The sequence below is a fragment of the Micromonospora sp. NPDC050397 genome (genome assembly GCF_044901685.1).
GTDB lineage: Bacteria > Actinomycetota > Actinomycetes > Mycobacteriales > Micromonosporaceae > Micromonospora_G.
Genome location: NZ_JBJDPS010000006.1, coordinates 300,261 through 356,578 on the forward strand (window position 1 = coordinate 300,261; position 56,318 = coordinate 356,578).

Below are 56,318 nucleotides of genomic sequence, written 5' to 3' on the forward strand. Positions count from 1 at the left end.
CCGCCCCCGCCCCCCGCCCCCCCCCCCCCCCCCCCCCCCCCCGCCCCCCCCCCCCCCCCCCCCCCCCCCCCCCCCCCCCAAGCGCCGCACCTACCGGGAGCGGCAAGCACCTTCGCCTCCCCGGGAGACGCGGCATGCGGGAACAGGTGGCCAGCGAGGACCGATCGGCGCGCACCGGCAACTCCGGTTGCGTCAGCGCGGCTGGCCGCGACATACGACGAAATTCCGGGCCGCGCGGCGACAGCAGGATTGCTGAGTAAGGGGTTTGGCCAGGGCGGGGGCGCGCGGCTGCACGTGTACTGGCCAACTCGAGGCGAGTGGATGCGACTGCCTAGATCTAGCATAACGGCTGGTTCTAATTCATTCTAGGACGATTGATGCCGATCTCACCTTCGTCCCACGACCGGTGCTGGCTGCGAGGTGGCCTCTGGGGCAGATCGCCATATTGGCGGAATGACTGCGGACGAGCAGGACCGCAGCATCGATAGTGGGGCAACCTGGAAGGTCTTCAATGTCAGTATGACGACAGTTGTCGGCCGCGACGGGGTGTTGCGGCCAAACTGTCGAAGCGATCACTGGACCGGTTCGTGCAATCTTGATCATCGAGGATCTTGCGGGTGTCATGTGGCCTAGAGAATCCGGCCTATCGGCGGCCGAACTGGTGGTGACCGTGCCACCGACGGACGATGCGGGCGCGAGGACGGCCGATCTGTACGAGTGGCAGGCGGTGATGGCCGCTGCGGATGGGCTCCGGCTGTATCTCGAGGGCTTGAGTACCGACGGCCAGCTCGACGCCGGCGATGACTGCCGGATCCTCTGCGAACGCCATGAGGACTGGGTGTTGATCCGTGGCGAGGATGCGGAGTTGGTTTCGGCGAAGCATCCTGGTCTGTCGTACGGCGCGTACACGACCATGAACTCCCTGGCCGACGATGGGGGTCTGGCCCACCTGTTCAACCGGTGGCTTGCTACGCACGAGAGAACGACGTGCCGGCTCGTCACCACCGCCGGGCTGGATGGCCCCCCGAAACAGCTCATGCCAGTCGTTGAGCAGCTCCGGGACAGCAGGCTCGCCGGACAACTGCTGATCGTCGACGGTGAGGTCGAGGATCTGCTAAACGGACTGGGCAAGGCATTGCTCAAGCACTGCGCTGGTCTCAGCGAGCTGTGGCGGCCGGATCCGACAAGCGACGTTGATTCAGTGCCGACCAGCGAACAGCGTCAGCAAATCGCACGCTTTCTGTCGGTACTCAACATCGAGCACGGTCCCCGTAAGGACTACGTCGGGTACGCGGCGCCGAGCATGTACGCCCGCCCCGTTCTGAACCGGCTGGGCAGCACGACGTCGGCGGACGCCGTTTGGGGGGCGGTACTGTCGTTGTTCCGCGCACGGATGCGTGCGGCGGGCCCGACACCGAACGCTGGCCTGCCGATCGTTCTCGCCAATCCTTTGGGCGCCACCCCACCCAACTCCTCAGACCTTGAACGGAACCTGGCCGCCCGGATCGTCGCGCTGGTCGACATCGACGTCGCGGTCCGCGCTGCCATGGCGTCTCCCGAAGGATTTCAGCCGCTTCCCAGGATGACGCGCAGCAGCCGCTTGGCGACCAAGATGACCGTCGGCGAGTGTTCGGACAACACAGTTGAACGCGCCGAACAGTTGCGCCTGGACTACCAGGACTTCTGGCGTGACCGGACGGCCGTCGACCCGATGGCTCGCACCGAGCAGGCACGCCTGCGGCGCTCGCTACTGCGCATCAGCGACACGGCAACCTCAGCCGTCGCTACCCGGTCCGGACCATGGGGGACCGCGCTGTGGAGCGAGCTGCAGCGCCAACTAGACGCCGCGCCCACCGGAACGATTCCCCCTGACATGGATGTCGAACTAGCGCTCGGCGGCATCTGCGAGCTGTCGAACCGGTGCCAGGTCTGGTTCAGCGAACGCTTCGACATCGACGCCGAGATTGCCAGGATGCGGGACCAGCGAGGGACCAGGCAATGACCGATCCCTTCGACGCCGCCGAACTCGCGATGCTGCGCGACGACCTTGCCTACCATCAGGCTCGCGTACTGCTGCTCGTCAGCACGGTCGCCGCGACCACCGGACACAGCGGCAAGCTCGACGGTCTGACGAAACTTGCGAAGCTCGACTTCCTGCTGCGATACCCCGCGCTCGCGTCGGAAGTGCTGGACGAACTCGATGTCCACGACCGGCGGCTGCATCTGACCGACGCCGACATCAGCGAACCGACATCCGTCGAGGCCCCGATGACTCGCTACAAATATGGCCCCTGGGATGACCGGTATTACGCCATCATCGGCGCGCTCGTGGGGCGGGGTCTGCTCCGCTACGCCAGGGGACGCCAAGGCAGCGTGGCGCTCGCGCCAACCCCCGCCGGCCGCACCCTGGCGCATGACCTGGCCGCCACCACCGCGTGGAACGAAATCGCCGACCGCTGCCGGGCGATTGCCGAGGCAGCCGGCGGCCTGACCGGCAACGCACTGAAGGACCTCATCTACCAAAGGCTCGCCGACCTCATGGACCGTCCGCACCGGCAGGTGATCCGTTGACCACCGCGTTCAGGCTCAACGCCGTCGTCCTCGACACCGTCGAGGGACCCGTCCGTCACACCTTCCCAGCGGACCTGACGATCCTGGCCGGACCGACCGGCGTCGGCAAGACCACCCTCCTCGAATTGATCAAGTACGGCTTCGGCGGCGATGGCGTGCTCGCTCCCGTCGTGACCGATTACGTCAACGATGTCACCCTGGACGTCATAGTCGGCGCCTCGCACTTCTCCATCGTCCGCAGCATCGACGCCACCAAACGCCGTTCCGTCCGCGTCACGGACCTGCGACTGCAAGAACGCCTCCCCGACCACAGCGTCGACCCGGCAAAGACGCCGAACCTCAGCACCCTGCTGATGACCGCGCTCGGCTTCTCAGACGAGATGCGCGCCGCCGCCCGTACAGGGGCCAGCACAAACACAGGCAGCCGTATCACGTTCAACGACATCTTCGGATACCTGTACGTCGCCCAGTCCGACATGAACCGCGACATCGCCAACAGCACTGACAACTACCTTGAGTCAAAGCGCAAGGCCGTGTTCGAGCTGTTGTTCGCGCTGACCAACGCGGGCATCCTCGCCCTGCGCTCCGAGGTCAACCGGCTCAACGGCGAGCTGGCCACCGCCGAACTTGAGAGCGCGACGATCCGCAACTTCCTTCGCGGCACACACACGACCGGGAAGGAGGAGGCGCTGAGCGCCTTCACGGACGCTACCAACGAGCAGATCGCCGCCGAGGCGCGGCTACGGGTTCTGCGGGAGGCGATCGACCCAGTCACCGACCGCGAGACGCAAGTCCTGAGGGACCTGCTCACCGAAACTGAACGACGGCTGGCGGACGTGAAATCGGACATCACCATGCTGATCCGGCAACAGAAGGAGTACACCCTCGAAAGACGCCGAGTACAGTCCGACCTGGCCCGGCTACACCGGATGCGAGACGCAGGCGAACGGCTCGCCAACATCGAATTCGTGCACTGCCCCCGGTGCATGCAGTCACTCACCGGCCGGGTGGTGCCCGACGGCACCTGCCGAGTATGCCTACAACCCGATCCCGTGCCGGGCGCTCAAGACGACGACCAGTACGAGTCCAGGCAGCTCGCCAGCCAGCTGGAGGAGATGGACGACCAACTCGCGGCCATCGCCGACCAATTCGACGTCCTCAACCACGCTCTCGCCGACCGCGAGGCGCTGATCAAGAAGCTCACCATCGATATCGACGCGCGCACGGCGCAACGAGTCACTCCACGGCTGCAAGCCTTCACCGACGCCGCCGACGCCCTCGCACACGCCCGGTCCCGTCAGAGAGAATTGGAAACCACGCTGCGGCAGTGGGACCGCGTTGACGACCTCACTGCCACCGAGGACGCGCTCCGAGCCGAACGCGACCGGGCCAAGGCGCGCATCGCCCGATTCGAGGCCGACATCAAGGATCGCCGCAAGGCCATCTTCGACGAACTCAACACCGAGTTCCAGGAAACCATCCACAACATCGGCGTGCCGAGCATCGAGACAGCCAGCATCCACCCCACCAGCTACCTCCCGCTGCTCAACGGTCAGGTCTACAGCAAGGTCAGCAAGGGCGGTGGCATCATCACCGCAACCCAAATCGCCTACTGGAGCTCGCTGCTCGCCGTTGCCATCCGACGCGGCGACACCTTCTACCCGGCATTCCTGCTCATCGACAGCCCACGAATGGCGCTCAACACCGCCGAAACGCTCGCCGCGGCGCTCTACAGCCGCCTGCGCGGACTCGCCGGCAGCGTGCCCGGCAGGCTTCAGATGATCATCGCCGACAACGAGGTCCCCGCCGAGTACCGCCAAGACATCGCCGAGGTCGACTTCAGCTACGAACACCCGACCGTCACAGCCATCGAGCACCCTGGGCCCGCCGCAGTCCAGACCCTCGACACCCGAAGCCAGCAATGACGACCGCAACCGGTCAACCGAGGGCCGAGGTCTTGTCGCACTAGCTGCAAGAATCGGACGATGGCAGACCAAGCAGCTGTCGATGCGCTGCGCGACACCGTACTCAGGGGCGCTTACGCGATAGCCGAGGCAAGCACCATTGCGAAGCTCGACAGGGACCTGGTCGCGGCTGGCTTGCCGCCGTCTCAAGGGGATGGCAGCAAGGCCACGAGGGCCGAGCGCAGCGCCGCAGCGGTCCCTGACGATCGGCTTCACGAGGTCGCCATCGGCCTGCTGAACCAGGGCACATGGCTCCACATGCTCGATCGTATGGCCGTCCAAGACTTGGTCTGGGCGGAAGAACAGCACCCCAAGATCGAGAAGCGGACCCGCCGTGACATCGCCCGGACCCTGCCGGGATGGATTCTGACCGACCACTACCAGCGCTTCCGCGCGTTGCTGGGCACGCTGTTCGACCTCGGCCGCGGCGGGATTACTTTCGGCGTGGACGACCACAGCCTCGGCGGTCAGATCGACCGGCACTTCCACCGCAATGAGGACTGGACGGTCGAGCAGTTGTTCGACGAGCTCGGAGCGGTCGACGCCTCCGACCGCAGGTTCGCGCTCTTTCTTGAGGGCGTCGTCTCGGGCGAGACGGTGCCCGACGAGGAGGCACAGCGTCAGCTGGTCGATGCGATCAACCCAGTGCTCGCTGGTGTCGGCCTTGAGCTGCGCGAGATGGGCAGCGCCGACGGATACCCCACCTTCGAGCTGGTGGCGATCCGCTCGCGAGCAGGCCGGCCCAAGCAACTTATCTTCGCTTCCCCTCGGAAGCCGGACCTCCGGCTCATCGACGCCATTGATAACGACCTTGAGGTCGTAGATCGGGCGGAAGACGTACTTGTCTACGACCGCCCGATTGGCTCTGACGGCCTCCGCTGGCGTGAGCTGCAGGCATGGTGGAAGGACAACCACCAACTGGATGACGATGCACAGGCTAAGAGGGAGCTGTGGCAGCGGCTCGGCCAGAGCCTGCCTGAGGACTCCCCGCCGCAGACCCTTCTGTTCATGCTGTACCACCAGATCTACCGCGACGCCCTGCAGGATCTTCCCGCACTGCTGCCTGAGGTTTGGCGGCACTGGGACCCGAAGACCGTGAGGACCCGCGGCAAGGACGCGCTCCTGCAATTCCGCATGGACTTCCTCATCCTCGCGCCGGCCGGCGCGAGGATCGTCCTGGAGGTCGACGGCCAGACGCACTACGCGAGCGAGCGCGAGGTAGCGCCGAAGCAACGCCGGTGGTTCCCCGATGGTGACCGCTATGCGCACACCATGGCCCAGACCCGTGACCTCACCCTCGCCGGGTACGAGGTGTACCGGTTCGGAGCGAACGATCTACGGGGAGAGAACAAGGGAGAGGTTCGGGCGATGCTTACCACCTTCTTCGATGACCTTTTCCGCAGACATCGCATCGCAGTGCCGGGCCGCCCGACCTGATGGGCCCGGCCGTACAGAGGCTCGGGACGATTGCCCTCCGGCTGGCTGACATCTATCGAGTCGCCGGCCGCGTCCGTCATCGATGCCGCTCCCGCGAATCGTGAAGCTTCGATCGATTAAGTCGAGATGATGATGGGCCGTGTCGATGATTTTCGATATTGACGGACATGTTCCAAGATCATCTTCCGGGCAAATTCCGGGCAGACGTCCCACCACGAGGCGGCGTCAGGCATCATGAGGGATCATCGAACAACAGGCTTGACCTGCGAAAATAGCCCGAAACAGCTCGGCTCTCGACCACTTGGCTGGGCTCATAACCCAGAGGTCGCAGGTTCAAATCCTGTCCCCGCTACCAAACGAAATGCCCGGGACTTGTCCCGGGCATTTCGCGTTTCCGGACTGCGTCCCTTCCGTGCTGGACAACCCGGGTAAATCCCCCGCGATCGCGCGATGTGCTCACCCGTTCGGGCGGCCACGATCGGGTGATGACCACTGATGCTCTGGCCCCCGAGGCGGAGGCGGTACCGGTAGCGGTTCGCCGTCGCTCGCGTCTCACCCCGATGCTGGGCCCGGCCCTGGTCGCGGCGATCGCGTACGTCGACCCGGGCAACGTGGCGACCAACCTGACCGCCGGTGCGACCTCCGGCTACCTGCTCGTCTGGGTCGTGGTGGCGGCGAGTCTGGTCGCCATCCTGGTCCAGTTCCAGGCGGCGAAACTCGGTCTGGCAACCGGGCAGAGCCTGCCACGTCTGTGCCGGGCGCGGCTGCCGCGCTGGGGCAACCGAATGCTCTGGCTCCAGGCCGAGGTGGTGGTGCTCGCCACCGACCTGGCGGAATTCGTCGGAGCCGCGATCGGCATGCACCTGCTCTTCGGCCTGCCGCCCACACTCTCCGCGGTGGTGACGGCCGTGGCGTCGCTGCTCCTGCTCGAACTGCGTCGCCGGGGCCGGACCCGACGCTTCGAACTGATGAGCGCCGCCGCGCTGCTGCTGATCGGCACCGGCATCGGCTACGACCTGCTGGTGGTCGGCCACCAGTCGACCGCCGGACTGGCCGGTGGTCTGGTGCCCCGGCTGGACGGTGCCGAGTCGCTGGTGCTCGCCATGGGCATCGTCGGCGCGACGGTGATGCCGCACGCGGTCTACCTGCACTCGGCCCTGGTCCAGGACCGGGGTCCGAAGGCGGCCGTCGCCCGCGCCGAGCACCGCCAGGTACGTCGCGCGCTCCGCCTGGACTGCGTCGTCGGTCTCGGCGCGGCCACCCTGGTCAACGTGTCGATGATCGCCCTCGGCGCGGGACTCGGCGCGGCGACCGCCGGTGGCTGGACCGGAGATCTCTTCGAGGCACACGAGCACCTGGCCACGCAGGTCGGCGGGGCCGCCGCACTGGCCTTCGCGATCGCGCTGCTCTCGTCGGGGCTCTCCTCGTCCGGCGTCGGCACCCTCGCCGGGGACGTGGTGATGAGCGGCTTCCTGGCCCGGCGGGTCCCGGTGCACCTGCGTCGACTGGTGACCATGACCCCGGCGGTGCTCGCCCTGGTCCTCGGGGCGCCGCTGACCGCCCTGCTGATCCTCAGCCAGGTGGTGATCTCGCTCGGCGTACCGGTGGCGCTCTTCCTGCTCGTCTTCTTCTGCCGCGACCGAGAGGTGATGGGGCCGCTGGTCAACGCGCCGCTCACCACACGGGTGGCGGCGGTGGCCGGGGCCGTGGTCGCGCTGCTCGGCCTCAGCCTGCCGGTGGTCCTGTTCCTCTGAGCGAGCACCCGCCGGCCATCCGCTGACCGATCGCACGCCGTCGACAGGAGCACTCCGTGCCGAATCCCTCGTCCGACCCGACTCCGCTGGTCCGTACCAGGGTCAAGCTCGTGGCCTGCGCGGCCCTGGCCGGCGCCGGGACCTGGGCCGGCGTCTCCTGGTGGGCAGTTGCCGTGCTGCTCGTCACCTGCGCCGCGATTGTCGCGGCCGTCGCCGTCGCGGACGGGCCGAGCCTGGTCCGCGCCCTGTTCTTCCTGCCATCCCCGCCGCAGCCCGTGCGGCGCCGATCCGAAGGGACACACCTCCATGCCCGACTCGACACGTCCGGACGTGCCCCAGCCCAGCCGAGGTGACCAGGGCGGTCTCGACCCCGGCCCGCGCAACGTCGAGCTGGACCGGCAGAACCCCGACCTGCTCGTGCCGCCGGCCAGCGACAACGGCACCGTACCGAACCTGAAGTTCTCCTTCTCGATGGCGCACACCCGACTGGAGAAGGGCGGTTGGACCCGCGAGGTGACCCAGCGCGAGCTACCGATCGCCACCCAGCTCTCCGGGGTGGACATGAAGCTCGAACCGGGTGCCTACCGCGAGCTGCACTGGCACCAGCAGTCCGAGTGGGCGTACGTGCTGGCCGGCAGTTGCCGGATCAGCGCGGTCGACCAGGAGGGGCGCAACTTCCTCGACGACGTACAGCAGGGCGACCTGTGGTTCTTCCCCAAGGGGGTGCCGCACCACATCCAGGCGCTCGCCGACGGGGTGGAGTTCCTGCTGGTCTTCGACGACGGCGCGTTCTCGGAGAACGGCACCTTCCTGATCAGCGACTTCTTCGCGCACGTGCCGAAGAGCGTGCTGGCCAAGAACTTCGGCTGGACGGTGGACCAGTTGGAGAACCTGCCCGAACGGGAGAAGTACATCTTCTCCGGCCAGGTGCCGCCCGTACTCGACGCCGACCGCGTGGTGAGCCCGACCGGCGACGTGCCGCGTACGTTCAAACACCGGATGCTCGCCCAGGCCCCGCAGCGGTTCAAGGGCGGTTCGGTGCGGATCGTCGACCAGACCAACTTCGCTGCCGCGAACACGATCTGCGCCGCCCTGGTCGAGATCGAGCCGGGCGGGATGCGGGAGCTGCACTGGCACCCGACCGACGACGAGTGGCAGTACTACATCTCCGGGTTCGGCCGGATGGGGGTGTTCGCCAGCACCGGCCTGAACCGTACGTTCAACTACCAGGCCGGCGACGTCGGCTACGTGCCCTTCGCGTACGGCCACTACATCGAGAACCTCGGCGACGAGCCGCTGCGCTTCCTGGAGATGTTCCGCAACCCTCGGTTCGAGGACATCTCGTTGGCGCAGTGGATGGCGAACACCCCGCCCGAAATCACCGCGGCCACGCTGAACCTGCCGCGCGAGATGATCGAGGCACTGCCGAAGACAAAGCAGCCGGTGGTGCGCTGACGGCAGATCGCGGCGGCGCCCGCTCCTCGGGGGTGGTTGCCGCGTCCGAGGACACCCGTTCCGAGGACACCCGTTCCGAGGACACCCTCGGGACGGGTTGAGCGGTCAGGTCCCATCCGTCGGCGGCTCGGGCGGGTTGCCCCGCCAGATCCGGGCCAGCTCCAGCCGGCTGCGGATGCCGAGCTTGGCGTAGACCGCGCGCAGATGACTGTCGACCGTGTGGAAGGAGATGAACAACCGGGCCGCCGCCTGCTGTTTTGTCGCCCCGGCCGCGAGCAGGCTCGCCACCCGTAGCTCGCCACCGGTCAGCGAGTCGAGGCCGGTCCGGGGTCGGGCGGAACGGGGCCGCTGTGGCGTCTGGCCGAGGACCCGCAGGTGCCGTTGGGCCAGCGACTGGTCGCCGTCGGCGCCGATCCGGCCGTAGAGCGCGGCGCTCTCCTGCGCGGCGGCGGCGGACTCGGCCGGCGCCAGCGCGGGCAGTCGGGCGAGGTCGAGCAGTGCGTCGGCCAGTGCCGGGCGGGCCGACGTGCTCCGCAGCCGGGAGACGCCCTCCCGCAACCTGACCGGGTCGCGTTCGACCAGCCCGGCCGCGTGGGCGGCGACGCCCCGCCAGAGCGGGTTGTCGACCAGGTCCGCGACGGTCGCCAGTTGCCCGGCGACGGTACGCGCCAGTGCCGGTTCGCCGAGCCAGAGCAGCGCCCGGACCAGGCGCGGTCCCCGTGCGGGGAGGCGGACCAGTTGCGCCAGCGAGTGGCCGAGCCCGGCCACGGTTCCTTGGAGCAACGAGGCGTGCCGGGCCGGCTCGGGATCGCCCGCCGCCGCGCAACCCAGCCGGACCCACGACATCAGGTCCGGCCAGCCGCTGGCCGGCCGCTCCGCGTCGAGCAGGGCTCTTGCCCGGTCCAGCTCACCCCGGCGGAAGAGCACCTCGACCCGTACCGAGAGCAGTTCGAGCCGTACCTCCTCGGGCGGTTGCCGGTGCGGACGCGCGAGCAGCGCGAGCCGCGTGCGTGTCTCGGCCTCCGGCAGTTCGCCCAGGCTGACCCGGAGCAGGCAGTCGAGCGCGTCGAGCATCGGCTCGACCACGGCGCCGAGCTGCCCCACCTCGACGCTGGCGGCGGTGATGCCACTTCTCGCGTCGTCGAACTCGCCCAGCGCGATCCGGGTCGCGATCCGGTAGACCCGGAGCAGGGCCGCCGGGGCCCGGGACGCGGGCAGGTCCGGGTCCACCCGGTCCAGCGCCCGCCGGGCCGAGGGCAGGTCGCCACGGGCCAACGCGTAGCCGGCGCGGGCCAGGGCCAGCCGGACCGTGCCGCCCGGGGCGGGCATCCGGCGTTCGGCCCGTTCCGCCTCGGCGAGCAGGTCGGCAGGGTCGGTCGGTACCCGCCGGGCGTCCGCCCCGCCGCTCCCCGCCGCCCCGCCGGAATGACCAGGCGGACCGGTGACCGCCGCCGGGTCGGGCGCGCCGAGCGGGCCGGCGGTGACCGCGAGGGTGGTCAGCAGCCAGGACCGGTGGGTCGGTCCGACCCCTTCCTGGGCCAGGGCGCGGCGCAGGTACCCGAGGGCGAGGGCCGGGCGCCCGTCGCTGTGCCAGGCTCCCAGCCGACCGAGCAGGACCGCGCGTTCCGCCGGCCCGTCCCGGTCGACCGCGATCTCCTCGGTCAGTACGGCCAACGCCTGTTCGGTACGCCCGGCGAGCATCAGGTGGTCCACCAGCGTGGGCAACCACAACCGCCGGTGTCCCGGATCGATGGCCGCGCCGAAGTGGCTCCGGATGGCGAGCAGCAGGTCCGCCGCGACCGAGGGGTCGACCGAGGCGTCGGTGGTGAGCCGGGTGACGAGGTCGAAGTCGATCCGTCCCGTGCCGGCCCCCGGTCGGGCACCGGGCGGCGCGGACTCCGCCCGGCCGACGTGGACGGGCCAGCCGAGGTTGAGCGCCCGCAGGACCAACCTGGTCGCCCGGGTGGGGGACGAGTCGGCCAGGATCGCGGCGGCGCGGACCCGGATCGCCGTTCGCAGCGACGGCGGGGTGCCCCGGATCACCGCCCGCCGCAGCGCGCCATCGGGCAGACGCAGCCCGTCGGCGGTGTCCCGGAGCAGGTCGCGGGCGATCAGCGCGTCGATGTCGTGGTCCAGCACCGGCCCGGACCGCCGGACCATCCGTTCGACGAACCACAGCTCGCCCGGTGTCCCGGTCAGCGCCAGGCTGCGCAGGATCGACCGCTGTACGGCCGGGAGCACGGCCAGCGGCCCACCACCGCGCCGTGTGGCGGGGTACGCGCGGATCCCGCCCGTACGGGTCGCCGACCAAGGTCGGCTGGTTCGTGGTCGGCTCGACAGCGACCATGCGGGCACGGTGCACCCCCTCGGCGCCGAACGGTCGGGACAGCTCTGTACCGGGATTGCGGGACGGCTGATTCGGAGTTCCGGGGTCGTGGGACGGCTGGTTCGGGGTTCCGGGGTCGTGGGACGGCTGGTTCGGGATTGTGCAGGCGGTACCGGCACCCCGGCGCGGCACCGGGATTCGGGCGCTCCGAACTGATCCGGACGAACGCGAATCGGATTCGGACCGATATCGCGAGGCTATCCGGGATCATCCGGTCCGTGCCTGGTTACCGGCGAATCCCATTGCACCTTTCGGGTGACGGCACAGGCTGCCGACATTGGACGGATCGGGTGGTCCGGCATGTCGGTCCGGGTGAAGAAATTGGCGTCCATCAGCGAGTCCGGCTGATCGGCCGATCAACAGAAGTGGTGATCGGTCGTACGCTCCGTTGCCATGCTGTTCTCACGCCGGCACAGGAATACCGATCGGACGATCGCGGAATTCTGGCGGTGGTGGTCCGGGGCGCGTTCCCGGGTCGAGGTGGCCATCGCGGACGGCGCCTGGTCGGCCGCGCTCGTCACCGAGGTGAGTCGCCAGGTGAGGGCGATCGACAAGGAGCTGGAGTGGGAATTCACCCAGGGCTCGCGGGCCGGACACGCCCTGGTGCTCTCGGCGGCGGGCGTACCGAGGCTGCGGGCGGTCGCCGAGCGGTGGCGCCGGGCCGCTCCCGAGGCTGACCAGCGCTGGGAGTACCACTCGACCCGCCAGCCCGACCCGAACTCGCTCTCGGCGGCGTTGACCGTCTCCGGGCACGAGGTCAAGCTCCCCGAGCTGCGGTTCGACTGTCGGATCGACGCCGATCGCTACGAGGTGGACGTCGCCGTACACCATCCCGATTTCGGCCGGCTCACCGAACCGGACCGGCTGCGGGTGGCCTTCCTCGCCCTGGACTGGCTGCTCGGCGAGGTCGCGGTCGAGTTGTGGGTGGGCACGGTCGAGGTGAGCGTGACCCTGCCGCCCCGGGCCGAGTCGGGGGAGGCCCTCGTCGCGGTGGTGGCCCAGCTCGCCCGGCGACTGCGGGACACCACCTGGGTGCCGTTGGAGCGGACCCTGGCCGGTGGTCGACCACAGCTCGCCGCCGTCCGGCTTCCGCTCAAGCCGGTGCGCTGGCCGAGGCTCGACACCCACGTGGAGGTCGTGGTGCCGTACCCGGCGGGGCGGGAGACCGGGCTGCCGACCGAGGCCGCCCTCGGCGCGCTGGGGCGGCTGGAGGAACGGATCACGGCGACGGCCGGGGGAGCGACGTTGGTCGCCCACGAGACCTCCGCCGGCCGCCGGGTCTTCCACCTGTACGCCGAGACGGGCGCCGCGGTGGTCGAGCCGGTACGGGAGGCGGTCCGGGGCTGGGAGCACGGTCGAGTACGTGTCCGGACCCGCTACGACCCGTCCTGGCAGGCGATCCGGCCACTGCGCCCGTAGCAAGGTGCGCCCCCTGTCCGAATCGAGCGAGCGGCCCGTACGGGTTGCGCCCAACACCGAGGATGTAGTCATGGCTTCTCTTGGCAAGTGGTGGGCAAGGTTGGGTGCCGTCGTCAGCACGGTGAGCCTGGCGGTGTTCGTACCGGTCGCCGCCTGGGCCTCGTCCGACACCGGGCAGCTAGTGGTGGAGGCGGCCCGGGGTCGGCGCCGGGGTGGTGCCGGCCTCGGAATCTTCGGCCTGGTCTGTTGCAGCGTGGTCGTGGTGGTGATCGTGCTGCTGCTGGTGCTGCTGCTCCGGCGCCGATCCGGCCGGCGGTGACCAGGCCGCGAGGCGGGTCTCCGGTCCCGGTCTGATCCTGCCGGTCTCTCGTCCCGGCCCGCCCCTGCCCGGTGAGCGGCTCAGCCGCCGGCCAGCACGGCGTTGGCCTGGCTGACGAAGGCGGCTGCCGCCTGCTTGGAGGTGGCCTTACCGCTCTGGGCGGTCTCCGCCGTGGTGATCAGAAGTGCCCGGATCTTCGCGTGTCCCCGGGGCGGTGGCGTCGGGGCCGACCCGAACCGGTCGACCATCGAGGTCTCGAACCTCGCCGTGCTCTTCATGCTCTCGTCGGTCAACGACTGCTCGACGTACGAGCGGACCGACAGGTTGGCGCTCAGGCCGCGCTCGGTGCCGAGGATCTGTCCGGCCTCCACATCGTTGACCAGGAAGTTGATCACGTCGGCCACCACGTCGGGGTGCCGGGTGCCCCGGAAGGCGGCCCAGTACATCGACGCCCGCGCCCACTGGGCCTTGGGTGTGCCGGGATAGGTGACCACGGCGAGCTCGTCCTTGGTCAGCTTCTGCAACTCGGGCAGTTGGTTGGACCACATGAAGCTGGTGGCGGCCTTGCCGGTGGCGACGAGCTGGCGGGTGACGTCACCGCTGTTGGCCCCGGCGATCACCGCCGCCGACGGGGTGGCCCGGTCGGCTCGCGCGTTCTTCCACAGGTCGAACCAGCGGGTGAGGTCGGCTTCGGTAAAACCGAGCTGCCGACCTCGGTAGAGCTCCTTGTTCTGTCCCCGCAGCCACAGCCAGAGCGCCTTGTAGTCGGCCGACGGGTCCATCGTGCCGGCGACCTTCCCGTCGGTCTCCTCGGTCACGTCGACCGCCCAGTCGACGAACTCGTCGTACGGCATGCCGACGTACGGCTCGGGCAGGTCCAGCCGCTTCAACAGGCTGCGGTTGTAGATCAGACCGGGGGTGTTCTCGGCAGCCGCGACCGCCATCGTCTGACCGCCGAGCTGACCGTACTGGGCCAGGCTGGGCGGGAGCCCGGTCAGGTCGATCCGGTCGTCACGGACGTACTCGCTCAGGTCGAGCACGATCTCGCGCTCGGCGTACTCGGTCAGGTAGGTGTCGTCGATCTGGAACAGGTCGGGCGGGTTGCCACCGGCCGCCTCACTGGACAGGCGGTCGTAGTAGCCGGTGTTGCCCTGCCAGGTGACCTGGAAGGTGACGTCGGGGTGCCGGGACGAGTAGAGCTGGAGCGCCCGCTCGGTCAGCTCGGCCCGCTTCTCCCCGCCCCACCAGAAGATCGAGAGCCGGACCGCGCCGTCGGTCGGGGCCTGCTCGGGATCGCTGCACGCGGTCATCGCGCCGGTCAGCAGCAGCGACAGTGCCAGTACGGCAGCGCTCAGCGTCCGGCCGGGTCGGCGCCGCGAGGTGCGGGAAGCAGGGGGCACAACATCTCCTGTCGGCGCCGGTCACAGGGCTGGATCGGGAAACATTTACACAGGGATGCCCGGTGGGTGTCAACGGCCGTCCGGTCGAGATCCACTGGCCGGGGAGGGGCACAGAGAAGAACGCATTGACACTCGTAAAAGCCTTCCGTAACGTGCCGAATGGAGAAAGCGCTTTCCTGTCAGTGCTCCGCTCGTCCACCATGGTCGCGTACCGGAAGGACACTCCATCATGGCGCCCACCCGGTCGACCCTGCTCCGGCGGTCGTTGGTCATCCCCGCCGCCGGGCTTGCCGCCCTGCTCACGGCCCTGGTCGGGATCACCGCGACCGCGTCGGCCGCCGCCCTGTTCGCCGACGACTTCGAGGACGGCAACTCCAACGGCTGGTCCAGGTCCGGCGGCAGTTGGACCGTGGTCACCGACGGGAGCCGGGCGCTGCGCCAGGGCAACGTCGGCGCGGAGCTGTCCCGGGTCTTCGCCGGGTCGGTCAACTGGACGAGTTACCGGGCGCAGGTCCGGGTCAAGCCGTCGAGCCACGGCACGCCCGGTGGCTTTGTCGCGGTGGCAGCCCGCTCCACCGGCGCGACCAGCTTCGACCGGCTGGCGCTCTTCGTCGACCGGGCCGAACTGCACGCCGTACGGGGCGGCGCCGTCACCGTGCTCGGCTCGGCGCCGGTGGCCGTACCGGTCGGCACCTGGGCCACGCTCGCCGTCGAGGTGAGCGGCGGGACGGTACGCGGGCTGGTCGACGGCAGAGTGGTGGGACAGGGCACCAGCCAGGCCGGCAACGGGCGGGTCGGGTTGCAGACGTACCGGGCGACCGCCTCCTTCGACGACGTGGACGTACAGAGCGGGGCGCCCGACCCGACGCCCACCGCGACCGCCTCGCCCACCCCGACCGGCCCGCCGCCGTCGGGCGGCTCGTTGGTCGTGGCGACCAACGGCGACGACAGCGCGCCGGGCAGTCTGGAGCGTCCGCTGCGGACCATCCAACGCGCCGTCGACCTGGCCCAACCCGGAGACACGATCGCGGTACGGGGTGGCACCTACGCGCCGACCGGCAACATCCGGATCACCCGGAGCGGCACCGCCACCGCCCCGATCACCCTCACCGGGTACGGCACCGAGCGGGTCCTGATCGACGGCGAGCAGATGCCGCACACCCCGGCCCCGCTGGACGGCAGCATCCCGAACGCCGAACGAGGTGCGATCCACATGGCCGCGTCGTACTGGCGGCTGGTCGGGCTGGAGATCGCCAACGGGCCGTACGGGGTCTACTGCCGTACCTGCCACAACAACGTCTTCGACCGGCTGGTGACCCGGGACAACTACGAGAGCGGACTCCAGATACAGGGCGAGGCGAGCAACAACCTGGTGCTCAACCTGGACAGTCACGGAAACCGGGACCCGCGCAAGAACGGCGAGAGCGCGGACGGACTGGCGATCAAGGAAGGCTCGGGCACCGGCAACGTGGTACGGGGAGCCAGGCTCTGGAACAACGTCGACGACGGCTTCGACGCCTGGGAGTTCCTCTCGCCCATCCTGATCGAGGACTCGGTGGCGTGGGGCAACGGGGTCGACCGGTGGGGCTTCCCCAACTTCGCCGGTGACGGCAACGGGTTCAAGCTCGGTGGCGGTGACGAGGACCTGCCCGCCGGTCACCTCGTACGCAACAGCATCGCCTTCGACAACGCCCAGGGCGGGTTCATCGACAACGCCAACCCCGGCGCGATGCGACTGGACCGGAACACCGCCTGGCGCAACGGCGGGACCGGGTTCGACGTCGCCGACTCGCTCTCCACGCTCACCGGCAACCTCGCGGTGGGCAACGGGCAGGCCGTCTCGCTCGGTGGCTCGACCGGCACCGGCAACTCCTGGGATCTCGGCGGGACCTGGACCGACGCCGCGCTGGTCAGCACCGACCGGACCGCGATCACCGGCCCGCGTACGGCGGCGGGCGGTATCCCGTCCTCGCCCTTCCTGCGCCCGTTGGGCGGAATCGAGGTCGGTGCCCGGATCTGATCCTGGTTTGCCCGCCCCGCCGTCCTGTTTTGGCCAGTGGGGGCGACGCTGGGCCGGAGTCGCGTCACACCGAGACGACGGGGCGGCGGGTGCGACAGGGCGCCGTGATGTACTTGCCGACGTGGAACTCGTGCACTCCGGCAAGGTCCGGGACGTCTACGCGGACGGCGACGATCTGATCCTGGTCGCCTCGGACCGGGTGTCGGTCTACGACACGATCCTGCCGACGCCCATCCCGGACAAGGGCAAGCTGCTCACCGCGCTCTCGCTCTGGTGGTTCGAGCAGGTCGCCGACATCGTGCCGAACCACGTCATCTCCGCCACCGACGTGCCGGCCGAGTTCGCCGGCCGGGCGATCCGGGTGCGCCGCCTGGAGATGGTGCAGGTCGAGTGCATCGCCCGGGGCTACCTGACCGGTCTGGGTCTCAAGGAGTACGAGCGCACCGGCTCGGTCTCCGGCATCGAACTGCCGCGCGGCCTGGTCGAGGCGTCGATCCTGCCCGAGCCGATCTTCACCCCGACCACCAAGGCCCCGCTGGGCGAGCACGACGAGTTCATCACCTTCGCCGACGTGGTCGACAAGGTCGGCCCGGAGATCGCCGAGCGGCTGCGGCAGATCACCATCGACGTCTACTGCCGGGGCGCCGAGCTGGCCGCCGAGCGGGGCATCCTGGTCGCCGACACCAAGCTCGAACTCGGCTGGGCGCCCGACGGCACCCTGGTCCTCGGCGACGAGGTGCTCACCTCCGACTCGTCCCGGTTCTGGCCGGCCGAGTCGTACCAGCCGGGTCGGGGGCAGTTCTCCTTCGACAAGCAGTACCTGCGCGACTGGGCGGTCAGCACCGGGTGGGACAAGCAGGGCCCCGCCCCGGAGCCGCCGCAGGAGGTCATCGACGCGACCCGCGCCCGGTACGTCGACGTCTACGAACGGCTCACCGGCCGTACCTGGTGAGCCGTTGACCTGTCGACCGGCGCAGTTCGTCAGTTGTTGCGCGGTCGATGGTCGCTAGCTGGGCTCGCGAAGCGGGTCGCCCCGTGGCCCTGCATGTCCACACCACCTCTCGGTTGGTAACCGCCAGGCTGGGCCGCGCGCTACTGGACTTCGCCCGCAACCGGTCGGTCGTGCATCTCGAACACAAGATCTTCGGTCTGTTCCTGAAGGAGCCGGAGCAGGTAACCTTCTTCCGACAGGAGCTGGATAGGCTGATCAAGGTGGCGTTGAGCCCTGCCGAGTCGCTGGATATCGTTGCGCGGATCGCAGATGGAGCACGACCGAGAGTAAGGCGAGCCATGATGGCTGCGGACCTGCCAGGATTGGTCTGGCGCAAGTCCAGCCGCAGTGGCTCCAACTCGAACTGCGTCGAGATGGCGATCCTGCCTCAGTCGGTGATTGTCCGCGACTCAAAAGACCCGGGCGGTTCGGTGCTGGAGTTCGGGCCGGGTCCCTGGTCGGCGTTCCTGATCGGCGTCTGTACCGCTGGGGTCAGTCCTCGACCCAGTTGAGCGTACGGTCGACGGCCTTGCGCCAGTTGAGCAGCTCGCGGTCGCGGTGGCCCGGGTCCATCGCCGGCTGCCACCGCGCGTCCTGCCGCCACTGCGCCCGGAGCGTCTCCAGGTCGGGCCAGAACCCGACCGCCAGGCCGGCCGCGTACGCCGCGCCGAGGCAGGTCGTCTCGGTCACCGCCGGCCGGACCACCGGTACGTCCAACACGTCGGCCAGGAACTGCATCAGCAGCTCGTTGGCGGTCATGCCACCGTCGACCCGCAGCCGCCGCAGCGGCACCGCCGAGTCGGCGTTCATCGCGTCCACCACCTCGCGGGTCTGCCAGGCGGACGCCTCCAGCGCCGCGCGGGCCAGGTGCCCCCTGGTGACGTAACCGGTCAGGCCGGTGATCACCCCGCGCGCGTCGCTGCGCCAGTGCGGCGCGAAGAGGCCGGAGAACGCCGGTACGACGTAACAGCCGCCGTTGTCCTCGACACCGCGCGCCAGCTCCTCGATCTCGGAGGCGGCCGAGATCAGGCCGAGGTTGTCCCGCAGCCACTGCACCAGCGCACCGGTGACCGCGATCGCGCCCTCCAACGCGTACGTCGCGGGCTGCCCGCCGATCCGGTAGCCGACCGTGCTGAGCAGCCCGTGCCGGGAGGCGACCGGCTCGGTGCCGGTGTTCAGCAGCAGGAAGCTGCCGGTGCCGTAGGTGCACTTCGCCTCGCCGGGGGCGAAGCAGGTCTGGCCGAACAGTGCCGCCTGCTGGTCGCCGAGGGCGCTCGCCACCGGCACCCCGGCCAGGGCGCCGGTCGCCGTGCCGTACACCTCGGCGCTGGAACGGATCTCCGGCAGCATCGCCCGGGGGACGTCCATCAGCTCCAGCAGCTCCGGGTCCCAGGCCAGGGTACGCAGGTCCATCAGCAGGGTACGGCTGGCGTTGGTCACGTCGGTGACGTGCTCACCGGTCAGTTTCCAGATCAGCCAGCTCTCCATCGTGCCGAAGAGCACCTCGCCCCGGCCCGCCCGCTCGCGCAGCCCGTCGACCTCGGCCAGCAGCCACATCAGCTTCGGCCCGGCGAAGTACGTCGCCAACGGCAGCCCGGTACGCGCCCGGATCCGTTCCTCGCCGTACGTCTCGTCGAGCCGCCGCAGCAGCGGCCCGGTGCGGGTGTCCTGCCAGACGATGGCGTTGGCGACGGGGCGACCGGTCGTCCGGTCCCAGACCAGGGTGGTCTCTCGCTGGTTGGTGATGCCGATCGAGGCCAGCCGGTCGGGTCCGATCGAGGCGCGGTCCAGTGCCTCCCGGATCGCCCACTCCACGTTCGCCCAGATCTCCTCGGCGTCGTGCTCGACCCAACCGGGCTGCGGGAAGTGCTGCCGGTGTTCGCGTTGCGCCACGGCGATCGGGGTGCCGGTGGCGTCGAAGACCATGCACCGGGAGGAGGTGGTGCCCTGGTCGATGGCGGCGACGTACTGCTCGGTCACCGCCGCACCGTACCGGTAAACCCACCGATCCCGCTGCCACCCACCCGCCCCACGCGTAAGGAAGGGCCCCTTGTTAACGCATAGCGTTAACAAGGGGCCCTTCCTTACGCGGGTCGGCTCGGCGGACGTACGTGACCAGGGCGGGAAACCTAGGATGCGAGCGTGCGCGACATCGCCGTCTTCAGCGGAAGTGCCCATCCCGAGCTGGCCGCAGAGATCTGTGCCCACCTCGGTGTCCCCCTGCACCCGGTCCGGGTCTCCCGGTTCGCCAACGACTGTCTGGAGGTGCAGCTCCAGGCCAACTGCCGGGAGCGCGACGTCTTCCTGATCCAGCCACTGGTCCCGCCGGTACAGGAGAACCTGGTCGAGCTGCTGCTCATGCTGGACGCGGCCCGGGGTGCCTCGGCCGGGCGGATCACCGTCGTGCTGCCGCACTACGCCTACGCGCGGTCGGACAAGAAGGACGCGCCCCGGATCAGCATCGGCGCCCGGCTGGTGGCCGACCTGTTGGTGTCGGCCGGTGCCGACCGGGTGCTGGCGCTGACCCTGCACTCGCCGCAGGTGCACGGCTTCTTCAGCGTGCCGGTGGACCACCTGCACGCGCTGCGCGAACTCGCCGACCACTTCAAGCGTTACGACCTCACCGACACCGTGGTGGTCTCGCCCGACCTGGGCAACGCGAAGGAGGCGGCGGCCTTCGCCCGGATGCTCGGCACGCCGGTGGCGGCCGGGGCCAAACAGCGGTTCAGCGACGACCGGGTACAGATCAGCGCGGTCATCGGCGACGTGGTGGACCGGGACGTGATCGTGCTGGACGACGAGATCGCCAAGGGCAGCACGATGATCGAGCTGATGGACCACCTGCGGGACCTGAAGGTCCGCTCGATCCGGTTGGCCTGCACCCACGGCCTCTTCTCCAGCGACGCACTCGATCGGCTGAGCCAGCAGGACGGGGTGCTGGAGATCGTCTGTACCAACACGGTGCCGATCCCGGCTGCGAAGCGGGTGCCGAAACTGCGGGTGCTCTCGGTGGCACCGGCGCTGGCCGAGGCGATGCGCCGGATTCACAACGGCGAGTCGGTCAGCGCACTGTTCGCCTGACGCCGGGCCGGGGAGGGCTCGGGGTCAGCCGGTGGGTGCCGGGCGCTCGCCGGTCAGGCTGGCGCTGATCCGTACGGTGGTGCCGGTCGGTCCGGTCTCGACGGCCATCTCGTCGCTGAGCCGGCGGGCCAGCCAGAGTCCCCAACCACCGGCGGTGTCCGGGGCGGGGCGGCGGCGGTTGGCCAGCCGGTCGGTGTCGATGCCGGTGCCGTGGTCGGAGACCTCGCAGCAGACCGCGCCGGTGGTTGGCCAGAGCTGGAGTCGACCCCGACCGCCACCGTGCCGTACGGCGTTCGTGATCAGCTCGTGCACGGCCAGTACGAAGTCGTCGAGGCGCTCACCGGTCAGTCCCGACGCCTCGGCGTGCGCGGCGACCGAGTGCCGAAGCTCCGACACCTGGCCCCGGTGGAAGGTCGCGGCGAGCAGCGCGGAGGGTTCGACGGGCACCGCGAATCGCGGACCGCGCGGCTGGGTGCTGGTCATGGTGGGCTCGCCATCGATCGTCAGATGCTTTATGGCATTTCCACCTTACGTCAGGTAATGCCGCGACCCCCGCGCGACTCGTCGTGCTCGATCCTCGATTCGGAAGGTCCAGCCGACCGTCCCGGGACACCGCTCGTGGGAGCCGCTCGGGTGCCCGGCTGTGGCATGGTCGGTTCGTGCCGGAGCGGTCGATCGAGCAGCCACCCTGCGGATTCCAGGTGCCGCTCTGGCGGGCCATAGCCGTCTTCCGGTTCGCCTCGCTGACGTACGTCCTCGCGCTGGTCGGGCTCAACCTCGACGAGTACGCCCGTCCGGTGGCGGCGGTACCGGTGCTGATTTCGATGACCGCGTGGACGATCTTCGCCAGCTACGCGTACGCCCGCCCGGCCCGCCGGCACTGGCCACTGCTCGTCGCCGACCTGCTGGTGGTCATGGCGGCGCTGCTGGCCAGCGTCTGGGTGGCCGGGCAGCCGGCACTGGCGTCCGGGGTGCCCACGCTCGCCGTCGCCTGGCAGGGCGGTCCGGTGCTCGCCTGGGCGGTCACCGGCGGCCGACGGCGCGGGGCGGTCGCCGCGCTCGTCCTCGGCGGCACCGACCTGCTGATGCGGGACCAGGTCATCCAGGCCACGGTCAACGGTGTGATCCTGATGTTGCTGGCCGGGATCGCCGTCGGGCACGTGGCCCGGCTCGCCGCGAACGTGGAGGAGCGCCTGCAACGAGCCGCGGAGCTGGAGGCGGCGACCCGCGAACGGGAACGGCTGGCCCGGGGCATCCACGACTCGGTGCTCCAGGTGCTCGCCCTGGTCCAGCGGCGTGGCGCGCATCTGGACGGGGAGGCGGGTGAGCTGGCCCGGCTCGCCGGTGAGCAGGAGGCGGCGCTGCGGGCGCTGATCATGACCCGGCCACCGGCACAGCGCGAAGGCGCCGTCGACGCTTCCGAAACCGATCTGCGTACGGTGCTCGGCGGTTACGCCTCGCCGACGGTCTCGGTCGCGATGCCCGCCACCCCCGTACGACTGGCCGGTCACGTCGCCCGCGAGGTTGCGGCGGCGACCGGGGCGGCCCTGGACAACGCCCTCCGGCACGGCGGCGGCCGGGCCTGGGTGCTGGTGGAGGAGGAGGCCGGCACGATCACCGTCTCGATCCGGGACGACGGTCCGGGTATGCCGGCCGAGCGGCTGGCCGAGGCGGAACGGCAGGGGCGGCTGGGGGTGGCCCAGTCGATCCGGGGGCGGATCGCCGAGCTGGGTGGCAGCGTAGGGATCATCACCGCGCCCGGTCAGGGAACCGAGGTCGAGCTGCGGGTGCCGACCCGGTGAGACGGGCAGCGAACGGGACGGCCGGTGGGACGAGGCGCCCGGTACGACGGCCGGTGGGACGAGGCGGACCGGTACGACGGTCGCTGAGACGAGCGTCCGGCGCCACGGCCGCGGGGACGAGGCAAACGGGCCGGCGGTCCTAGGGTGGGGGGCATGAGGGCTGAACCGCCGATCCGGGTGATGGTGGTGGACGACCATCCGATGTGGCGCGAGGGAGTGGCCCGGGACCTGACCGAGGCCGGCTACAGCGTCGTGGCCACCACCGGCGAGGGCCGGCAGGCGATCCGGATAGCCGCCGCCACCCAGCCGGACGTGGTCGTACTCGACCTGCAACTGCCCGACATCTCCGGGGTCGAGGTGATCGTCGGGCTGGTCGGCCGGATGCCCGGGATTCGGGTGCTGATGCTCTCGGCCAGCGGTGAGCAGCAGAGCGTGCTCGACGCGGTCAAGGCCGGCGCCACCGGGTACCTGGTCAAGTCGGCCGCACCGGAGGAGTTCCTGGCGGCGGTCCGGCGCACCGCCGCCGGTGACACCGTCTTCACCCCGGGACTGGCCGGACTGGTGCTGGGTGAGTACCGCCGCCTGGCGGCGGAGCCCGATCCGCCCGAGCGGGACACCACGCCCCGGCTCACCGAGCGGGAGACCGAGGTGCTCCGGCTGGTGGCCAAGGGGATGTCGTACAAGCAGATCGCCGAGCGGCTCGGCCTGTCGCACCGTACGGTGCAGAACCACGTACAGAACACGCTCGGCAAGCTGCAACTGCACAATCGGGTGGAACTCACCCGGTACGCGATCGAGCGGGGCCTGGACGACTGACCGCCACCGGACCGGCGGCACCAGCGGCGGGCCGGCGACCCAGAGTGGCGTGAGTCAGGGCGCGCGGCCCAGAGTGGCGTGAGTCAGGGCGCGCGGGTCAGGGCGCCCGGTTCAGGGTGGCGCGGGTCAGGGTGGCGCGGGTCAGGGTGGTGGCTCGGTCAGGCCGGGTTGACGGTCACCGGGAGGCTCGGTCTCGTGGATGGCGAGTTCCTCGGCCGTCGGCCCGCCCCCGGCGGAACCCGCGTCGGCGGCGATCGCGTCCGTCTCCACGTCGTCACGGGCACCCTGGTCCGGCTCCACCAGCCGACCGACGGTCGCCCCGGTCGGGCCGCCCAGGTTGCCGTGGTCGTAGATCGACACCGCCGAGGCCGGATCCGAGCTGGGTCCGTCGTCGATCACGTCGGCGTCGAGCTGTGCCTGGGCGGCGGCCTCCGGGCTGTTCGCCTCGGCCGCGATCTGCGGATCAACCGGCCCGGCGAGCGGGTCGTCGATGGCCGGCTCCGGTTGCTCGCGCGCGATCTTGTAATCCACCGACTCGCCGTCGAGCTGCTCCTGGGCGGTGTTGCCGAACCGGTCCACCGCCTGCGGCACGTCGGCCGGTAGGGCCGCCGGCTGCTCACCGTCGGCCTCGCGGCCGGTGAGGACGTCGTCCCCGGCGGTCGAGTCGTCGTCGGCGGTGCCGGGCAGGCCCTCGGCCTCCGGGTCACTCAGCGGTACCGGGTAGTCGTCATCGCGCATACCGACCGAACTACCCGTTGCCGTGCGGGCGTAACCGCTGGCGGCCGGGGAGGGCCTGCTGACCGGTTCGTCCCTCGGAGCGCCGCACCCGGCGGTTCTCCCTTTCCACAATGGACGTGTTCGGGCCGGCCGTGGTGGCGGACAGCTGTGTGGTCAGGCGAGCGGCACGGCGTACCCAGTGATCGGTCGCCGCACCCGGCGGCCCGGAACGCGCCGTTCGTCCCGGTCCGGGTGCGGACCGCGCGTCGCGCTCCACCCGGGGCGGCCGACCGGTTCGGGGTACGTCCGATTCGATCGTCCGGGTACGTCCGTCGGCCCGGTCCCCGGGCGGCCCCTCGGGACGGAGCCGGAGTTGCAGGTTTCGGCTCCGTCGGCCCCGGTTAACGGGAGACTCTGATCGAAAGCCCGTTGGCCCAGCCCCGGGGTGACGGGCCCGCCACCGGGACCCGCCCCGGCCAGCCCCGCCGCTGGTCCAGCCGCCTGGATGGCCGCTGGTCCAGCCGCCCTGATGGAGGTGTCCCGATGCGCGTCGGCCTGGTCCGCGCACACGCTGGCCCGCCCGGTCCGCCGAGTACGGCGACCGGGACGCAGCAGCATGTCGCACGGGTCGCCGCCGAGCTGAGCGGTCGGGGCCACGACGTACGGGTCTACGAGCGGCTGGAGGACCCTGACCTGGCGCCCGCCACCGAGGCCGACGGCTACCGGCTGGAGCGTGTCCCGGTCGGCCCGTCCACCCGGGCGCCCACCGCCGAGCTGGTGCCGCACGTACCGGAGTTCGGGCGCTGGCTGATCGAGCGGTGGTCCGGCGACTGGGCACCGGACGTGGTGCACGGCCACTTCTGGGTCGGCGGGCTGGCGGCGGCCAGCGCGGTACGGGAGACCACGATCCCGGTCGTGCAGACCTTCCACTCGCTCGGTGTCGAGCAACTGCGCCACCTCGGCCGGGCGTACGCCGGACCGGGCGAGCGGATCCCGCTGGAACGCGCGCTGACCCGGGCGGTCGACCTCGCGGTGGCGCAGTCCACCGACGAGGTCACCGAGCTGACCCGGATGGGGCTGGACCGGGCGGCGGTCACCGTTGTCCCGGCCGGCGTGGACATCGGCCGGTTCACCCCGGACGGCGAGGCGCAGCCGCGCGAGCGCCGGTCCCGGATCCTCAGCGTGGGCGGGCTGGCGCCGGGCCACGGACAGGAGGACCTGGTCCGGGCACTGCGCCTGGTCGGCGACGCCGAACTGGTGATCGTCGGCGGACCGCCGGCCGAGCAACTCGACGGGTATCCGGAGGCCCGCCGGCTGCGCGAACTCGCGGTGCAGAACGGGGTGGGCGAGCAGGTGCGCCTGATCGGTGACGTACCGCACGAGCTGATGCCAACCTGGTACCGCTCGGCGGACGTGGTCGCCTGCACCCCGCGCTACGTAGCCGCCGGGCGGGTGCCGCTGGAGGCGATGGCGTCCGGGGTGCCGGTGGTCGGCTACGCGCAGGGCGGGATCGCCGACACGGTGGTGGACGAGGTGACCGGGCGGCTGGTCCCGCTCGGCGACGTACGCGGTCTCGGCGTGACCCTGCGGCGGCTGCTCACCGACGACGCCCGGCGGTTCGCGTACGGGCACGCGGCGGTGGACCGGGTCCGGTGCAGCTACACCTGGGAACGTACCGCCGGAGCGCTGGAGCGGGTCTACGAACGGGTGGTCCGCCTGCGCCGCCCGGACGCCGAGGTGTAGGCCACAGGTGTTAGGAGGGGGCCCTTCCTATACAGAAAACGATAAGAAGGGGCCCTTCCTTTCCGGTGGGATTGGGGTTGGGCGTAGCGGGTCAGGGCGATGACGGTGGTGAGGGTGAGCAGGAAGCCGAGGGCGGCGAGCCACTCCCGGCCCGGCCAGATCTTGTCGTCGAGCAGCAGCAGGCCGACCACGGCGGCGGGCAGGGCGCCGGCCGCGTCCATTGCCGCCACCGCCGCCGTGGTGGACCCGCGCTGCATCGCCAGGCCGAGCAGGAGCTGTCCCACGACCGAGTGGGCCACCAGCAGGTAGAGCAGCGGGTCACGGGCGAACTCGCCGAACGAGTCGGCCGAGGCGAGCGGACGGGCCGCGATCGCCGCCGCGGAGAAGGCCAGCCCGGCCAGGGCGCCCAGCGCCACCGATCCGGGTACGCCCCGTAGCCGTACCGCGACGGCGCCGAGCATGGCGACCAGGGCTAATGCCGCGACCAGGGCGAACAGGACCGCCGGACCGATCGGTCGGGAGTGCGCCGGACGGGCGGCCAGCACCAGCGCGGTGATCCCGACCAGGAGGAGCACCAGCAGGACCACCTCACTGGCCGGCAGCCGCCACCTGAGCAGCAGTACCCCGAGCAGCGCGGTCACCCCGAGACCGGCCGCCACGGCGGCCTGGACCAGGAACAGCGGCAGGTCCCGCCGGGCCAGGAAGGCGAGGCCGAATCCGAGTGCCTGACAACCCAGTCCGGCCAGGTACGCCGGTTGGCAGGCCAGCCGCAGCAACAGCCCGGGATCGAAGGAGTGGCGCAGCGTGGTACGGGTCGCCGCTACCGACTGGAGCAGGTTGGCCACGCCGTACGCGACGATCATCGCCGCAAGGAGACACCAGCCCGCAGAGACCATCCGGCGAGGATAGAGGTTGCCCGGTGGCTCCGCCCGGGGTGGTGGGCCGACTCCCAAACCCAAGCAAAAGCCCTGTTCCGCTCCTGGGTGTAAGGAAGGGCCCCTTGTTAACGCATAGCGTTAACAAGGGGCCCTTCCTTACACCTGAGCCGGTCGGCCGAGCCGTCGGAGCAGGTCCTCGTGCAGCAGTCCGTTGCTGGCCACGGCGCTTCCGCCGGCCGGACCGGGACGGCCGGCGAGGTCGGTGAAGGTGCCGCCGGCCTCGGTGACGATCGGGATCAGGGCGGCCAGGTCCCAGAGCGACAGCTCCGGTTCGACCATGATGTCGACCGCCCCCTCGGCGACCAGCATGTAACCGTAGAAGTCACCGAACGCCCGGCTGCGCCAACCGCCCTGGATCAGGTCGAGCATCGCCGGCAGGCGGCCGTTCTCGGCCCAGCCGTCGAGCGAGGAGTAACAGACGCTGGCGTCGGCGAGCCGGCGTACCCCGGAGACCTTGATCGGGGTGGCGGCGGTGGTGTGCCGACCGGCGTACGCCCCGTGCCCGGTCGCGGCCCACCAACGCCGTCCGAGGGCCGGTGCGGAGACCAGCCCGACCACCGGTTGGTCCCCCTCCATGAGGGCGATCAAGGTGCCCCAGATGGGCACGCCCCGGATGAAGTTCTTGGTGCCGTCGATCGGGTCGACGACCCACTGCCGGGTGCCGGTGCCGGCGGCCGGGGCGACGGTGCCGTACTCCTCGCCCAGGACGCCGTCGCGGGGGCGGGTGCGGGCCAGGGTGGCCCGGATGGCCCGCTCCACCGCCTGGTCCGCGTCCGACACCGGGGTCAGGTCGGGCTTCGACTCGACGTGCAGGTCGTGCGCTCGGAACCGGGCCATCGAGATGGAGTCCGCCGCGTCGGCGAGCACGTGGGCGAGCGAGAGATCATCCGCATACCGGGCCATGGCCGGAAAGGTAGCCGAGATCGGCGGCCCGCGCGATCAAGGACCGCCGCTGGGCGTGGCGTCGGCGCGGCACGCGGCCGGTCCGGCGGGCGCCGGGGTCTGCGGCCCGCCCCGGCGGCATCGGGGTCCGTTCCGGCCCAGGCGGCCGTCGGGGTCCGCCTCGCCCCGAGGGAATCGGGGTCCGTTCCGGCCCAAGCGGCCATCGCGGTCCACCTCGCCCCGACTGGGCACCGGGGTCGGTTCCGGCCCAAGCGGCCATCGGGGTCCGCCGTGCCCAGGTGGGCTGCGAGGTCCGGCCCGGCGGGCCTCGGCTATTCGGTCTCGCCCGCGCGGGAGGCCAGCAACCGGCGGTACGACGCCAGGCGCCGCTCGTCCGCGTGCCCGGCGGCCACCCAGGCGGGTAACGCACAGTCGGCCTCGGCGGTGGTGTGCTCGCAGTTGGGCGGGCAGTCGACGGTCCCCTCGACCAGGTCGGAGAAGCCGTGCAGCAGGCTGTCGGCGGAGACGTGGGCGAGTCCGAAGCTCCGGATGCCCGGGGTGTCGATGATCCAGCCCGTGCCGTGCTCCCCGTCCGGCCCGCCGTGCTCCCCGTCCGGCCCGCCGTCGTTCTTGTCCGGCCCGGTGTCGTTCTTGTCCGGCCCGGTGTCGGGTACGGCGGGGAGGTGCAGCGCCACCGCGCTGGTCGAGGTGTGCCGGCCCCGGCCGATCGCGCTGACCGTGCCGACCGCCCGCGCGGCGTCCGGCACGAGCCGGTTCACCAGCGTCGACTTGCCCACCCCGGAGTGCCCGACCAGCACCGAGATCCGGTCGGCGAGCAGTCGGCGCAGCTCGGCGAGGTCGGAGTCGGGGCGGAGCAGCACGTACCGCAGGTCCAGTTCGGCGTAGTAGTCGAGCACCTCCTCCGGGCCGGCGAGGTCGGACTTGGTCAGGCAGAGCAGCGGGGTGATGTCGGCGTCGTACGCGGCCACCAGGCAGCGGTCGATGAACCCGGTACGCGGCGGCGGGTCGGCCAGCGAGCTGACGATGACAAGCTGGTCGGCGTTGGCGACCACCACCCGTTCCAACCGCCCCTCGGCGGTGGTCTCGTCGTCGTCGGCGGTGCGCCGCAGCACGGACGTGCGTTCGGCGATCCGGACGATCCGGGCCAGTGCCCCGTCTCGCCCGGTCGTGTCGCCGACCAGGTAGACCCGGTCACCGACCACCACCGACTTGCGCCCCAACTCCCGGGCCCGCATGGCGGTCACCAGTGGTGACCCGTCACCGTCGCGCTCCGCCCCGGCGATTCCGGTGTCGGGGTCCGCGCCGGCCAGTACGCAGATGTAGCGGCCCCGGGCGACCGAGACCACGAAGGCGGGCACCGCGTCGTCGTGCCGGGGGCGGGTACGCGTACGCGGACGCGACGAACGACCGGGCCGGACCCGGACGTCGTCCTCGTCGTACTCCCGCCGCTTGCCGGCCAGCTCGACTCCCTCGGTTGTGCCGCGACCACCGCGCGGACCGTCGGGGGCCGACTACCGCACCACGCCGCCGCCGGCCACCATCGCTGACCATAGTGCCGGGAACTCCGGCAGGGTTTTTGAGGTACACCCCACGTCGTCGAGTTCGACCCCGGGAACCGCCAGGCCGATCACGGCGGCGGCGTGCGCCATCCGGTGGTCGGCGTAGGTCCGGAAGGTCCCGCCGTGCAGCGGCCGGGGGTGGATCTCCAGGCCGTCCGGTGACTCGACCACGTGGGCGCCGAGCCCGCCGAGCTCCCGGGCCAGCGCGGCCAGCCGGTCGGTCTCGTGACCACGGATGTGCCCCACCCCGTGCAGCAGGGAGGGACCATCGGCCAGGCTCGCCAGGGCGGCCAGCGCCGGGGTCAGTTCGGCGACGTCGGCGAGATCCGCCTCGATGCCCTTGACCACCCCGGTGCCGCGTACGGTCAGGCCGTCGGTGTCCAGCGTGACCTCGCCGCCCATCCGGCGCAGCAGCGTGCGGAGGGTGTCGACCGGTTGCAGACTGCTGTGCGGCCAGTCGGTCAGGGTCACCGAGCCCCCGGTCACCAGGGCGGCGGCGAAGAACGGGACCGCTCCGGAGAGGTCCGGCTCGATGTCCCAGCCGCGCCCCGAGATGCGGCCCGGTTCGACCACCCAGACGTCCGGCGTGGTGTCGTCGACGCCGGCACCGGCCGCCCGCAGCATCTGCACGGTCATCCGCAGGTGCGGCGCGGAGGGCACCGGGGGGCCGACGTGGCGGACCGTGATCCCGTTGGTGAACCGGGGCGCGGCGAGCAGCAGCCCGGAGACGAACTGGCTGGACGCGGAGGCGTCGATGACCACCTCGCCGCCGGCCACCTCGCCGGTGCCGTACACGGTCAGCGGCAGGTTGCCGTTCGGCCCGGCGTCGATCCGCAGGCCGAACGAGGTGAGCGCGTCGAGCAGCGGCCCGAGCGGGCGGGTGCGGGCGACCGGGTCACCGTCGAAGGTGACCGGCCCGTGCGCCAGCCCGGCGACCGCCGGTGCGAACCGCATGATGGTGCCGGCCAGGCCGACGTCGACGTGGGCCGGGCCGCGCAGCGGGTTCGGTCGGACCAGCCAACGTTCCTCGTCGACGGTTGACACCTGCACCCCGAGCGCGCGCAGCCCGGCGGACATCAACTCGGTGTCGCGTGCCCGCAGCGGTCGGCGCAGGGTGGAGGAGCCGACCGCGATCGCGCTGAGCACCAGGGCCCGCGCGGTCATCGACTTGGACCCGGGCAGGGTGATGGTGGTCGTCACCGGTTCGGACGCGGTCGGGGCGCTCCACGGTTCGACGGGACGGATCGCGGTCAGATGTGCCACCCGTCCATTCTGCCGCGCCCGCCGTGGGCGTTCGACTCGGCGGTCCGGTCGCTCCCGTTTGCCGGGACGGTCGGTCCGCCGCCGGATCGCTGGTTGATCTCGCGGGGCGGCCGGTTGCCGGCGGACGGATTAGCGTGGGGGACATGTGTGGGAGGTACGCGACGACCCGCAGCGCGGCGGACCTGAGCCAGCTCTTCGAGTCGTACGACGAGACGGGTGGTCGGCTCGGCGCCGATTACAACGTGGCGCCGACCGATTCCATCCCGATTGTCCGGATGGTGGCGAATGCCCCGGCCGAGGATCGGGCCGACGTCGACGGCACCGCTCGACGCGCACTCTCGCTCGCCCGCTGGGGTCTGGTGCCGGCCTGGGCGAAGGACGCCCGGGGTGGCGCCCGGATGATCAACGCGCGGGCCGAGACGGTGGCCACCACCAACGCGTACGCCCGGTCGTTCGCCCGGCGGCGCTGCCTGGTCCCGGCCGACGGTTGGTACGAGTGGGTCCGTCGGGACGGCGGCAAGCAGCCCTACTTCATGACCCCGGCCGACGGCGGGGTGCTCGCCTTCGCCGGGCTCTGGTCGATCTGGAAGGGGCCGGACGGCCCGTTGCTGAGTTGCAGTGTGATCACCACCTCGGCAGCGGGTGAACTGGCCGACGTACATGATCGAATGCCGTTGCTGCTGGAACCGGGGCGCTGGGGTGAGTGGCTCGACGGCGGGGAATCGTCACCGCACCTGCTGGCGCCGCCGGCCGCCGAACTGCTCGCCGGAATCGAGATTCGTCCGGTCGGTCGGGGCGTGGGTGACGTACGCAACGACGGTCCCGAACTCGTCGCCCGGGTGAGTGCGCCGCCATTGCGTACGGGGCCGGCCGCGCCCGATGATTTGACGCTTTTCTGAGCGTCGTCGCCACATTGGCGCGTGCTGATTTGCCAGAGTTCGGGGTGAAACGTCGCCCTCGACTTCGCGCAGGTTCTGTGCAAACCCTTGTCTCCGCCAGCGATAGTGCGATAGAACACAGCGCCGGCAGTGGGTACCGATTCGCACCGGGCGGGTGAGGCCCACCGATCATGCCGGTCCCACGGGGGAGGTGGGTGGATGACACGGGCGCGGATGCCACGCCCGCACGAGGTTGCCGCGGCACGACGAGACCCGCGATTGTTGCGGGCGGTGGCGGAGCGGCAACTTGACGATGCCTGGCGCACCAGAGGCGTGTGCCAGAGCGTGGACCCGGAAACATTTTTTCCGGCACCGAGCGAACCGGCCGACGCGGCGGTCGCGCTCTGCCGTACCTGCGACGTCCAGGGCGCGTGTCTGGCCTGGGCGTTGGAGGTGGGCGACTGTCACGGGGTCTGGGGCGGCACCACGCCCCGGGAACGCCGGGCCATGCTGGTCGCCTGGCGGGGGCAGGTGCAGCGTGATCCGGACACGGTGGTGGACGACGGCGGTCCGCCGGTACGAGACCGGTTGCTGACGCTGGTGCCACTGAGTCGCTGAGCTGACGACCGGCGCGGTGACGCCGGTGCCGGCGGGGGCAGAATGACCAGGTGTTCCGTGGTGACCAGCTTGTCGACACCCCCAGGGGGCCCGCACGGGTCGATCTCGACCCCTCCGGTACCGGCCCACCCGTCAGCCTGCTCGTGTTGGGACACGGCGCGGGTGGGGGCGTGGACGCGCCCGACCTGATCGCCCTGCGTGACCAGGCGACCTCCGCCGGCGTCGCGGTCGCTCGGGTGACGCAGCCGTACCGGGTGGCCGGGCGGCGCGCACCGGCCCCGGCCAATCACCTCGACGAGTCCTGGATGGCGGTGGTCGCGGCGCTGCTGCCACGGCTCCCCGGTGTGCCGCTGGTGGTGGGTGGTCGGTCCAGTGGGGCCCGGGTGGCCTGCCGGACCGCGGCGGCGGTCGGGGCCGCCGGAATCGTGGCGCTCGCCTTTCCGCTGCACCCGCCGGGACGACCCGAACGGTCCCGGGCGGCCGAGTTGCTCTCCGGCGTGCCGACCCTGGTGCTCAACGGCGACCGGGACCCGTTCGGCATGCCCCCGGCCGGCACCGACGTCGAGGTGGTGTCCCGCCCCGGCGAACGCCACGACCTGCGGGTGGATCCCGCCGGTACGGCCGCGCTGGCGCTCGGGTGGTTACGCGAGCGGGGTTGGGCCCGGCCGTCCTGACCCGGTTCCGACCGCCGGTCGGCCCGGTTTCTGACCGTCGGTCGACCCGTTTCTGACCATCGGTTGACAAAACTCGCGCCGTTTCCCGGGCCGGGGGAGATCGTTGCAACTCATGATGCCGGGCTGCGGGACCGCAGGGTTCGTGGACACCGGGGTCGGCGTCATCCTCCCAGGCCCTTCCTGGTCCCAGCCGTGAACGCCCCAGCCAAGGGTTGCCGGTTGGGGCCAGGGATGGGGCCGGGATCACCGGAATGCCCCACCGGTCGCCGAGCGTTACAACCTCCGGAAGCTACTCATGCGAGGGGGTTGACCGGGTGCCGACCGAAACACGAATTCCCGGGCGCGGCGAGCTCGACACGGGGCCGCACCGCCTGCTACGAGGCCAGCGGTCGGGGCGGGCGACACGTGAACTCCGCGCGGTGAGCACCGGCACGGCCGGAACCCGATCTGTCGACCACTCTTTCCGCGTATCCTCGGCGGGAAAGTCGACTGGTTCGGTGGCGTCGCTGGCGCCGTCGGAACTGGTCCTGAGCCCGTCCCGGCCGTCCGTACCCGGCCGACCCAGGGATGGGCAACCGAGGCGGGGGGACGTGCGGTTGACACGACCGGAGAAGGCTACGGACGAGCGTCGGGCGCGGTTCGAACGGGACGCGCTGCCCTTCGTCGATCAGCTCTACGCGGCCGGCCTGCGGATGACCCGCAATCCGGCCGATGCGGAGGACCTGGTCCAGGAGACCTTTTTGAAGGCGTTCGCGGCTTTTCACCAGTTCGAAGAGGGAACGAACCTCAAGGCCTGGCTCTACCGCATCCTGACCAACACGTACATCAACTCGTACCGGCGCCGCCAGCGTCAGCCGATCCAGGCGCCGACCGAGGAAATCACCGACTGGCAGCTCGCGGAGGCGGAGTCGCACACCTCCAGCGGCCTGCGGTCGGCCGAGACCGAGGCGCTGGACCGGTTGCCGGACAGCGACGTCAAACACGCGCTCCAGCAGTTGCCGGAGGAATTCCGACTCGCCGTGTACCTCGCCGATGTCGAGGGCTTCTCCTACAAGGAGGTCGCGGACATCATGGGAACGCCCATCGGTACGGTAATGTCCCGGCTGCACCGGGGGCGGCGTAATCTGCGCAAGCTGCTCGAGCGTTACGCCGCGGACCGTGGTTTCCATGCGGCTACGACGTCCAAGGACTCCGCCGCAGCCGGCCGGGAGGTGTAGGACCGTGAGTTGCGGTGAACCGCACGAGACCGATTGCCGTGAGGTGCTCGCCGAGGTGTATCTCTACCTCGACCTGGAATGCGCCGACGAGCGACGGAACCTGATTCGTGAGCACCTTGACGACTGCACCGGATGCCTGCGTGAGTACGGCATCGAGCGGGAGGTGAAGGCGCTGGTCGCCCGTTGTTGCGGCAACGAGACGGCGCCGACCGAGTTGCGTGAGCGGCTTCGTCTCCGCCTCACCGAACTGGTCTTCGAGACCGACCAGTCGCGCGAATACCTGCCCGACTGATCCGGACCCGGCGACAGCCGGAATCCCACGGCCGCGGGCTTCCACGTGCCCGGTTCCGACGGCCGCCGGGCTCGACGTCCCCGTGTCCCGCGCGGGCCCTGGTCCAGGGCCCGCGGCGGGACCGCCGATCATCTCCGCCGGAGGGCGGAGTGGGCGTCGGTCAGGAGTTGGGGCGCTTGCCGTGGTTGGCGGCGCTCTTCTTACGTGCCTTCTTCTTGCGAGACTTCTTCGCCATGCTGGCCTCCCGTCGGACAGGTTCTCCCGGGACCGGGAGTTGACCCGATGATGTTAGTCCGCCCCGCCGTGCTCCCGGCGCGGGCGGGCTCGTGATTGGATACCGTTCGCAGGCAACACCACGCCGACGAGGGAGGGCCCACCATGGCCGAGGAGATTCGCGCCGAGATGGTGGCAAACGTCTGGAAGGTTGTCGCGAGCGCTGGCGACACCGTTTCCGAGGGTGACACGCTGGTGATTCTCGAATCCATGAAGATGGAGATCCCGGTGATCGCGGAGTCGGAGGGCGTGATCCGCCAGCTCGCGGTCAACGAGGGCGACGTGGTGCAGGACGGTGACCTGATCGCGGTCATCGAATGAGCGATCTGCTCGTCCGACCGGCGGTGCCGGCCGAGTTTCCGGCGATCGCCCGGTTGACCGTCGCGGCGTACCAGGACGCCGGTCAGCTCGACGGGGCGCAAACCTACGCCCGGACGTTGGCCGACGTGGCCGGTCGGGCCGGCGCGGGTGAGCTGCTGGTCGCGGTCGACCCGGACACCGGCGAGGTGGTCGGGTCGGTGGTGTTCGTGCTGGCCGGCACCAGGCTCGCCGAGATCTCCGCCGACGGCGAGGCGGAGTTCCGGATGCTCGCGGTGGATCCCTCGGCCCAGGGCCGGGGAGTCGGCGAGACGCTGGTGCGGGCCTGCGTGGACCGGGCGGTCGAGCGGCGGCTGAGCGCGGTCGTCATCTGCGTACGGGACTTCGTGGTCAACGCCCAGCGGCTCTACGCCAGGCTGGGCTTCGTCCGGGTGCCGGAACGGGACTGGAGCCCGGCCCCCGACGTGAGACTGCTGGCCCTGCGGCTCGACCTGGCGACGGTGGCGACCGATCCGGTGACCGTCGTCGGGCCGTAGCCGACGCAAGCCGCGCTGGTACGCGTACGCCGGAGGTCAGGAGCCGGCGGTGCCGATCCGGTCGAGCAGCTCGTGGGCGATCTCCAGGGCCAGGTCCCGCCGTTCGGAGTCGGTGATCTCACGGTCGCGCAGCGCGAACCAACTGCTGTGTACGGCGAACAGCGCGAGCGTCGCCCGTAGTTGGGCGTTGGCGGAGTCCTCCGGCGCGGCCAGCACCGTGGCGAGCCGGATCATCCGCTCGCGCATCATCTGGCCGGCGGGCAGGCTCTTGAGCACCGTCTGGTTCTGGTCGAAGAAGCGCATCACCGAGTGGCCGGTGCTGCCGAAGAACTCTTCCGCGTAGCAGCTCAGCAGTTCGCGTCGTCGGGTCGCCGCGTCGACCGGCAGTTCCTTGCCCAGCTCGATCAGGGCGTCGAGCCGGCCGAGCCGATCCTCGACGAAGCTGTTGACGATGTCGTCCTTGCTCTTGAAGTGGTAGTACAGCGCGGCCTTGGTCACGCCCAGGCGCTCGGAGATCTCCCGTAGCGAGGTCTTCTCGTAGCCCTGCTCGGTGAAGAGTTCGAGCGCGACCGCCTGGATCCGGGCCCTGGTGCTGCCTGTGCTCTCGGACACCGGACCCCCGCCTGTCGAATTCGGCTTGACTGGACCTGCCCATCAGCTTACCGTGCGGCTAGTAAGGAAACTAGCCGGCCGGCAAGTAAGTTGGTTGCAGCTCAGGGGGAGCTTACCGATGACCCAGACCGAGCAGGCGGCGGTACGACCGAACATCCGGGTCGTACTGGCCGGCCTCATGATCGCGATGATGCTCGCGATGCTCGACAACATGATCGTCAGCACCGCGCTGCCCAGGATCGTGGGTGAGTTCGGCGGACTGAACCACTTCACCTGGGTCGTCACGGCCTATGTGCTGGGCACCACCGTGTCGACGCCGATCTGGGGAAAGCTCGGCGACCTGTACGGGCGCAAGACCATCTTCCTCACCTCGATCGTGATCTTCCTGATCGGCTCGGCGCTCTGCGGAATGGCCGGCTCGTCGATGTTCGGCGGGACCAAGGACGGCATGATCCAGTTGATCGTGTTCCGGGCCGTACAGGGGCTCGGTGCCGGCGGCCTGATGGTCGGCGTGATGGCCATCATCGGTGACCTGGTGCCGCCCCGGGAGCGGGGTCGCTACCAGGGGCTGATGGCCGGGATCATGGCCATCGCCATGGTCGCCGGACCACTGGTCGGTGGTTTCATCACCGACAACCTCTCCTGGCGTTGGGCGTTCTACGTCAACCTGCCGCTCGGCGGGCTGGCGCTGCTGGTCCTGATCACCCGGATGCACCTGCCGAAGTACCGTACCGAGCACCGGATCGACTGGCTGGGCGCGGCCCTGCTCTCGGTCGGCATCACCGCGATCGTGCTGATCACCACCTGGGGCGGCAACGAGTACGCCTGGGGCTCGGCCCAGATCCTCGGCCTGACCGCGCTGGCCGTACTCAGCCTGGTCGCCTTCGGTCTGGTGGAGCGGCGGGTGCCGGAGCCGATCCTGCCGCTCGGCCTCTTCGCCAACCGCAACTTCGCGGTCATCTCGGTGATCGGTTTCCTGCTCGGCTTCTCGATGTTCGGCGCGATGAACTTCCTGCCGCTGTTCCAGCAGACCGTGCAGGGTGCCTCGGCGACCAACAGCGGTCTGCTGCTGCTGCCACTGATGTTCGGCATGCTGGTCGTCTCGATCGTCGCCGGCCGGGTGATCACCCAGACCGGCAAGTACCGGATCTTCCCGATCATCGGTGGCGTGGCGATGACCGCCGGCATGGCCCTGCTCATGATGATCGGCGTGCACACCAGCAAGACCGTGCTCTCGCTCTACATGGTCGTACTCGGGGTCGGCATGGGCTTCCTGATGCAGACCTCGATGCTGATCGCGCAGAACAGCGTCGAGCAGAAGGACCTTGGCGCGGCAAGTGGCGCCGCGACCTTCTTCCGGTCGATCGGTGGCTCGTTCGGCATCTCGCTGTTCGGCGCGATCTTCGCCGACCGGTTGCACGACAGCATCTCCGAAAAGCTCGGCACCCAGGCCGCCGACCAGCTCAGCAGCGGCGGTGGCGGCGGTATCGACCCGGCCCGGCTGGACGAGATGCCGGCGAACGTACGCGACGCGGTGCTCGGCGGACTGGCCGACTCGATCTCCGGCGTCTTCGGCTGGGCGGTGTTCTTCGCCGCCGCGGTCGCGGTGCTGGCATGGTTCATCAAGGAGATCCCGCTGCGTGGCGGCGAGGCGGCCGCCGGCAGCCCCGAGGAACAGGCCGAGACCGCGCTGGCCAACGCCCCGGTGCACTGACCCCTTCGGAGCGAACTCGCCGGTCTCCCGCTCGTCGTGAGCGGGGGACCGGCGATTCACTTTCCCGGGTCGACCGCCCGAGGGCGCCCGGGCTGCCTCAGCGGCGCAGGTGGCGCCAGAGCCGGCTCAACCAGCCGCCCGGACGTGGCGTCGGCGCGTCGGCGGCGACGATCGCTCGGGCGGTGGCCAGGGTCTGCGGGGCCATCGCCGGGGTGGCCAGCACGAGCTGCGCCAGCGAGCGGGCGATCGAGACCGGGCGCTGGCGGGCCACGGTGACGCTGTCGGCGAGCCGTTCGGCGGCGATCGCGGCCACGTCGGAGCGGACCGTCGGGTCGACCCAGGACGCGGTCATCAGCGCGCAGAGGGCGGCCTCGGTCACCCAGTCCTCGACGCCCCAGACCAGGTCGACCAGGACCCGGCGCCGGGTCGAGTCGATCCAGGGCTCGTCGGTGCGGTGGTGCAGCAGGCCGAGACAGGCCCAGACCTGCACGCACCGCACCCAGAGCGTGGGGTCGTGCTCGGCCAGGGTCCGGCCCAGTGGCGTCTCCGGCGGCGTCGGCGGGTGCACCAGGAGGCCGAGCAGGTCGTCGACCTCCAGCGTGGCCAGGCCGACGGCGGCGTCGTACGCGGCCGGCGGGTGTGGCCAGGCGGGGTGGGCAAGCTGGCGGATCCGGTCGACCGCGGTCGGCGAGGGAGCCGGCACCGCCGGTACCGCGATGGTGCCCTGGTAGCTCCAGAGCCGTCGGGCCGACGAGCGCCGGGGCTCCCGGATGTCCGGCGCCGCGACCTCGGCCACCTCGACGGCCAGCCCGGGTACGGCCGCCGCGACCGCCCGCATCGCGCTCGGCGGCTCCAGCCCGCTCAGCCGCAGTTGGCCACCGCTGACCGGCCCCTCGTCCGCCAGCACCTGCCGCAGGACGTTGGTGACCGCCTCGCCGGCCGCCGGGATCTGTCCCAGCCACGGCCGCCCCTGGCAGCACTCGGCCAGGTCGCCGTGCTCGTGCGTGTCGTCCGGGTGGTCGCGGCGGAAGTCGGCGAGCGCGACGAGGTGTTCGAGCCGTCCGTCGCGCTGGTAACGCAGCCGGTGGCCGGTGTGCACGGCGCAGTCGAACGACGGGTCCCGGGCCAGGGCCCGGTCGATCCAGCCGAGCGCCTCGTTCAACCGGCCGTGGTCGGCGAGGGTGCCGGCGATGTCCGCGTACACGGAGAGGTCGTCGGGCTCGTGGTCGACGGCCCGGTTCAGCGCGGCGAGCGCCTCGGCGGTGCGGCCGGCGCTGCGGTAGGCGTAACCGAGCCAGACCTCGGCCAGCTTCGACGGCATGATCCGGGCGCCGGCCTCGGCCCAGCTCACCGCCTGCTCGATCTCGCCCACCCGGCGGGCGAGCGCGGACGCGGCGCCGAGCAGCAGTCCCTGTTCCGGGTACGTGGCCACCGCGTGCTTGGCCAGCAGCAGGTACGGCAGCAGCGGTGCCCGTTCGTCACCGTCCACCGGGTCGGCGACGGCGGCGCAGATCTGCATCAGCAGCCGGGCGATCTGTTCCGGGTCGAGCTGACCGGGCAGTTCGGGGGTGCAGACCCAGGGCACGCCGGCCCAGTCGGAGCCGGGCGCGTGTGCGGTGGCGGCGGCGAGCAGTTCCAGCCCCTCGTCGGGCTTGCCAGCGGCCGCCAGCAGGTGGGCGCGGGCCACCACGGCGCCGATGAACGGGTGGTGGTCCAGGGGGAAGAGGTCCAGGGCGCCGTCGGCGCGGGCGGCGAGCCGGGCGAGCACCTCGTGCACCTCGGGCATGGTCGGCGCGTACGCGAGCGCCCCGGCGAGGTGGCCCGCCGCGTGCCTCAGGTCGCCTTCGTCGAGGGCCAGCCGGGCCAGCGCCAGCTCGCCCTCGGCCGACAGCCGTGGGTCGTCCATTCCCTCGGACACCGTGTCGACCTCTCGTCGTGCGTTCGTTCCCCCCTGGGTTGGGGAGCCTAGAGCATGATCGGGATGGGCGGTGATTGTCTGCTCGATCCTGCGCGCTTGATTGCTCGATCGGTCTGGAACGTGCAAGACTGAGCACGAAACGCGCGGCAATCGCGCAGGAGCGGGGAGGTCTTCGTGGCACGTCCGGGAGCCGGTATGGCGGCCGACATCGCCGAGCAGCCGGCGGGTTTCGCCCGTCTGCTCGAGCCGGAACACGCCGACGCGATCGCGCGGATCGCCGCTGTGATCGCCGAACGCCGCCCCCGGCACGTGGTCTTCACCGCGCGCGGCACCTCCGACCACGCCGCGCTCTACGCCGCGTACCTCACCGAGATCCGGCTCGGGCTCCCCGCCGGGCTCGCCTCGCCGAGCGCGGTCACCGTCTTCGGCGCCCGACCCGACCTCTCCGGCGCGCTGGTGATCGGGGTGAGCCAGAGCGGCGGTTCCTCCGACCTGGCCGAGGTGCTCCGGCAGGCCCGCGCCTCCGGCGCGCTCACCCTGGCCGTGACCAACGCCCCCGACTCGCCGCTGACCGGGGTCGCCGAACTCGCGGTGGACGTCGCCGCCGGGCACGAGCGGGCGGTCGCCGCCACCAAGACGTACACCGCCGAGCTGTTCGCCCTGCTCATGCTGATCGAGGGGGTGCGGGCCGGGGACGGCGTGCTGCCCGAGCCGGAACGGGCCGCCCTGACCGCCCTGCCGGAACTGGCGGAACGTACCCTCGCCGACCCGACCGCCGCCCAGCTCGCCAGCCGCTACCGGTTCGCCGCCCGGGTGGTCACCACCGGTCGGGGGTACGCCTACCCGACCGCCCGGGAGGCGGCGCTCAAGCTGATGGAGACCTCGTACCTGCCGGCGCTCGCCTTCTCCGGCGCGGACCTGCTGCACGGACCGCTCGCCATGACCGACCCGGACGTGCCGGTGCTCGCCGTCGTCGGCGCCGGTCCCGGCGGCACGGCGATGCGGGAGGTGCTGGCCCGGGTCGGCGAGCGCGGCGCGGACGTGGTCGCGGTCGGCCCGGCGGACGTGCCCGGCGCCACCGCCCGGCTGGCCGTGCCGCAGGTGGACGAGAGGTACGCGCCACTGCTGGACATCCTGCCGCTGCAACAACTCGCCCTCTCCCTCGCGCTGGCCCGGGGCGAGGACCCGGACGCGCCCCGGGGCCTGCACAAGGTCACCTCGACCCTCTGACCGTGAGCCCGACGCCGATCGCCGGCCGTGACCCCGTGCCGGTGATCGGGACGGGCGGACGTGGCACGCTTGCCTGATGTCCACGCTGCGCGACCTCGCCGAGGAGCACACCCGGCTCCGTCCGCCCGACATCGACCACCTGCACCGGGTCGCCGGAGACTGGCAGTTGCTCTCCGACCTCTCCTTCGCCGACCTGCTGCTCTGGGTCCCGGTCGACGGAGACAACGAGACGTTCCTCTGCGTGGCCCAGGTACGCCCGACGACCGCCCCGACCGCGTACCAGGACGACCAGGTCGGGCGGATCGTCGGCGGGCCGGAGGTGGCCCACCTGACGATCGCGTACACCCAGGGCCGGATCTGGCGCGAGGGTGACCCGGTCTGGTACGGCGACACCCCGGCCCGGCACGAGGCGATCCCGGTCCGGTTGCGCGCCGCCGACGGCGAGTCGGGCGAGGTGATCGCGGTGGTGGGGCGGGACACCAACCTCTCCACCGCGCGTACCCCGAGCCAACTGGAGCTGAACTACCTGACCACCGCCGACGACCTGGCCCAGATGCTCTCCGACGGGACCTTCCCGCCGCCCCGGCACCCGGGCGAGACCACCTCGGCACCCCGGGTCGGTGACGGGCTGGTTCGGCTCGACGCCAGCGGCAAGGTCACCTACGCCAGCCCGAACGCGCAGTCCGCGTACCGTCGGCTCGGGTTCGCCTCGCACCTGGTCGGCGAGGACCTGGCCGCGCTCAACACCCGGCTGGCGACCGACCCGCTGGACGGCACCGAGGCGGGCAACCGGGTGCTGGCGGCGCTGCGCGGCGAGGCGCCGGCCCGCCGGGAGATCGAGGCGCGCGGCGCGACCGTGCTCACCCGGGCACTGCCGCTGATGCCCGCCGGGGTGCCGATCGGCGCGTTGGTCCTGGTCCGTGACATGACCGAGGTACGCCGCCGGGACCGGGCGCTGATCACCAAGGACGCCACCATCCGGGAGATCCACCACCGGGTGAAGAACAACCTCCAGACGGTTGCCGCCCTGCTGCGCCTCCAGGCCCGCCGGGTGGACATCCCGGCCGCGAAGGCGGCGTTGGAGGAGTCGGTACGTCGGGTCGCCTCGATCGCGCTCGTGCACGAGACCCTCTCCATGTCCAGTGACGAGGCGGTGGAGTTCGACGGGATCGTCGACCGGGTGGCCTCCGCCGCGACCGAGGTCTCCGCGACCGAGGTGGCGGTACGGATGCGCCGCGAGGGCACGTTCGGCGTACTGCCGGCGGAGATCGCCACCTCGCTGGTGATGGTGCTCAACGAGTTGCTGCTCAACGCGGTCGAGCACGGCTTCCCGCCACCCGGCGAGGAGGCCGGTGAGCGGGTGGCCGAGGAGAGTTCGGCCGAGGTGGTGGTCTCGGCGCACCGGTTCCGCAAGCAGTTGCACGTCACCGTCGCCGACAACGGCCAGGGCCTGCCAGCGGAGTTCGACGCGGCCGGCAGCGGCAAGCTCGGGTTGCAGATCGTCCGCGCCCTCGCCACCGGTGAACTCGCCGGCACCATCGAGCTGCGCAACCGCGCCGAAGGCGGCACCGAAGCCGTCCTGGTAGTCCCCCTAGGCAAACGTTGAACCGGAATTCGTGGGCGCGCTCCACACCCCCACCCCCACCTTGGCGATCTAGGGCAAATCCACGGTGATCGGAGATCATTTAGCGTGGATGTGCCCTGGATCAACGGGTGAGGAGGGTGAGGGTGAGGCCGGGGAGGGGCCAGGTTTGTTCGATCCGGAACGGGCGTAGGGCGGCGGCTTTGGCGGGGGTGGTGCCGGAGAGGGGAGCGGCGCGGTGGTTGCCACGGGTCAGTAGCCAGAGGCGGTTCACGCCGGAGAGGCACTCGGCCGGGCGTGGGCACTCGGTGGCCGCCAGCGAGGCGTCGGCCACCGGCCCCCGGACCAGCAGCACGTCCCGTGGTTGCCGGTCGCTCAGGTAGTAGGCGACGGCGACGTCGAGGAACCCGCGCATGTCCCGGGGCGAGTAGACGATGCCGTCGCCCGGGCGTTGGTGGGCGTCGATGATCCGGGTGGCGGCCGGATAGTCGATCGGCGCCGATCGGGGCGTCTCGTGGGTACGGCGGAGACTCGCCTGTGCCGGTGCGCCGAGCAGTCCGGCCACCGCCACGATCGGCAGTGCCCAACGCAGCCGGAGCGCCGCGAGCGGGCCGGCGGCGAGCAGGCAGCCGAACGGCACCGTGAAGAGCAGGTAGCGCGGCACCCAGAGCGGGGTGAAGAGGCCGCCGACGTACAGCAGGGCGGTCGGGAGCAGCACGCAGGCGCCGAGGGCCGGGCCTCGGCGTCCCAGGGTCACCAGCCCGACGGCGGCCAGCCCGACCAGCAGTCCGCCGACCGCCCCGTTCTGGAGCAGGTCGCCGGGGAGGTCGGGCAGGTCGGCCAGGGTGGGCGGACGTACCCAGCCGAGTTGCCGTGCCTGCTGGTCCCGGCCGAGCCGGGCCAGCGGGGCCAGCACCAGCACCGCCGGTACCAGGGCCGGCAGCCAGCGCGCGTACCGGCGGTCGCGGTGCCGCCACCAGGCCAGTCCGACCACGACCGCGTGCCCGAGGACCAGGCTCGTCGCGAGCAGGTGGGACAGGCCCAGGCCGACCAGTGCGGCGGCGTAGCCGGCCCAGCGCCACCAGCCCGGCCGGGCCAGGGCGTCGACCAGCGCCACGGTGGCCAGCACCGCGAAGAGGGTGGCCAGCGCGTACGGCCGGGCCTCCTGGCCGTACCGGGAGGTGCTCGGCAGCACCGCGAAGAGCAGCCCGGCGACCAGGCCCAGCCGTCCCCCGTACAGCCGCCCCCCGAGTACGGCGACCAGCGCCGCCGCGCCGGCCAGGCTCAGTGCGGCGGGCAGCCGCAGTGCCGGTACGGAGTCGCCGAACAGTTCGATCCAGCCGTGCATGAGCAGGTAGTAGGCGACCGACACGCCGTCGATGTGGGCGGCCAGCCGGAGCAGGTCACCGGTCGGGCGGGAGGCGGCACTCCAGGTGGCGAGTTCGTCGCGCCACAGTGGCGCCCGGTCGATCTGGACCAGGGTGATCGCGAGGGTCAGCAGGGCGGGCCAGAGCCACCGGGTCCGGTCCAGCCAGTGCGGCAGGTCGGACTCGCGGGCGCCGGTCGGCGCCGGGTGCGGCACCGTCCCGTATTGACCATCCACTATTCCCGCCTCGTGGGCTCACGTGGATAAAGATGCCATTTGCGTAATTGGCCCGAATATTGGGCATATTAACGTGAAGCAGGCCACATCGGGGTCCGGGATCCGGGATGAGGGCTCCGAGCCGGTGGTCCGGGCCGGCGTGGTATGGCAGCATGACGGTTATGACCGCCGTCGAAGGCCGCGTCGTGACGCTGGGGCTGACCTGCCGCCGTCACGTCGACTACGGCCGCGTACGCAGCGCGATCTGTCCGGCTTACTGACGCCACCTGGACCATCTCTGTCTCGGGTGCGCTCCGCGCCGGCCCTGCTGACACCGTTGTCTCTGCCCCGCTGACCGGGGTGCCGTCGCTGACGCGTACGTCCGAGCAACTCGCCTCAGCAGACAACGGAGGACGCCGCGATGGCGGTCAGCAGCACCTCGGCCCTACCCGAAATCGCCGCCCCGGTGGCCGTCGCCGCGACCCGGCCGGCGCGCGCACCCCGCCGTCCCCGCGGTGAGGGGCAGTGGGCGCTCGGCCACCGCGAGCCGCTCAACCCGAACGAGCGGTCGAAGAAGGACGACAACCCGCTCAACGTACGGGCCCGGATCGAGAACATCTACGCGCACCGGGGCTTCGCCTCGATCGACCCCGCCGACCTGCGGGGCCGGTTCCGCTGGTGGGGGCTCTACACCCAGCGCAAGGCCGGGATCGACGGCGGCCGGACCGCCGTGCTCGAACCGCACGAGCTCGAGGACGAGCACTTCATGCTCCGGGTGCGGATCGACGGCGGGCAGCTCAGCCTGGAGCAACTGCGGACCATCGCCGAGATCTCGACCACCTACGCGCGGGACAGCGCCGACATCACCGACCGGCAGAACATCCAACTGCACTGGATCCGGGTCGAGGACGTACCGGAGATCTGGCGCCGGCTCGAAGCGGTCGGGTTGCAGACCACCGAGGCGTGCGGCGACTGCCCCCGGATCGTGCTCGGCAGCCCGGTCGCCGGGGTCGCCGAGGCCGAGCGGATCGACCCGACCCCGGCGATCGACGAGATCGTCGCCCGCTACGTCGGTGACCCGGCCTACTCCAACCTGCCGCGCAAGTTCAAGTCGTCGATCTCCTGGTTGGTGGACACCCCGTACGAGGTCAACGACATCGCGTTCCTCGGCGTCGACCACCCCGAGCACGGACCCGGCTTCGACCTCTGGGTCGGTGGCGGGCTGAGCACCAACCCGATGCTGGCCCAGCGGCTCGGCGTCTGGGTGCCGCTCGGCGAGGTGCCGGACGTCTGGGAGGGCGTGGTCTCGATCTTCCGGGACTACGGCTACCGCCGGCTGCGCCACCGCGCCCGGCTGAAGTTCCTGGTCGCCGACTGGGGCGTGGAGAAGTTCCGCGAGGTGCTGGAAAAGGAATACCTCGGCCGTACGCTGCTCGACGGCCCGGCGCCGGAGCTGCCGGAGAAGCCGATCGACCACATCGGCGTACAGCCGCAGCGCGACGGGCGGTTCTACGTCGGTGCCGCCCCGGTGGTCGGGCGGGTCTCCGGCACCCAGCTCACCGCCCTGGCCGACGTCGCCGCCGCGCACGGCAGCGACCGGGTACGGCTCACCCCGTACCAGAAGTTGCTCGTCCTCGACGTCCCGGGGGAGCGGACCGAATCGCTGGTCACCGCCCTGCGTGGGATCGGTTTGGAGGCCCGCCCCTCGGTCTGGCGGCGCAGCACGATGGCCTGCACCGGGATCGAGTTCTGCAAGCTCGCCATCGTCGAGACCAAGGCCCGGGGCGAGGAACTGGTGGCTCGGCTGGAGGAGCGGCTGCGCGACTTCGACGCCGACCTGTCCATCCACATCAACGGATGTCCCAACGCCTGCGCCCGGACCCAGACCGCCGACATCGGGCTGAAGGGGCAGATCGTGGTCGGGCCGGACGGCCGCCAGGTCGAGGGCTTCCAGGTGCACCTCGGCGGCGGCCTCGGCATGGCCCAGGGGCAGACCGCCGGGTTCGGCCGCAAGCTGCGCGGCCTGAAGACCACGGCCGAGGAACTTCCCGCGTACGTCGAACGAGTGGCCCGCCGTTACCTGGCCGGGCGCCAGGAGGGCGAGGCGTTCGCCCAGTGGGTGCTCCGGGCCGACGAGGAGGAGCTGAGATGAGCGAGACCCGCGCGGCACCGCTGTACTGCCCCTACTGCGGCGAGGAGGACCTGCGGCCCAACGAGGAGTCGCACGGCGCCTGGGAGTGCCACTCCTGTGCCCGGGTCTTCACGGTCAGGTTCAGCGGACTACTGGGACAGGCGGTGGCGCGATGACCATGCTCTCGGCAACCAAACTCGGCCTGGTCGCCCTCGGTGCCGTACCGGCGCCGGCCGAACCGGCGGGTCAGGGCGATCCGGCTCGTCGGCCGGCGGCCGAGCTGAAGGCGCTGGCCGAGGAGGCCGGACGGGAACTGGAGGGCGCGCCGGCGGACGCGATCGCCCGCTGGGCGGTGCAGACCTTCGGCGACCGGTTCTGCGTCACCAGCTCGATGGCGGACGCGGTCCTCGCCCACCTGGTCTCCCGGGTGGCGCCCGGCGTCGACGTGGTGTTCCTCGACACCGGGCTGCACTTCCCGGAGACGCTGCGGGTCCGGGACACGGTCGCCCGTACGCTCCCGGTCACCGTACGGTCGATCCGGCCGAGGATGACCGTCGGCCAGCAGGACGGCGAGTACGGCCCCCGGCTGTTCAACCGGGCGCCGGACGAGTGCTGCGCGCTGCGCAAGGTCGAGCCGCTGGAACGGGCCCTCGGCGACTACGACGCCTGGGCCGCCGGGCTGCGCCGGGACGAGTCACCGACCCGGGCGAACACGCCGGTGGTGACCTTCGACGCGCGGCGCGGCAAGGTCAAGGTGAACCCGATCGCGGCGTGGAGCCAGGCGGACGTGGACGCGTACGTCTCCCGCTGGAACGTGCCGGTCAACGAGCTGTTCCGGTCCGGCTACACCTCGGTCGGCTGCTGGCCCTGCACCCGGCGGACCAAGGCCGGCGAGGACCCGCGGGCCGGCCGCTGGGCGATGTTCGACAAGACCGAGTGCGGCCTGCACGTATGAACGCCGGACCGGGTCCGGTGGTGCTGGTCGCCCACGGCAGCCGGGACCCGCGCGCGGCGGCGGAGACCAGGGCGCTGGTCCGGGCGGTCGAGCTGGCCCGCCCGGGTCTGCCGGTGCGGGCGAGCTACCTCGACCACGCCGGACCCCGGCCGGGCCAGGTTCTGCACGATCTGGCGGCGGCCGGGCACCCGTACGCCACGGTGGTGCCGCTGTTGCTCACCGCCGCGTACCACGGCCGGGTCGACATCCCCGGCGCCATCGCCACCGCCCGCGCCGAGGGCCTTCAGATGCCCGTACGCGTCACCGACGTGCTCGGCCCGGCAACGGTGTCGGACCCACCGGACGAACTGCTGCTGACCGCGCTCTGCCGCCGCCTGACCGAATCGGGCGCGTTCGCCGGGTCGGACGTGTTCGCCGGGTCGGACGGGTTGGCCGGGCCCTGCGCGTTCGCCGGGTCCGGGGCGGTTGGCGGGTTCGATCGGCACGCTGCGGTGCGGGTGGACGCGGTGGTGCTGGCGGCGGCCGGGACCCGGGACGCGGACGCGCGCCGTGGCGTCGAGGGGGTCGCCGGGGCGTTGCGGGAGTTGCTCGGAGTGCCCTGCGTGGCGGCGTACGCCTCGGCCGCGCCGCCCACCGCCGGTGCGGTGGTGGAACGGCTCCGGGCGGCCGGTGCCCGGCGGATCGCCGTCGCGGCCTACTTCCTCGCCCCGGGGCGGCTCTACGGGGCCTCGGTCGCCTCGGCCCGCGCCGCCGGAGCGGCGACCGTCGCGGAGCCGTTGACCGACGCACCCGAACTGGCGCGTCTTGTGTTGCGTCGCGCGGACGCTCCGATCCCGGCTCGGGTATAGATCGAATTGGCGCTGTCGCACTCCGGAGTTGCCGTGGATCATAGAGTCAGCGCGAAATTCGGACCCCGATATCGCGGCTACTCCATGGTCAACAAAACGGGCTCGGACTTGATCGGAGATAACAGAACGCGCCGGGGGAGTAACTCCCCCGGCGCGTTCAGCGTTTGTGGTTGGTCAGGCGGTGTGAGCGCGCAGGACCCGCAGTCCGCCGCGACGCTTGACAGCGCGCCGCTCTTCTTCGCTCATTCCGCCCCAGACGCCCGCGTCCTGACCGGATTCGAGTGCCCACTGCAGGCAATCGTCGGTCACGGAGCAGCGCCGGCAGACGGCCTTGGCCTGCTCGACCTGCAGGAGAGCCGGGCCAGACGTCCCGATCGGGAAGAACAGCTCCGGGTCTTCGTCGCGGCAGGCAGCATGGTGACGCCAGTCCATGGCGGCAACACTCCTCAATCTGGATGGGTGGCAGTGGATTGCGTGGATCTTTTCCTATATGCATCCGTGGCGCCGACTTCGACGGTGTACACCCATCGGTTCGACAAGCACGTGCGCAGGCTGTTGTGCGCTTGGAGCGTTGTGTGAACAACTCACTTAGTGAGCGGTTCGATGCAACGTCCCGGTAACTCAAGTTCGCTTGTGAATACTTTCACGAACTCCCACGATGTCAAGGGGACCGCTCAGAAAAACTCTGGACGGGTGAGCAAGCCCACAACCCTTTTGTCCGAATTCCGGCGCTTGCCGAGACCCGGCGTACCACAGCCAAGGATCAATATAGTACGGTCCACGCGACATTGCTGGCATTTCCGGCACCTGTTCCTCGTCCGGCTGGTTCTTCAGGGGGCCATGGAGGAGGCTGTACCCCAGCGCTAGCAGATTACTCTTAGTGCGGCGCTTACGGAGGCGAATCGGATTTTTTCTCGCTCGCCGAGATAGTCTCCGTCGAGCTGAAACGCCTGCGGACGGCCCGCTACCAGCGTAAACTCCTCAAGATCGTGCATCCGAAGAATTTGGCGGCCGTGCGGCTGTGTGTTGCGCGACAGCAGCTGCGTCACTGTACGTGTGGTGCTCGGCACGCGCAGCCGGCGAATGGCCATCACGTCCAGCCCGAGATCGAAGGACGCCTCGGGATTCGGGTTGACCTCCCGGTCGCCGATGTAGGTCCACGGGGCGGTGTTCTGGATGGCGACCGTCGCCAGTTCGCTCGCCACGATCCCGTCCGGCAGCTCGAGTGCGATGTCCGGGTGCCGGCGCTCCGAGCCGAAGACGTACTGGGTGAGCATCGCGCGTAGGTAGAGCGAGGGGGTGGAGACCCGCCCCCGCCGTCGGGCCTGCTCCACCCGGTGGATGACGGCGGCATCCAGCCCGAAGCCGGCGCAGAAGGTGAAATAGCGGTCGTCCGCCCGACCGAGTCCGACCGAACGGAACCGCCCCAGCCGCACCCCGTCGAGGATCACGCTGGTCGCCTCCGGCCACTCCCGGGGCAGTCCGAGCGCGCGGGCGAAGACGTTGGTCGAGCCACCCGGCACCACGGCCAGCGCCGGCAGTCGCTCGGCCGACGGCCCGGTCGGTTCGACGGTCGACGGCCGGTTCGGGTCGAAGGTCGACGGCTGCGCCGTCATCAGACCGTTGACAACCTCGTTGACCGTGCCGTCGCCACCGAGCGTGACCACCAGGTCCATGCCCTCCCGGACGGCCTGCCTGGCGAGGGTCACCGCGTGGTCGCGCCGCCGGGTGTACTCCACGGTGAGGTCGACCTCGCTGCGCAGCGCCCGGACGAGCACGTCCCGGCTGCGCTGGCTGGTGGCGGTGGCCTTCGGGTTGACCACCAAAAGGGCCCGCATGGGCGGCACTGTACCGCGAGAAAGCGCGGGTATCGTTTCGCGCGTGACCACCGACTCACCCGTGACCAGCGATTCTGCCCTGGTGCCCGGAACCCTGCGCGGGGCCGTGTGGCTGCTGCGTGGCGAGGCGATCGCGCTGGCGCTGCTGGCCGCCTACCTGATCTACGCCGATCTGACCGCCACCGCGAGTGACCTCGTGAACGCGTTGTTCGTGACCGCCTTCACGGTCGGTGGGGCGGTCGCGCTCTGGTTGCTCGGCGGCGCCCTGGGGCGGCGCAGGGCCGGTGCCCGAGCGCCCGCGATCGTGCTCCAGCTCATGCTGCTGCCGGTCGGCTACTACATGATCCAGGGTGGCCTGGCCTGGCTCGGGATTCCCCTGATGGCGCTCGGCGTGTTGGTCATCGGACTGATGGTCTGCGCTCCCACCACCCGCGCTCTCGGCGTCGGCTGAGCTGCTGCCCCGCTCCGGTCCGGCCCGCTCGGGTCCGCCCCGCTCCGGTCCAGCGGCTCAGAACTCGGCGGCGCGGCGGGTGAGCAGGGTGATCGTGGCCCGCTGACCGTCGGCGGTGGCGTTGGCCGAGGTGGTGAGTGCGGTGAGCACCTTCCAGGCGAACGACGACTCCGCCGGCAGCCGCGCGCCCGAGGTCGTCGGCACGGTCACCTCGACGGTGAGTGCGTCGTCGGTGACCGAGAACCGGCACTCGAGCTCGGCGTCCCGACTGGCGATCGCGAGCAGCATGGCGCACGCCTCGTCGACCGCGATCCGAAGATCCTCGATCTCGTCCAGCGCGAAGTGGAGCCGGGCGGCGAGACCGGCGGTCGCGGTACGCAGCACGCCCAGATACCCACCGTCGGCGGGCACCGTGAGCATCACGATGTCGTCGTCGACCGTCGGCCGGGTGGTAGGTCCAGTCACCGGTGCCATCTCCCTCGGCTTCCTGCGCTCCGACGGCGCCGGTCCCCCCAACGGGACCCACCCCGGCGCCGGTGAGCACTCTCACCGTACCGGGCGGGGTGACGCCTCGCCCCAACCCCCGCCCGGCTCGCACCGGCCCGCCTCGCCCGGCCACCCACCCCCGCTCCGACCCCGCCCACGCCCTGCCCCCGTCCGGCTCCCACCCTGTCCGTACCCCGTCGCTGGACGGGCCGGGTGCCAGACGGGCCGGGCGCCAGACGGGCCGGGCGGCGGAGGGGCGGGGGTGGGGGTGGGCAAATCGGGTTGCGACGGGGTGGAGGTGTGACCAGGGTGGGTGAGTGGATCTGGGTGGGCGGGGTGACGTTCCGGAGCGGGCGGCGAGGGTGTTTCCGACGATCGACGTGGAGTTGGTGCGGCGGCTGGTCCGGACGCAGTTTCCGCGCTGGGCCGACCTCCCGGTCCGGCCGGTGGAGTTCGGCGGGTGGGACAACCGGACCTTCCACCTCGGCGACCGGATGACCGTACGGCTGCCGAGCGGCGAGGGGTACGCGCCACAGGTCGCCAAGGAACACCGCTGGCTGCCGGAGCTGGCGCCGTACCTGCCACTGCCCGTCCCGGCACCGCTGGCGATGGGCGTGCCGGGTGAGGGGTACCCGCTGAACTGGTCCGTCTACGGGTGGATCGAGGGCGAGCAGGCCGAGCGGCACCGAATCCGTGACCTCACCGGGTTCGCGACCACACTCGCCGGCTTCCTCTCCGCCCTGCAACGGATCGACGCCACCGACGGCCCGGCCGCCGGGCAGCACAGCGCCTTCCGGGGCGGGCCGCTGGAGACGTACGACGCCGAGACCCGGCGGGCGATCGAGGTGCTGGGGGATCGGATCCCGGGCGAGACAGCGCTGGAGGTGTGGGAGACGGCGCTCCGTACGGGTTGGCGACGTACGCCGGTCTGGTTCCACGGTGACGTCGCCTCCGGGAATCTGCTGGTCCGCGACGGCCGGCTGGTGGCCGTGATCGACTTTGGCTGTTCCGGCGTCGGCGACCCGGCCTGCGACCTGTCGGTCGCCTGGACGCTGCTCTCCGGGACCAGCCGGCAGGCGTTCCGGAAGGCCCTCGACGTCGACGACGAGACCTGGGCCAGGGGACGTGCCTGGACACTGTGGAAGGCCCTGATCGTGTTCGCCGGTCTCACCGGGGCTCCACCCGGGCGGCAGGCGATCGAGAAGCGGGTGCTGGACGACATCCTGGCCGAGTACCAGCGAACAGCCGGCTGACGCGGCTACCCCTCGAAATTTTCCTCCCGCATCCTCCCGATCGCGGAACGCGCGACCCGACTCGACCGTCCAAGCGGATCATGGTCGCCCGGCCCGCTGACCGAGCGGGCCACGGCCATGAGGAAACCGCCGTCCGGACCCCGCCGACGCCGCAGGGCAGCGGGTGCCGCGACGGGCGGAAGATCCGTTCGTAGGGTTCGCCAGGACCCGGGGAGGGGAGGCGGGCATGCACCACGAAACCCGGCTGCTGGAGCCGGCGGAGGAGCGTGCGTACCGGCTGCTGCTACGGCTCGCCGCCGCCCGCCCGGCCGACCTCGCGGGTCTTGCCGCGCTGCCGGTGACCGAGGCCACCGAGCTGCTGGAGACGTTGCGCGGCAAGGGACTGGTGGTGGCCCGGCCCGGCGAGGATCCCGTCTTCGAGCCGCTGCCGCCGGACGTCGCGCTGGGCAACACGCTGCTACGTCGGCAGGAGTCGCTGGAGGCCGCGCGGCAGTCGGTGGCGGCGCTGACCGAGGAGTACCGGGCCAGTGCCCGGCGGCACCACGCCGACCATCTGGTCGAGGTGGTGGTGGGCGCGGCGGCGCTACGGGAACGGTTGCGGGACCTACAGAACTCGGCCCGTGAGGAGATCCTCTGGTTCTGTCGGGCCAATCCGCTGGCCATGTCCGGGCCGGAGAACGCGGAGGAGTCGGGCGCGCTGACCCGGGGCGTGCGGTACCGGGCGATCTACGAGCGGGGGCTGCTGGAGATGCCCGGCGAGCTGGACAGCGTCGCGGAGAGCGTACGCGGCGGCGAGGAGGCCCGTACGTTGCCGGCGCTGCCGGTCCGGCTCGCCATCGCCGACCGGTCCACCGCGATCTGCCCGCTGGTCCCCGACGACCACCAGGGCATCGGGGAGCCGACGGCGGCGCTGATCCGACGCAGTGAACTGCTCGACGCGCTGCTCGCGCTCTTCGAGAGCCACTGGGAGCGGGCCACCCCGATCCTCACCGTCGCCCCGAGCCTCAGCCTCGCCCCGAGCACCGACGACGCGCTGGCCGAGAGCGAGAGGTTCCTGCTCTCGCTCTTCGTGGCCGGCTTCCCGGACAAGTCGATCGCGTCCCAGCTCGGCGTCAGCCGGCGTACGGTGCAGCGTCGGCTGGAGCGGCTGATGGTCCTCGCCGGGGTGGACACCCGTACCGGGCTGGCTTTCCAGGCCGCGCGTCGCGGGTGGCTCTGAGCGTTACGGGTGGGCCGCCGGGCGGGACAACGGGACCGGCCGTCCCGCCCGGCGGCGGCACTCACCGCAGGCCGTACGCCCGGATCACGGTCTGGGTGACCGTGTTGCCGGACCGGTCGGTGGCCTGGACCCGCAGCGAGACCGTGCCCCTGCCGGCCGGGATGCTGGCCCGGAAGCTCGGGCCGTCCCCGGAGACCTTGACCTTCCGCCAGCTCGCGCCCTCGTCGAAGGAGACCTCGGCGCGCAGCTCGACACCCCGGGGTGCGGCCAGGCCGTCCTGCTGACGCACGCTCAACCCGAGCGTGTGCGACCGGTCGCCGGCCCGACCGTCCGGGTCCACCGGAGCCGCGTAGTCGACCTGCAACAGCGGCAGCGGCGTGGCCCGGTCGCCCGACCGCGCCCCGGAGCGGAAGTCCCAGACCGTTTCCGTACGGGTGCCGAAGCTCCACTCCGGATCGGTCCGTTCGGTGCTCAGCGCCAACCGGTAGCGCGCCTCGGCGCCGGTGGTGGTCACGTCCTGGCGGGCGTTGGGCAACTCGGCCAGGAGCTTGCCGTCCCGCCACAGCTTCGCGTCGACCCGGGTGGCCTCGCCGATCGTGTAGTGGTTGTCGGAGTCGACGAACTCGGGCACCCGCAGCGCGAGCGTGTTCCCGGTCCGGCTGGAGACCAGTTCCGGCACGCCCCTGGGCGACGCCGGGCGGACCACCGCCGCGAGCCAGTTCTCGTCGCGCCTACCGGCACGGTAGCTGGTCGGCGGTTCGACCATGCCGTTCGCGAGCGCGCCGAAGTCGTTCCACGGCCAGTCGTGCGTCACCCGATGCTGCCACAGTGAGTCTCCGCTGGTCACCCACTCCTCGCGCACCTTCGGGGTCTCGACGAAGCGGTACGCGTCGTTCCAGGAATACGTCTGCCAGGGGCGCCATCCGAACCGCTGCTCCTTCTGCCACGGGATTCCGCCGTTGTCGGCGTAGTTGGAGGTGATCCGTACCGAGTTCTCCGGGGTGACCCGGTAGACGATCCGGTCCGGGATCCGACCGGTCTCGACGTGCTGTACGTCGTACAGGTAGGGGCTGGAGGTGGTGAGGGTCAGGTCGATGGTGGCCCGGCCCCGGGTGGCGCGGGCGATCAGCTTCGCTCCAGCGTCGGCCGCCACGGCGAGCATCGGGATCGCCTCCCGATCGCCGATCGGTCGCCACACCGTCCACGCGGACCAGTCCTCCGGTCGTACCATCAGGGCCACCGCGGCTCCGGCCGCCGCCGCGGCGGCGGTCACCTCGCGCTCGCTCGGCGCGTCCTCCTCGCCCGGTTCGTTGGACGAGCGGATCAGCACGGCGGCTCCCTTGACTTTTGCCGCCTTCAGTTCGGCGGGCGTGCCCCGTCCGGCGTAGACCAGCGGGAAGCGCCGCAGACCGTCGTACGCCGGGGAGAATCCGGTCAGGTTGATGTCGAGCGGGCCGGTCACCCCGTCGACCTTCGCCTGGACCATCGGCGCGACGAGCTGCCAGCGGGACGAGAACTCGTACGCGCCGGTCGACACCTTCTTCGTCGGCACGACGTTGACCTGCTTGACCGTGCTGAAGTGCATGGTGCCGACGTCCATCTGCCGGCCGGTGCCGGTCACCCGGTGCACGTAGTAGCTCAGCACCGCCTGCTGTTCGCTGGGCTTCGGCGTCTCGATCCGGATCGGTGTGCCCTTGCGGGCGTCGAGCACCAGCTCGATGTCCCGGTCCACCCGCAGCTCCGGGTTCGTGATCACGGTGGCCTGCTCGTCCAGCGGGCCGCCGTCGGAGATCAGACCGTCCAGCAGGTACGTGCCCTCCTCGACCGTGGTGGTCCAGGAGGTGCCCTCGAACATGAAGCCGAGCCGGTCCGAGCGGCGGTTGTCCCCCTGGAGCAGGACAAACGGCACCGCCACCGGCTGGCCGTCCCGGCCCACCGCGTGCACCGTCACCTTGCGCTGCGGGCCTTCGGAGGTGACCGCCACCGCGGTGGTGACGAGCAGACCGTCCGGGCCGGTCGCGGTGATCCAGCCGCCGTACTGGCCGGAGCCGAGCGTGGCCAGGTCGACGGTGACCGGTACGTCCACCGACCCACCCGCGGGCACGGTCACGGTGCCGCCGCCGACCTTGATCGCGCGGGTCTCCCGGGCGCCCGTGCCGAGGTTCGACACGTCCACGGCGAGCGCCAGCGTCACCGGCGCCGCCCCGTCGTTGGTGTACGTCACCGTCCGGCTCACCGTGGGCGAGCCGGCGCCGGTGCCGGAGTTCAGCCCGAAGTCGGCCACCCCGGTCGCGAAGACCCGCTGGCCCACCGCGCGGGCCAGGTCCACCCGACCGGCACCCTCGCCGAACACCGACAGCTCCTTGTTCGTACGGGCGGTGCTGACCAGGGCGTTCTTCAGTCGTGCCGGCGACCAGTCGGGGTGCTGCTGGGCCAGGAGCGCAGCGGCGCCGGCCACGTGTGGGGTGGCCATCGAGGTGCCGGACGCCGCCGTGTAGAGGTCGTCGACCGGCGTACCCATGGTGGTGCCGGCCGCACGGGCGGCGACGATGTCCACGCCCGGAGCGGTGATCTCCGGCTTGAGTCCCTCGTCACCCGGGCGGGGGCCACGGCTGGAGAAGTCGGCCAGCGACTCGTCCCGGTCGACCGCGCCGACGGTCAGCGCGGACGCGGCGGCGCCGGGCGTACCGACGGTGTAGTCCGCGCCCTCGTTGCCGGCGGCGACCACGAAGAGGGTGCCCTGCTCGGCGGTGATCCGGTCGACCGCCTGGCTCATCGGGTCGGTGCCGTCGGTCGGGCCACCGCCGAGGCTCATGTTGACCACCGCCGCGCCCTGGGCGGCGGCCCACTCCATGCCCGAGATGATCCACGACTCGTAGCCGCTGCCGTCGTCCCCGAGCACCTTGCCGACCAGCAGGTCCGCCCCGGGGGCAACGCCCTTGCGGGAACCGCCGGAGCCGGCACCGGTGCCGGCCACGGTCGCCGCCACGTGGGTGCCGTGGCCGAAGTGGTCGGTCACGTCCGGGCTGTCGGTGAAGTTCTGCGCCAGCGTCACCTTGCCCGCGACGTCGGGGTGGGTCCGGTCGATACCGGTGTCGAGCACGGCGACCTTGACCCCGGCGCCGTCGTAGCCGGCCCGCCAGGCGGCGGGCGCG

The 56,318-nt window shown here is 71.1% G+C and carries 50 protein-coding genes and 1 pseudogene (1 of these 51 only partly in view); 34 read left to right on the forward strand and 17 right to left on the reverse strand.

From position 1 onward, the window contains the following. Positions 1-595 precede the first annotated feature (595 nt). From ACI2K4_RS22440 to ACI2K4_RS22470, 7 genes are all read left to right on the forward strand, one after another. Positions 596-2,002, forward strand: a complete 1,407-nt coding sequence (locus tag ACI2K4_RS22440; RefSeq protein ID WP_404513849.1) for a hypothetical protein — start codon at positions 596-598, stop codon at positions 2,000-2,002. After that, positions 1,999-2,571, forward strand: coding sequence for a hypothetical protein (locus ACI2K4_RS22445; protein WP_404513851.1), 573 nt, complete (start codon positions 1,999-2,001; stop codon positions 2,569-2,571). Before ACI2K4_RS22440 ends, ACI2K4_RS22445 begins: the two co-directional genes overlap by 4 nt. Beyond that, positions 2,568-4,496 carry a hypothetical protein gene (locus ACI2K4_RS22450; RefSeq protein ID WP_404513853.1) on the forward strand — a complete coding sequence of 643 codons (1,929 nt, stop codon included), beginning with the start codon at positions 2,568-2,570 and terminating at the stop codon, positions 4,494-4,496. The genes ACI2K4_RS22445 and ACI2K4_RS22450 overlap by 4 nt, the downstream gene beginning before the upstream one ends. Before the next feature lie 60 nt (positions 4,497-4,556). Then, on the forward strand, positions 4,557-5,972 hold the full coding sequence (locus tag ACI2K4_RS22455; protein ID WP_404513855.1) for a hypothetical protein: 1,416 nt from the start codon (positions 4,557-4,559) through the stop codon (positions 5,970-5,972). 485 nt (positions 5,973-6,457) lie between these two features. After that, a complete protein-coding gene (locus ACI2K4_RS22460; RefSeq protein WP_404513857.1) occupies positions 6,458-7,726 on the forward strand; it encodes an Nramp family divalent metal transporter in 1,269 nt (422 codons plus the stop codon). A 56-nt stretch (positions 7,727-7,782) separates the two neighbouring features. Further along, a complete protein-coding gene (locus tag ACI2K4_RS22465; protein WP_404513859.1) occupies positions 7,783-8,079 on the forward strand; it encodes a hypothetical protein in 297 nt (98 codons plus the stop codon). Continuing rightward, a complete protein-coding gene (locus ACI2K4_RS22470; RefSeq protein ID WP_404513861.1) occupies positions 8,033-9,181 on the forward strand; it encodes an oxalate decarboxylase family bicupin in 1,149 nt (382 codons plus the stop codon). The genes ACI2K4_RS22465 and ACI2K4_RS22470 overlap by 47 nt, the downstream gene beginning before the upstream one ends. A 105-nt stretch (positions 9,182-9,286) precedes the next feature. On the opposite strand, the gene ACI2K4_RS22475 is transcribed toward ACI2K4_RS22470, so the two are convergent. Continuing rightward, entirely contained in the window at positions 9,287-11,422 is a 2,136-nt protein-coding gene (locus tag ACI2K4_RS22475) for a LuxR C-terminal-related transcriptional regulator (RefSeq protein WP_404513863.1), read from the reverse strand. 538 nt (positions 11,423-11,960) lie between these two features. On the opposite strand from ACI2K4_RS22475, the gene ACI2K4_RS22480 reads away from it, so the two are divergent. After that, complete coding sequence (locus ACI2K4_RS22480) at positions 11,961-12,986, forward strand: DUF695 domain-containing protein (RefSeq protein WP_404513865.1); 1,026 nt, start codon at positions 11,961-11,963, stop codon at positions 12,984-12,986. Positions 12,987-13,056: 70 nt separating this feature from the next. Beyond that, the gene (locus tag ACI2K4_RS22485; protein ID WP_404513867.1) at positions 13,057-13,305 is read left to right on the forward strand and encodes a hypothetical protein; all 249 of its coding nucleotides are present in this window, start codon (positions 13,057-13,059) and stop codon (positions 13,303-13,305) included. Between the two features lie 80 nt (positions 13,306-13,385). On the opposite strand, the gene ACI2K4_RS22490 is transcribed toward ACI2K4_RS22485, so the two are convergent. Next, positions 13,386-14,705, reverse strand: a complete 1,320-nt coding sequence (locus ACI2K4_RS22490) for an ABC transporter substrate-binding protein (RefSeq protein WP_404513869.1) — start codon at positions 14,703-14,705, stop codon at positions 13,386-13,388. Positions 14,706-14,934: 229 nt separating this feature from the next. On the opposite strand from ACI2K4_RS22490, the gene ACI2K4_RS22495 reads away from it, so the two are divergent. The 4 genes and pseudogenes from ACI2K4_RS22495 to ACI2K4_RS22510 all read left to right on the forward strand — a co-directional run bounded on the left by ACI2K4_RS22495 (position 14,935) and on the right by ACI2K4_RS22510 (position 18,228). Beyond that, on the forward strand, positions 14,935-16,725 hold the full coding sequence (locus ACI2K4_RS22495) for a right-handed parallel beta-helix repeat-containing protein (protein ID WP_404513871.1): 1,791 nt from the start codon (positions 14,935-14,937) through the stop codon (positions 16,723-16,725). Positions 16,726-16,846: 121 nt separating this feature from the next. Then, positions 16,847-17,677: a phosphoribosylaminoimidazolesuccinocarboxamide synthase gene (locus ACI2K4_RS22500; protein ID WP_404513873.1), complete on the forward strand. Its 831-nt coding sequence runs from the start codon at positions 16,847-16,849 to the stop codon at positions 17,675-17,677. A gap of 47 nt (positions 17,678-17,724) precedes the next feature. After that, positions 17,725-17,964: pseudogene (locus ACI2K4_RS22505) on the forward strand (Scr1 family TA system antitoxin-like transcriptional regulator); the annotation flags it as partial. A gap of 51 nt (positions 17,965-18,015) precedes the next feature. After that, positions 18,016-18,228: a DUF397 domain-containing protein gene (locus tag ACI2K4_RS22510; RefSeq protein WP_404514068.1), complete on the forward strand. Its 213-nt coding sequence runs from the start codon at positions 18,016-18,018 to the stop codon at positions 18,226-18,228. Here ACI2K4_RS22510 and glpK read toward each other — a convergent pair. Next, entirely contained in the window at positions 18,209-19,696 is a 1,488-nt protein-coding gene (glpK, locus tag ACI2K4_RS22515; RefSeq protein WP_404513875.1) for a glycerol kinase GlpK, read from the reverse strand. The genes ACI2K4_RS22510 and glpK overlap by 20 nt on opposite strands. A 162-nt stretch (positions 19,697-19,858) precedes the next feature. On the opposite strand from glpK, the gene ACI2K4_RS22520 reads away from it, so the two are divergent. After that, on the forward strand, positions 19,859-20,797 hold the full coding sequence (locus tag ACI2K4_RS22520; protein ID WP_404513877.1) for a ribose-phosphate diphosphokinase: 939 nt from the start codon (positions 19,859-19,861) through the stop codon (positions 20,795-20,797). A gap of 24 nt (positions 20,798-20,821) precedes the next feature. Here ACI2K4_RS22520 and ACI2K4_RS22525 read toward each other — a convergent pair whose 3' ends face one another. Continuing rightward, positions 20,822-21,280: an ATP-binding protein gene (locus ACI2K4_RS22525; protein ID WP_404513879.1), complete on the reverse strand. Its 459-nt coding sequence runs from the start codon at positions 21,278-21,280 to the stop codon at positions 20,822-20,824. Between the two features lie 176 nt (positions 21,281-21,456). Between ACI2K4_RS22525 and macS the strand changes: the two genes are divergently transcribed. Next, positions 21,457-22,599, forward strand: coding sequence for a MacS family sensor histidine kinase (macS, locus tag ACI2K4_RS22530; RefSeq protein WP_404513881.1), 1,143 nt, complete (start codon positions 21,457-21,459; stop codon positions 22,597-22,599). Positions 22,600-22,752: 153 nt separating this feature from the next. Further along, a complete protein-coding gene (locus tag ACI2K4_RS22535) occupies positions 22,753-23,415 on the forward strand; it encodes a response regulator (RefSeq protein WP_404513883.1) in 663 nt (220 codons plus the stop codon). 141 nt (positions 23,416-23,556) lie between these two features. On the opposite strand, the gene ACI2K4_RS22540 is transcribed toward ACI2K4_RS22535, so the two are convergent. Then, positions 23,557-24,153 (reverse strand): DUF5709 domain-containing protein, encoded by a 597-nt coding sequence (locus ACI2K4_RS22540; protein WP_404513885.1) that lies wholly within the window; start codon positions 24,151-24,153, stop codon positions 23,557-23,559. A 522-nt stretch (positions 24,154-24,675) separates the two neighbouring features. Here ACI2K4_RS22540 and ACI2K4_RS22545 point away from each other — a divergent pair. Beyond that, positions 24,676-25,875 carry a glycosyltransferase gene (locus tag ACI2K4_RS22545; RefSeq protein WP_404513887.1) on the forward strand — a complete coding sequence of 400 codons (1,200 nt, stop codon included), beginning with the start codon at positions 24,676-24,678 and terminating at the stop codon, positions 25,873-25,875. On the opposite strand, the gene ACI2K4_RS22550 is transcribed toward ACI2K4_RS22545, so the two are convergent. From ACI2K4_RS22550 to aroA, 4 genes are all read right to left on the reverse strand, one after another. Further along, positions 25,830-26,771: a hypothetical protein gene (locus ACI2K4_RS22550; protein ID WP_404513889.1), complete on the reverse strand. Its 942-nt coding sequence runs from the start codon at positions 26,769-26,771 to the stop codon at positions 25,830-25,832. The two genes, ACI2K4_RS22545 and ACI2K4_RS22550, sit on opposite strands and share 46 nt — an antisense overlap. A 138-nt stretch (positions 26,772-26,909) precedes the next feature. After that, positions 26,910-27,716: a histidinol-phosphatase gene (hisN, locus tag ACI2K4_RS22555; protein ID WP_404513891.1), complete on the reverse strand. Its 807-nt coding sequence runs from the start codon at positions 27,714-27,716 to the stop codon at positions 26,910-26,912. A 311-nt stretch (positions 27,717-28,027) separates the two neighbouring features. Beyond that, complete coding sequence (gene rsgA, locus ACI2K4_RS22560) at positions 28,028-29,074, reverse strand: ribosome small subunit-dependent GTPase A (RefSeq protein WP_404513893.1); 1,047 nt, start codon at positions 29,072-29,074, stop codon at positions 28,028-28,030. Positions 29,075-29,227: 153 nt separating this feature from the next. After that, complete coding sequence (gene aroA / locus ACI2K4_RS22565; protein ID WP_404513895.1) at positions 29,228-30,538, reverse strand: 3-phosphoshikimate 1-carboxyvinyltransferase; 1,311 nt, start codon at positions 30,536-30,538, stop codon at positions 29,228-29,230. A gap of 143 nt (positions 30,539-30,681) precedes the next feature. Between aroA and ACI2K4_RS22570 the strand changes: the two genes are divergently transcribed. From ACI2K4_RS22570 to rsrA, 5 genes are all read left to right on the forward strand, one after another. Beyond that, positions 30,682-31,437: an SOS response-associated peptidase gene (locus ACI2K4_RS22570; RefSeq protein ID WP_404513897.1), complete on the forward strand. Its 756-nt coding sequence runs from the start codon at positions 30,682-30,684 to the stop codon at positions 31,435-31,437. A 198-nt stretch (positions 31,438-31,635) separates the two neighbouring features. Beyond that, the gene (locus ACI2K4_RS22575; protein ID WP_404513899.1) at positions 31,636-32,034 is read left to right on the forward strand and encodes a WhiB family transcriptional regulator; all 399 of its coding nucleotides are present in this window, start codon (positions 31,636-31,638) and stop codon (positions 32,032-32,034) included. Between the two features lie 50 nt (positions 32,035-32,084). Continuing rightward, positions 32,085-32,708, forward strand: a complete 624-nt coding sequence (locus ACI2K4_RS22580; protein ID WP_404513901.1) for an alpha/beta family hydrolase — start codon at positions 32,085-32,087, stop codon at positions 32,706-32,708. 314 nt (positions 32,709-33,022) lie between these two features. Further along, the gene (locus ACI2K4_RS22585; protein WP_404513903.1) at positions 33,023-33,925 is read left to right on the forward strand and encodes a sigma-70 family RNA polymerase sigma factor; all 903 of its coding nucleotides are present in this window, start codon (positions 33,023-33,025) and stop codon (positions 33,923-33,925) included. 4 nt (positions 33,926-33,929) lie between these two features. After that, positions 33,930-34,217: a mycothiol system anti-sigma-R factor gene (gene rsrA, locus ACI2K4_RS22590; RefSeq protein ID WP_404513905.1), complete on the forward strand. Its 288-nt coding sequence runs from the start codon at positions 33,930-33,932 to the stop codon at positions 34,215-34,217. 160 nt (positions 34,218-34,377) lie between these two features. Here the strand turns inward: rsrA and ACI2K4_RS22595 are convergent, their stop codons facing one another. After that, positions 34,378-34,452, reverse strand: a complete 75-nt coding sequence (locus ACI2K4_RS22595) for a 50S ribosomal protein bL37 (RefSeq protein WP_369814844.1) — start codon at positions 34,450-34,452, stop codon at positions 34,378-34,380. A gap of 143 nt (positions 34,453-34,595) precedes the next feature. Between ACI2K4_RS22595 and ACI2K4_RS22600 the strand changes: the two genes are divergently transcribed. Together ACI2K4_RS22600 and ACI2K4_RS22605 are read left to right on the forward strand one after the other, a co-directional pair. After that, positions 34,596-34,811 carry a biotin/lipoyl-binding carrier protein gene (locus ACI2K4_RS22600; RefSeq protein ID WP_404513907.1) on the forward strand — a complete coding sequence of 72 codons (216 nt, stop codon included), beginning with the start codon at positions 34,596-34,598 and terminating at the stop codon, positions 34,809-34,811. After that, positions 34,808-35,344, forward strand: a complete 537-nt coding sequence (locus tag ACI2K4_RS22605) for a GNAT family N-acetyltransferase (protein ID WP_404513909.1) — start codon at positions 34,808-34,810, stop codon at positions 35,342-35,344. The genes ACI2K4_RS22600 and ACI2K4_RS22605 overlap by 4 nt, the downstream gene beginning before the upstream one ends. A gap of 36 nt (positions 35,345-35,380) precedes the next feature. Here ACI2K4_RS22605 and ACI2K4_RS22610 read toward each other — a convergent pair whose 3' ends face one another. Then, complete coding sequence (locus ACI2K4_RS22610; protein WP_404513911.1) at positions 35,381-35,956, reverse strand: TetR/AcrR family transcriptional regulator; 576 nt, start codon at positions 35,954-35,956, stop codon at positions 35,381-35,383. Between the two features lie 118 nt (positions 35,957-36,074). Here ACI2K4_RS22610 and ACI2K4_RS22615 point away from each other — a divergent pair, with 118 nt between their 5' ends. Further along, a complete protein-coding gene (locus ACI2K4_RS22615) occupies positions 36,075-37,670 on the forward strand; it encodes an MDR family MFS transporter (protein WP_404513913.1) in 1,596 nt (531 codons plus the stop codon). Positions 37,671-37,767: 97 nt separating this feature from the next. Here the strand turns inward: ACI2K4_RS22615 and ACI2K4_RS22620 are convergent, their stop codons facing one another. Next, positions 37,768-39,576, reverse strand: a complete 1,809-nt coding sequence (locus ACI2K4_RS22620) for a tetratricopeptide repeat protein (protein ID WP_404514070.1) — start codon at positions 39,574-39,576, stop codon at positions 37,768-37,770. Positions 39,577-39,783: 207 nt separating this feature from the next. On the opposite strand from ACI2K4_RS22620, the gene ACI2K4_RS22625 reads away from it, so the two are divergent. Next, a complete protein-coding gene (locus ACI2K4_RS22625) occupies positions 39,784-40,818 on the forward strand; it encodes an SIS domain-containing protein (protein ID WP_404514071.1) in 1,035 nt (344 codons plus the stop codon). A gap of 76 nt (positions 40,819-40,894) precedes the next feature. Next, a complete protein-coding gene (locus ACI2K4_RS22630) occupies positions 40,895-42,424 on the forward strand; it encodes a sensor histidine kinase (protein WP_404513915.1) in 1,530 nt (509 codons plus the stop codon). A gap of 100 nt (positions 42,425-42,524) precedes the next feature. Here ACI2K4_RS22630 and ACI2K4_RS22635 read toward each other — a convergent pair whose 3' ends face one another. Further along, positions 42,525-43,943, reverse strand: a complete 1,419-nt coding sequence (locus tag ACI2K4_RS22635; protein ID WP_404514072.1) for a glycosyltransferase family 39 protein — start codon at positions 43,941-43,943, stop codon at positions 42,525-42,527. 460 nt (positions 43,944-44,403) lie between these two features. Here ACI2K4_RS22635 and ACI2K4_RS22640 point away from each other — a divergent pair, with 460 nt between their 5' ends. The 4 genes from ACI2K4_RS22640 to ACI2K4_RS22655 are packed head-to-tail and all read left to right on the forward strand — an operon-like array spanning position 44,404 to position 47,916. Then, positions 44,404-46,134 (forward strand): nitrite/sulfite reductase, encoded by a 1,731-nt coding sequence (locus tag ACI2K4_RS22640; protein WP_404513917.1) that lies wholly within the window; start codon positions 44,404-44,406, stop codon positions 46,132-46,134. Continuing rightward, positions 46,131-46,289 carry a hypothetical protein gene (locus ACI2K4_RS22645; RefSeq protein WP_404513919.1) on the forward strand — a complete coding sequence of 53 codons (159 nt, stop codon included), beginning with the start codon at positions 46,131-46,133 and terminating at the stop codon, positions 46,287-46,289. Before ACI2K4_RS22640 ends, ACI2K4_RS22645 begins: the two co-directional genes overlap by 4 nt. Next, complete coding sequence (locus tag ACI2K4_RS22650; protein WP_404513921.1) at positions 46,286-47,068, forward strand: phosphoadenylyl-sulfate reductase; 783 nt, start codon at positions 46,286-46,288, stop codon at positions 47,066-47,068. The genes ACI2K4_RS22645 and ACI2K4_RS22650 overlap by 4 nt, the downstream gene beginning before the upstream one ends. Further along, positions 47,050-47,916: a sirohydrochlorin chelatase gene (locus tag ACI2K4_RS22655; protein ID WP_404513923.1), complete on the forward strand. Its 867-nt coding sequence runs from the start codon at positions 47,050-47,052 to the stop codon at positions 47,914-47,916. The genes ACI2K4_RS22650 and ACI2K4_RS22655 overlap by 19 nt, the downstream gene beginning before the upstream one ends. 174 nt (positions 47,917-48,090) lie before the next feature. On the opposite strand, the gene ACI2K4_RS22660 is transcribed toward ACI2K4_RS22655, so the two are convergent. After that, positions 48,091-48,348 (reverse strand): WhiB family transcriptional regulator, encoded by a 258-nt coding sequence (locus tag ACI2K4_RS22660; RefSeq protein WP_121156870.1) that lies wholly within the window; start codon positions 48,346-48,348, stop codon positions 48,091-48,093. A 431-nt stretch (positions 48,349-48,779) separates the two neighbouring features. Further along, entirely contained in the window at positions 48,780-49,754 is a 975-nt protein-coding gene (locus tag ACI2K4_RS22665) for a diacylglycerol/lipid kinase family protein (RefSeq protein ID WP_404513925.1), read from the reverse strand. A gap of 61 nt (positions 49,755-49,815) precedes the next feature. Here ACI2K4_RS22665 and ACI2K4_RS22670 point away from each other — a divergent pair, with 61 nt between their 5' ends. After that, complete coding sequence (locus ACI2K4_RS22670; protein ID WP_404514073.1) at positions 49,816-50,205, forward strand: hypothetical protein; 390 nt, start codon at positions 49,816-49,818, stop codon at positions 50,203-50,205. 57 nt (positions 50,206-50,262) lie between these two features. On the opposite strand, the gene ACI2K4_RS22675 is transcribed toward ACI2K4_RS22670, so the two are convergent. Then, positions 50,263-50,679, reverse strand: coding sequence for an ATP-binding protein (locus ACI2K4_RS22675; RefSeq protein WP_404513927.1), 417 nt, complete (start codon positions 50,677-50,679; stop codon positions 50,263-50,265). A gap of 329 nt (positions 50,680-51,008) precedes the next feature. On the opposite strand from ACI2K4_RS22675, the gene ACI2K4_RS22680 reads away from it, so the two are divergent. Together ACI2K4_RS22680 and ACI2K4_RS22685 are read left to right on the forward strand one after the other, a co-directional pair. Continuing rightward, the gene (locus tag ACI2K4_RS22680; RefSeq protein ID WP_404513929.1) at positions 51,009-51,944 is read left to right on the forward strand and encodes an aminoglycoside phosphotransferase family protein; all 936 of its coding nucleotides are present in this window, start codon (positions 51,009-51,011) and stop codon (positions 51,942-51,944) included. A 226-nt stretch (positions 51,945-52,170) separates the two neighbouring features. Then, complete coding sequence (locus ACI2K4_RS22685) at positions 52,171-53,163, forward strand: TrmB family transcriptional regulator (protein ID WP_404513931.1); 993 nt, start codon at positions 52,171-52,173, stop codon at positions 53,161-53,163. A 61-nt stretch (positions 53,164-53,224) separates the two neighbouring features. On the opposite strand, the gene ACI2K4_RS22690 is transcribed toward ACI2K4_RS22685, so the two are convergent. Then, positions 53,225-56,318, reverse strand: partial view of a S8 family serine peptidase gene (locus ACI2K4_RS22690; protein WP_404513933.1) — the 3' portion only. Its footprint extends 668 nt past the window's final position; only the last 3,094 of its 3,762 coding nucleotides appear in the window; its start codon lies beyond the right edge, outside the window; it ends in the stop codon at positions 53,225-53,227.

What these genes read in the sequence shown, in the direction of transcription:
- ACI2K4_RS22445 (WP_404513851.1), top strand. Translation starts at nt 1,999, where the DNA reads ATGACCGATCCCTTCGACGCCGCCGAACTCGCGATGCTGCGCGACGAC.
- ACI2K4_RS22455 (WP_404513855.1), top strand. Translation starts at nt 4,557, where the DNA reads ATGGCAGACCAAGCAGCTGTCGATGCGCTGCGCGACACCGTACTCAGG.
- ACI2K4_RS22460 (WP_404513857.1), top strand. Translation starts at nt 6,458, where the DNA reads ATGACCACTGATGCTCTGGCCCCCGAGGCGGAGGCGGTACCGGTAGCG.
- ACI2K4_RS22470 (WP_404513861.1), top strand. Translation starts at nt 8,033, where the DNA reads ATGCCCGACTCGACACGTCCGGACGTGCCCCAGCCCAGCCGAGGTGAC.
- ACI2K4_RS22480 (WP_404513865.1), top strand. Translation starts at nt 11,961, where the DNA reads ATGCTGTTCTCACGCCGGCACAGGAATACCGATCGGACGATCGCGGAA.
- ACI2K4_RS22485 (WP_404513867.1), top strand. Translation starts at nt 13,057, where the DNA reads ATGGCTTCTCTTGGCAAGTGGTGGGCAAGGTTGGGTGCCGTCGTCAGC.
- ACI2K4_RS22495 (WP_404513871.1), top strand. Translation starts at nt 14,935, where the DNA reads ATGGCGCCCACCCGGTCGACCCTGCTCCGGCGGTCGTTGGTCATCCCC.
- ACI2K4_RS22510 (WP_404514068.1), top strand. Translation starts at nt 18,016, where the DNA reads ATGATGGCTGCGGACCTGCCAGGATTGGTCTGGCGCAAGTCCAGCCGC.
- ACI2K4_RS22525 (WP_404513879.1), bottom strand. Translation starts at nt 21,280, where the DNA reads ATGACCAGCACCCAGCCGCGCGGTCCGCGATTCGCGGTGCCCGTCGAA.
- ACI2K4_RS22535 (WP_404513883.1), top strand. Translation starts at nt 22,753, where the DNA reads ATGAGGGCTGAACCGCCGATCCGGGTGATGGTGGTGGACGACCATCCG.
- ACI2K4_RS22540 (WP_404513885.1), bottom strand. Translation starts at nt 24,153, where the DNA reads ATGCGCGATGACGACTACCCGGTACCGCTGAGTGACCCGGAGGCCGAG.
- ACI2K4_RS22545 (WP_404513887.1), top strand. Translation starts at nt 24,676, where the DNA reads ATGCGCGTCGGCCTGGTCCGCGCACACGCTGGCCCGCCCGGTCCGCCG.
- ACI2K4_RS22550 (WP_404513889.1), bottom strand. Translation starts at nt 26,771, where the DNA reads ATGGTCTCTGCGGGCTGGTGTCTCCTTGCGGCGATGATCGTCGCGTAC.
- hisN (WP_404513891.1), bottom strand. Translation starts at nt 27,716, where the DNA reads ATGGCCCGGTATGCGGATGATCTCTCGCTCGCCCACGTGCTCGCCGAC.
- ACI2K4_RS22570 (WP_404513897.1), top strand. Translation starts at nt 30,682, where the DNA reads ATGTGTGGGAGGTACGCGACGACCCGCAGCGCGGCGGACCTGAGCCAG.
- ACI2K4_RS22575 (WP_404513899.1), top strand. Translation starts at nt 31,636, where the DNA reads ATGACACGGGCGCGGATGCCACGCCCGCACGAGGTTGCCGCGGCACGA.
- ACI2K4_RS22600 (WP_404513907.1), top strand. Translation starts at nt 34,596, where the DNA reads ATGGCCGAGGAGATTCGCGCCGAGATGGTGGCAAACGTCTGGAAGGTT.
- ACI2K4_RS22605 (WP_404513909.1), top strand. Translation starts at nt 34,808, where the DNA reads ATGAGCGATCTGCTCGTCCGACCGGCGGTGCCGGCCGAGTTTCCGGCG.
- ACI2K4_RS22615 (WP_404513913.1), top strand. Translation starts at nt 36,075, where the DNA reads ATGACCCAGACCGAGCAGGCGGCGGTACGACCGAACATCCGGGTCGTA.
- ACI2K4_RS22620 (WP_404514070.1), bottom strand. Translation starts at nt 39,576, where the DNA reads ATGGACGACCCACGGCTGTCGGCCGAGGGCGAGCTGGCGCTGGCCCGG.
- ACI2K4_RS22625 (WP_404514071.1), top strand. Translation starts at nt 39,784, where the DNA reads ATGGCGGCCGACATCGCCGAGCAGCCGGCGGGTTTCGCCCGTCTGCTC.
- ACI2K4_RS22630 (WP_404513915.1), top strand. Translation starts at nt 40,895, where the DNA reads ATGTCCACGCTGCGCGACCTCGCCGAGGAGCACACCCGGCTCCGTCCG.
- ACI2K4_RS22640 (WP_404513917.1), top strand. Translation starts at nt 44,404, where the DNA reads ATGGCGGTCAGCAGCACCTCGGCCCTACCCGAAATCGCCGCCCCGGTG.
- ACI2K4_RS22645 (WP_404513919.1), top strand. Translation starts at nt 46,131, where the DNA reads ATGAGCGAGACCCGCGCGGCACCGCTGTACTGCCCCTACTGCGGCGAG.
- ACI2K4_RS22650 (WP_404513921.1), top strand. Translation starts at nt 46,286, where the DNA reads ATGACCATGCTCTCGGCAACCAAACTCGGCCTGGTCGCCCTCGGTGCC.
- ACI2K4_RS22660 (WP_121156870.1), bottom strand. Translation starts at nt 48,348, where the DNA reads ATGGACTGGCGTCACCATGCTGCCTGCCGCGACGAAGACCCGGAGCTG.
- ACI2K4_RS22665 (WP_404513925.1), bottom strand. Translation starts at nt 49,754, where the DNA reads ATGCGGGCCCTTTTGGTGGTCAACCCGAAGGCCACCGCCACCAGCCAG.
- ACI2K4_RS22675 (WP_404513927.1), bottom strand. Translation starts at nt 50,679, where the DNA reads ATGGCACCGGTGACTGGACCTACCACCCGGCCGACGGTCGACGACGAC.
- ACI2K4_RS22685 (WP_404513931.1), top strand. Translation starts at nt 52,171, where the DNA reads ATGCACCACGAAACCCGGCTGCTGGAGCCGGCGGAGGAGCGTGCGTAC.